The following is a 57117-nucleotide window of genomic DNA, read 5'->3' on the forward strand; positions in this document are numbered from 1 at the left end:
CTGGGAGAGATGAAGGAGAGCTTCGTGAGCCTCACGCTCGATTCTGCGTCCACGCTTCGTGCCGGTGCCTTCGGCAACGCGACCCACCTGACGTGTCGCGAGTGCGGCGCCTCCCAGCAACTCGGCCCCCACTACGCGTGCTCGGACTGTTTCGGCCCGCTGGAGGTGGCCTACGACTTCGGTCGCGTCTCTCGCGAGCAGATCGAAGCCGGCCCGCGCAACATCTGGCGCTACAAGGCGCTCCTGCCGGTGCCCGACGACATCGAGGCCAGCCCCAACCTCGAGCCCGGGTTCACCCGCCTCCTCGACGCGCGCAACCTCGCAGCAGGGCTCGGCCTCGCGAAACTCTGGGTCAAGGACGACAGCACCAACCCGACCAACTCGTTCAAGGATCGCGTCGTGGCCTGCGCGCTCAGCGCCGCGCGAGAACTGGGCAGTCGCGTGTTCGCCTGCCCGTCGACCGGCAACCTGGCCAACGCCGTCGCCGCGGCGGGGGCGCGCGCTGGCATCCCGACGGTGGTGTTCATCCCGAGCAATCTCGAGACGCCCAAGCAGGTCAACTCCGCGGTGTTCACCGAGAACCTCGTCGCGGTCGACGGCACGTACGACGACGTCAACAAGCTCGCGAGCGAGATCGCCGGCGAGGACCCGGGATGGGCGTTCGTCAACGTCAATGTGCGCCCCTTCTACGCCGAAGGGTCCAAGACGCTCGGCTACGAGATCGCCGAGCAGCTCGGCTGGCGGCTGCCCGACCAGATCGTCATCCCGGTGGCCTCCGGATCGCAGCTGACCAAGGTGCACAAGGCGTTCCAGGAGCTCATCGCGCTCGGTCTCGTCGAGGACAAGCCGTACAAGGTCTTCGGTGCCCAGGCAGAGGGGTGCTCGCCGGTCGCCACGGCGTTCGAGGCCGGCGTCGATGCGATCCGCCCGGTCAGGCCCGACACGATCGCCAAGTCGCTCGCGATCGGAAACCCGGCCGACGGCATCTACGTCCTCGACATCGCGCGGCAGACCGGCGGAAGCGTGGAACAGGTCAGCGACGACGAGATTCGCGAGGCCATCGTGCTGCTGGCCCGCAACGAGGGCATCTTCACCGAGACCGCCGGGGGCACGACGCTTGCTGTCCTGAAGAAGCTCGTCGCGACCGGACAGCTGGACCGGGACGCCGAGACGGTCATCATCAACACCGGGCACGGCCTCAAGACCCTCGACGCGGTCGCCGGCTCGGTCGGTCCGCGCGCCACGATCGCGCCCACCTACGACGCCTTCACCGCGGCCGGCATCGGCTGATCCGCACCCCCTGTTCCGACTTCGAGGAGTTCTGTATGTCCGTGTCCGTCCGCATCCCCACGATCCTGCGCACCTATACCGGCGACGAGTCGCAGGTGACCGCTGAAGGCGCGACCCTCGCCGAGGTCGTCGACTCGCTGGAATCGACGTACCCGGGGATCAAGGCTCGCGTCGTCGACGAGGACGGCAAGCTGCGTCGCTTCGTCAACATCTATGTCGCCGAGGAGGACGTCCGCTTCGCCGACGGCCTCGCCACCACGACCCCCGACGGCACCCAGATCTCCATCATCCCCGCCGTCGCCGGAGGCTGTTGAGCTCGCGAGAGTACGGGGCGGGGCGGAGCCCCGCCGTCGCCGGAGGTTGCTGAGCAATGTAGGTGGTCGAGTAGGGAGGTCGCTCAGCGACCGACCGTATCGAGACCACGTCACGCGAGATGGTCTCGATACGCTCCCTCGTTCCTCGGTCGCTACTCGACCAGCTTTGGGGTGAGTATCGAGACCGCGTCACGGGAGATGGTCTCGATATGCTCCCTCGTTCCTCGGTCGCTACTCGACCAGCTTTGGGGTGAGTGTGAGACCGCATCGCGGGTTGGGGTGAGTGTGAGACCACGTCACGCGAGATGGTCTCGATACGCTCCCTCGTTCCTCGGTCGCGGGTCCTCGGTGCGGGCGGGGTCGGGGATGTGAAACGGCTCTACACGTGACTGGCGGGCGACGTTACGCTGAACGTGAGGGGTCCGGCCGGGGCCCTGGCGCAGAACAGGTGGGAACACATGATGCGAGGCACCGTCAAGTGGTTCAACCCCGAGAAGGGGTACGGCTTCATCGAAATCGACGGCCACGACGACGTCTTCGTCCACTGGTCGAAGATCGCTATCGACGGCTTCAAGACACTCGATGACGGTCAACTGGTCGATCTCGACGTCGTCGACGGACCCAAGGGGCGTGAAGCGCACGGAGTCGCTCCGATATCGTGACACTTGCGATGGCACATAGCCGGTGACATACTCCACCCATGGTGGGACTCGAATCGGCTACTGCGCCCGCGGGCGGGGCCGCACTCGACCAGGTGATCGGCCTCAGCGTCGCCAGCATGGTGCTCACGGTCGCGTTGTTCGCGATCGCCTGGGCGCATCGCACGCACCGCATCGAATGGTTCGCGCGCGCGGGCGACGCGCTGCGGCGACGGACGGGCGAACCGGGCTGGGCAGCGTTCGCCTCACTCTTCATCGCCGGTGCGCTCGTCGTGGCGCTCCTCGGCTTCATGTGGGATGTGAGCCTTCACGCCGGCCGCGGCCGTGACGAAGGCCCCCTGGCCAACCCCGCGCACTACCTCATCCTCATCGGCCTGTTCGCGCTCTTCATCGCGGGCATGATCGGCATCGTCTACGAGCGTGACGGACGTCGTCCCTCTCGCGCAGCGGTGCGCATCACCCGGCGATGGTTCGCTCCGGTGAGCGCGGTCCTCATCGCCGGCTGCGGCATCTACGCACTGATCGGTTTCCCGCTCGACGACGTGTGGCACCGCCTCTTCGGTCAGGACGTCACCTTGTGGGGCCCCACCCACCTCATGCTCATCGGCGGTGCCGGACTCTCGACGGCGGGCATCGTGCTGATGCACCGCGAGGCGCAGCTCAGCGAGGACTACGACCGCGGATCGCGGCGCACCGGCGCGTTACACAAGGTGACGCTCACCTGCGCCTTCGGTGCGATGCTCATCGGCCTGTCCGTGTTCCAGGCCGAGTTCGACTTCGGCGTCGCCCAGTTCCGCATGCCGTTCGCGCCGATGATGATCGCGTTGGCCGCCGCCGTGACCTTCGTGGTCGCCCGCCTCTATGCCGGGCCGGGCATCGCGATCGCCGCGGCACTGTTCTTCCTCGTCGCCCGCGGCATCGTGTCGCTCATCGTGGGCGAGGTGTTCGGCCAGGCCCACCATCTGTTCCCGCTCTACCTCGGCTCCGCCATCCTCGTCGAGCTGCTGGCGATGACGGCATTGCGACGACGGCCCCTCGTGTTCGGAGCCGTGGCCGGCCTCGCTGTCGGCACCGTCGGCTCGGCGATCGAGAAGCTCTGGAACGATGCGTTCTTCCCGTTCCCGTGGGCTCGCGACATGTGGGCTGAGGGCCTGCTGATGACCGTGCCGGTGGCGATCTTCGCCGGCATGTGCGGCGCCTTGTTCGCCCTGGGTATGCAGGGGCGCCTTCCCCGTCCGACCGTGAGTCGAAGCATCTACCTCGGCGCGATCCTGGTCCTGGCGGCCAGCATCGCCAACGGCCTGTACTACACGACGCCCAAGGACGCCTCGGCGCGGCTGGTGATCGAGCAGGTCGGAACGGCGCAGGAGCCCGCGGTCGAGATCGAGATGACGGTGGAGCCCGCTGACCTCGTCGACGAGGACTACACCTGGGTGCAGGCGATGGCGTGGCAGGGCGGCGGTCCCGGCATCGTGTCGGACAACCTCGAGCGCACGAGTGAGAACACGTGGCGCTCCACCGAACCCGTGCCGATCGGCGGCAACTGGAAGACCCTCGTGCGCGTGCAGGACGAGCGGATGCTGACCGCGGTCCCGGTGTACCTGCCCGCGGATCCCGCGATCGGCGCGGAGGAACTGCCGGTCGAGGACACCGTCACACGGGAGTTCATCCGCGAGATCGAGATCCTTCAGCGCGAGCGCGACCTCGGTGCTCCGATGTGGCTGTGGACGGTGGGCAACGCGGTGGTCCTCGTCTGCACGCTCGTGATGCTGTGGGGTATCGCCGTCGCGGTCGGTCGTGTCTCGCGCGCGGTCCGCGACGACACCGCCGCACCTGCGGTTCCGTCGGAGGCGATCGGGCGATGAGGGCGCGGATTCTGGTGGCCATCGCTGCCGGCGTGCTGCTCGCGGGGTGCGGCTCCTCCTCAGGTGGGGCCGAGGAAGCCGCAGAGCCGATCGTCATCGAGGTCAGCATCGCCGACGGGACGATCACGCCCACGAACGAGCGGGTCGAGGTCGGGGTCGGACAAGAAGTCGTCGCACAGGTGACCAGCGACGCCGAGGACGAACTGCACGTCCATGGCGAGCCTGAGGCGACCTGGGCGGTCGAGGCCGGTATGGAGAGCGAAGAGTTCAGCTACACACCCCAGATCCCGGGCCAGATCGCGATCGAGTCACACGGCCTCCACGCCACGATCGTGACGCTCGTCGTCACACCGTGATGCTGATCGCCGGCCCGATCGCGACGCACGGACTCGGTGGACAGACCGACCTACCGATCCCGTTCCCCGTCGCAGTGATCGGGGGAGCGTGGGCACTGACGATCACCTTCGCCGTCGTCGCGTTCGCCTGGCGCAAGCCCCGATTCGCCGAGCCGCTCGACATCGGCCGGCCGCCGGGCGTCCGCAGCTGGCTCACGCTCATCGGCACCGTCGTCACGGCCTGGGTCTACGGCGCGCTGTACCTCGGCTCGGAGCAACGGCAAGACGGTGCCGTCGGCTTCTTCTACACGTGGTTGTGGGTGAGCCCGGTCCCACTCGCACTGCTTGCCGGGCACGTGTGGCGGGATCTGTCGCCGTGGCGCGGTGCCCAGCGGCTCATCGGTCGCGCGCTCGGTCGTCCCCAGGGGTTCCTGCGTTACCCCAGCCGCCTGGGCTACTGGCCGGCCGCTGCTGGGCTGTTCGCCTTCGTCTGGCTCGAACTGTGCTCGCCGGACCCCGGCGCCGTCGCGTCGGTGCGCTGGTGGCTCGGGGGCTACGCCGTCCTCACCCTGGCAGGCGGTGTCGTATTCGGCCCGCGCTGGTTCAACCGCGCCGACCCGTTCGACGTCTACAGTGCGGTCGTCGCCCGGCTGTCGCCGCTGGTCGTCGACCGGCGCTGGCGCCCGCACAACCCGCTACGGGGCCTGCCGACCCTACCGCTGGATCGCGGGCTGATCGCCGTGGTCGCGGTCCTGCTCGGTTCCACGGCCTTCGACAGCTTCGGGGCATCGCAGGAGTGGCAAATCCGCGACATGTCGACCCTCGGTGACACGGTGGCGCTGGTCGTTTTCGTCCTCGTGGTCGGCCTCGCCTTCGTCGTGGCCGCGATGGCGACGGGCGGGGTGTCCCGCGCGCAGCGCCGCGAGTTGCCGGGCGACCTCGTGCACACGCTCGTGCCGATCGTCGTCGGCTATGTGTTCGCCCACTATCTGACCTACCTGGTCGAGAAGGGCCAGCGCGCGGTGATCGACCTGCTCTCCGTGGACGCGACGCCCTCGTTCTGGCTGTCTGAACGCCCGATGCTGGTCGGCACTCTCAAGGTGGCCTTCGTCGTCGGGGGTCACATCCTCGCGGTTCTCGCGGCGCATGACCGAGCGCTGCTCACACTTCCGCGGGCGCACCGACTGACCGGACAGCTCGCGATGATGGTGCTCATGGTGGCGTACACCTTCATGGGCCTGTACCTGTTGCTCTCGGTCTGACAAGGTGAGGCGCGTGGAATTCGTGGGCGAGCAGTTGATGGCCGACCACTCGGCGTTGCTGGCCCTGCCGGCACTCGTTCCGGCGGCAGCCGTGGTCGGGGCGATCCTCTACATCGCTCGCAAGGACCGGCGCGACGAGGCCGAGGAGTCCGAGGAACGACGCCGTGCCGAGGGCTCGGACGAGGAATGACCGCCCGACGGTGAACGACCGGTCCCACCTGTATTGCGATGCGTTGATTAGCACTCGTATAGTGAGAGTGCTAGACCGGATCGGTCCGATGAGGCCGGCTGGCGAGCCGAGACGGGATCGGCATCGACAGCGGTCGTCCGTCGCGGGCATCGCCCGATCCGTACCTACGAACATGTGTGGGAGATACGCACACCATGGCCAAGTCCATTGCATTCAACGAGGAAGCGCGCCGCGGCCTCGAGCGGGGCATGAATCAGCTCGCCGACGCCGTCAAGGTAACGCTCGGCCCCAAGGGTCGCAACGTCGTCCTGGAGAAGAAGTGGGGCGCCCCCACCATCACCAACGACGGCGTGTCCATCGCCAAGGAAATCGAGCTCGAAGAGCCCTACGAGAAGATCGGGGCCGAGCTCGTCAAGGAGGTCGCCAAGAAGACCGACGACGTCGCCGGTGACGGCACCACCACCGCCACCGTCCTCGCCCAGGCACTCGTCCGCGAGGGTCTGCGCAACGTCGCTGCCGGCGCCAACCCGATGAGCCTCAAGAAGGGCATCGAGACCGCCGTCGAGGCCATCACCGAGCAGCTGCACGGGATGGCCAAGGAGATCGAGACGACTGAGCAGATCGCCTCGACCGCCTCCATCTCCGCCGCCGACACCACGGTCGGCGAGATCATCGCCGAGGCGATGGACAAGGTCGGCAAGGAAGGCGTCATCACCGTCGAGGAGTCGAACACCTTCGGCCTCGAGCTCGAGCTCACCGAGGGGATGCGCTTCGACAAGGGTCACCTGTCGGGTTACTTCGTCACCGACCCCGAGCGCATGGAGACGGTCCTCGAGGACCCCTACATCCTCATCGTCAACAGCAAGATCAGCTCGGTGAAGGACCTCGTTCCGGTCCTCGAGAAGGTCATGCAGTCGGGCAAGCCGCTCGCGATCATCGCCGAGGACGTCGAGGGCGAGGCGCTCGCCACCCTCATCGTCAACAAGATGCGTGGCACCTTCAAGTCGGTCGCCATCAAGGCCCCCGGCTTCGGTGACCGCCGCAAGGCGATGCTCGCCGACATCGCCATCCTCACCGGTGGCGAGGTCATCAGCGAGGAGGTCGGCCTCAAGCTCGAGAACGCTGATCTCACGCTGCTCGGTACGGCCCGCAAGGTCGTCACCACCAAGGACGAGACCACGATCGTCGAGGGCGGCGGCTCGCAGGAGCAGATCAACGGTCGCGTCAACCAGATCAAGGCCGAGATCGAGAACAGCGATTCGGACTACGACCGGGAGAAGCTCCAGGAGCGTCTGGCCAAGCTCGCCGGCGGCGTGGCCGTCATCAAGGTCGGCGCGGCCACCGAGGTCGAGCTCAAGGAGCGCAAGCACCGTATCGAGGACGCCGTCCGCAACGCCAAGGCGGCCGTCGAGGAGGGCATCGTCGCCGGCGGCGGCGTCGCTCTCGTCCAGGCCACGGCTGCGGCGTTCGAGAAGCTCGAGCTCGAGGGAGACGAGGCGACCGGCGCCAACATCGTGCGCACGGCGGCTTCGGCTCCGCTCAAGCAGATCGCGGTCAACGCCGGCCTCGAGGGCGGCGTCGTGGCGGAGAAGGTCGCCGGCCTCGAGGCCGGTCACGGTCTCAACGCGGCCAGCGGCGAGTACGTCGACATGATCGCCGAGGGCATCATCGACCCCGCCAAGGTCACGCGTTCGGCGCTGCAGAACGCGGCCAGCATCGCGGCCCTGTTCCTCACCACCGAGGCCGTCGTCGCCGACAAGCCGGAGCCCGCTCCGGCCGGTGGCGGCGCGCCCGACATGGGCGACATGGGCGGCATGGGCTTCTGATCGCCTGAGTCACCCGCACCACGCGAAGGCCCCCGGGATTTCCCGGGGGCCTTCGTCGTCGCTTCGGTCAGATGGTGACGGCCTCGAGGGCGGCGCGCACCGCTCCGACGGCGGGGGCGCGGGCGCCGACGGTCGCTCGCGCAACCTCGGTGCACACAGCGTTGGGCTCGAGGGCGTGGCGGCGCAGACCGTCGCGAACACCGGCGAGGAGCACGTCACCGGCCTTGGCCATGTCACCGCCGACGACGATGAGCTCGGGCGGGAAGATCTGCGCGAGTGCCGCGGCCGCGCGATCCAGGTGCCGGCCGGCGTCCTCGATGAGCCGCCGGGCGCCGAGGTCGCCCTCGACCGCCCGGTCGACGAATTCGCGCACGGTGAGTCCGGACTCGAAGCTGCTGAACTGCTGGGTCAACGAGGTTCCGCCGACGTACGACTCCAGGCATCCGCGACTGCCGCAGCGGCACAGGGGGCCGTCCTCGTCTATCGTGAGGTGACCGAGCTGCCCGGCCGCGCCGATGCGACCGCGGAAGATCCGGCCGTCCAGGACGAGGCCTGCGCCGATGCCCGAGGAGATCTTCAGGTAAGCCATCCGCCTGACCCCGAGCCCCGCTCCTTGGGCATACTCGGCCAGCGCATGGAGGTTGCCGTCGTTGTCGACCTGCGCCGGCACTCCGAACCGCTCACTCACCGCGTGTTCGTGACGACGCCGGTTTAACCGGGCAGGATCGAGCTGTGAGTTGATGACGCCGTCCGCGCTGATCGGGGCCGGCAGCCCGACGCCCAGGGCACGCAGCGACACGGTGTCGTGGAGCTGCTCCACGAGCCGGTTCAGCATGCTCAGGGCGAGTTTGAGCCCGTCGCGGTAATCGCGGTCGATGTCGAGCGGTGCGCGTTCGCTCCCGAGAATGGTGCCGCCGAAATCGGCGAAGCAGACCCGTACGTGCGCGTGACCGAAGTCGATCCCGGCGACGACACCGGCCGACCGGGCAACCCGGACGATTGCTCCGCGACGCCCGACACCGGCGACGGTGTCGACCACGCCACCGGCGACGAGCTCGTTGACGATGTTGGAGACGGTCGCCGCCGCCAGGAAAGTGGAGCGGGCGATCTCGGCCCGGACGTCTGCAGTCGGTCGCGCAATCCAGCGGCGGCACCGACCCCAACCTCATGGCGATCGCGGCAGCCGTCATCGGCGGCGTGAGTCTGTTCGGCAAGCGCGGCTCCGCCTTCGCCGCGCTACTCGGCATGCTTGTGCTGCAGTCGATCACGAGCGGCCTCAACCTCATCGGCGTCGCCGCGAGATCCGGTACATCGTCACCGGCTCCGTCCTCCTGCTCGCCTCACAATCGACTCGCTGTCCCGCCGAGCCCGCAAGAGCAGCGGCCGGTTCTAGCGCGCTAGGTCCCCTACGCTTCGACAATGTCGATGGTCGCCGGCCGCGACCGTATCGTCGTGTAGCTGGTCGAATCCGATATTGCGAAAGCCGAGTTGATTCCGGGGCCGCCTGGAGAGCGCTGTTGCGTTCCGGTGGGGTCAGAACCGGAAAACGGGGGTGACGCATGTGGGGCGGGGCTGATAAAATGGAATCACCTAGTCCGATTGGACGTCTTCATTAGCGGATATGGCCATCCTTCGTCCCGGTGTCTTCCCCGGGACGGCCCCCCTCATCGGCCTCGTCCGAAAATCAAAGGGGGATCTGGCATGCGCAATTTCGCAGTGACGAGAGTTTTACGCAGTCTTGCGGCCGCCTCACTGATGATCGCAGGTGTTGGACTGCTCATGCCAGCGTCGGCCGCATCGCCGAACGATGGAGGTGATGCTCCAACGCCGCCCGCATCAACGACGATCGGGGTCCGTGCTCCGATTTCTATGAATCTCGCTGAATCGAGGCATGATAGTGCCAGCCGTCGTGACGCCGTCCTCGAATACTGGACCCCGGAGCGAATGGCTGAGGCAATCCCGGTGGAGCCGCCCATTTCGGTGTCCGGTGACGGCGGTGGCAGTGGCGATATGCTGCGCGAAGATCCGAAACCGTTGAGGGCCGTTGCTCAACCAACGCGGCCGGCAGGTGAAACCCCTCGCCGACAGACCGGTCCCGTCACCAACTTCTCCCATACCAATGGGAAGGTCTTCTTCACCGATGCGCAGGGGACAGACAATTTTGAATGCTCTGCGTCTGCTGTTTCAAGTGGATCACAACGCATGGTCATCACGGCGGGCCACTGCGTGCACGGTGGCCCAGGGAAGACGTGGTACCACAACTGGATCTTCGTCCCGGGGTATAACAACGGCACGCGCCCCGAAGGGGCGTTCGTTGCTTACGCTCTCCGTACTTTCAGCGACTGGGCCACGTACGGGGGTAGCGCGCGCGGGTACAATTCCGACGTCGCGTTCGTCACCCTTTACAACAACGAGTACGGCGAGCGAGTTGTCGACGCGGTGGGCGGCCATGGGATTGTGACCGGCGGTGGAGTCTCCTTCGAGACTGACATCTTCGGTTACCCCGCAAATTTGAATGACGGCCAGCTCATGTGGGCCTGCTCGGGCACAACTGGCGCTACAGTACAGGCCTTTTATCTATTCCACAGAATGAGTGGTTGCAATTTCGGCACCGGATCATCGGGCGGGCCATGGCTCTACCAGTACGATATCTCCAGTGGCCAGGGGATGGTCCGAAGCGTCACCTCGTTCGGACCCGTTGATAGTTTCGACTGGATGGCTGCTCCGCTCTTCGACGATCGCCTCGCGGGTTTGTATTCGCTCGCGGATGCAGACTGGTGAAACGAGCAGGGGCGCGGTCTCCACGTGTCGCTCTCACTAAACCGTCGGTGAGCGGCGGGTGGGTCATCTGCGTGCTGCTGGCAGCTCTCGTCTCGGGCTGCGCTGGTCAGCACGACGCCTCCAGTAGCGGAGCAGGCGCGGCGCAACCAGACCCAGCGCCTTCTGGCGCGAGAGGATCACTGAACGATGAGTCTCCGCCGGCTGATATGAATCACGAAAGGGTCGTGCGGTGGAGAAAGTACGAGAAGGTCTCGGATCGGGAACTGCGATTCTATTTCTCGACCGGCAGCCCGGACTGCTATGGAGCACGGGCGGTAGTCGAGGAAGAATCGGAGGAGATCCGGGTGGCCATTGTCGTAGGAGCGGTGGCTGACGCACCTGAACGATGCGTACTCCTCGGTCGCACTGCCTCCATCCTTGTGACCACCACTCACCCCCTTGGAAATCGTCGCATCGTCCGGATGGACGCATCGGAGGCGCTTCCGAAGGCGGAGTAGCGAAATTGGCGACGAGGGCGGGAAGGGCGAGTCGGTGCGTCGTCTCGAGCTCGCCTGTGGGGGTGACACGTCCGTTTCCGTGACATAGCCTGGCGGGGACTCACCGACGTGCCACGCGGTTCAGCATGGACGACACTCCGCGAGAAGGAATTATGGACGCCTTGGCTGGATTGATGTTGACCCTGATCGGGTTCTACGGCTTGTACCTCGTCATCCGCCTCGGAGTGCGCGACGGGATCGTGGCAGCTCGGAATTTGGGCGCCGCCGACGAGGTTCTCCCCGAGTCGAGACCCACTCCCGGCGAGGAGTCGTGACCGTCCGCGGCTAGTTCGTCGGCGCGAGGACGGCGAGCGCGCGGGGACGGATGCGCACGGTGATCGCCTGCTCGGCGATCTCGTCGCCGTCGGCGCCGAACGGCACGGGGCCACGGGCACGGACCGTCACCTCGCGAGCGGTGCGGACGGTGACCTGCGGGCGGCGCACGTGGGTTCCGGTCTTGGCCTCCTTCATGAATGAGGCGAGCTGGCGCAGGGGAGCGTCGCCGTCGACGGTCAGCAGATGAATGAGCCCGTCGTCGAGGCGGGCGCTGGGGACGATGTGAAGGCCGTGACCGTAGCGTCCGGAGTTCGCCGCCACGAGCATCATCAGCCGCTCCTCGACCCGCTCGCCGTCGAGGGTGAGCTCGAAGATCGTCGGTCTCCAGCGCAGCACGGCGAGCACGGGAGCGAGCCGGTAGAGCAGCAGCGGCGGCATCCAGCGGTACCGGTTGATGATGCGCGTCGAGTGTGAATCCACCCCGGCATAGACGTTGCCGGGCACGACGATCCCGTCGGCGTCGAGCACGTCGATGCTTCGCACGGTGCCGTCGAGGAGGACGCGGGCGAGCCCCTGCGGATCGTCCGGGAGGCCGAGCCCGACGGCGAGGTCGTTACCCCGTCCCGCCGGGACGATGCCCAAGGTGCCGCCGGCGGCGATCACTCCACCGGCGGCATCACGAACCAGGCCGTCGCCGCCGACAGCGATGACGACCCGGCCCTCGCTCGACAGTTCCCCGGCTCGCTGGGTGGCCTGCGATGCGCTCGTCGTCAGCTCCTCGCCCACCTCGGCGCCCGCGGCTCGCAAGGCGCGCGCCACCGGCTCCCACCGTTCGCGGCTGGTGCCGCCGGTGCCCGAGATCGGGTTGAGCAGCGCGGTGAAGGCGGTCATGTCAGCGATCCCGGCGGGGGAGGAGGACACCCGGATTGAGGATGCCGGCCGGGTCGAGCGACGCCTTGAGCGCCTGCAACGCCTCGGTCGCCACCGGCCCCAGCTGCTCGGTGTACACCTCGCGGTGGTCGACGCCGATGCCGTGGTGGTGGCTGGGCGCCGCGCCGAGGTGGGAGATCGCCTCGTTGGCGGCGCGCTTGGCGACGGCCCACTGGGCGAGCGGGTCGGATGCCTGCTGTGCAGCCACCGTGAAGTAGAGCGATGCACCGGTCTCGTAGACGTGGGAAACATGGCACATCGCGATGCCGGGCGTGCCCTGCTCGGCGAGCGCTGTGGTGAGCGCGTCGCTGACGGACTGGCGCACCTCGAGCAGGGAGGACCAGAACGTCGCCGTCTCGAGGGTTTCGATCAGGACGCCGTGCTCGAGCAGCGGATCGCGCAGATACGGTGCGTTGAATCGGCCGGCCCGCCAGGCCTCTCCCGGGCCCTCGCCGAGCGGTGTGCCGCCGGCGTCGTGCAACACCGCGGTCGCCGCCTCGCGCCGGCGGGCCACGTCCTCCGTCGTTCCCTCGTAGCCCGTCACGGCCAGGCAGCTGCCCGGCGACTCCTCGAGTGACTCCGTGGGGTCGGCGAGGTTGACCAGCGTCTCCAGTTCGTCAGAGAGCCGCAGCACGGTGGGCAGCGGGCCATCTTGCGCCAGCCTCCGCAGCGCAGCGACACCCGAGGCGAAATCCGGGAACCGCCACCCCTCGAACACCCGGACCGCCGGCAGCGGCCGCACCCGCACCCGCACCCGAGTGATGACCCCGAAGGCGCCCTCCGAGCCGAGCAGGATCTGTCGCCAGTCCGGGCCGGCAGCTGATCTCGGCGCATGCCCGACCTCGATCGTGCCGCGCGGCGTGGCGACGGTGAGCCCGACGACCATGTCGTCGAAGCGCCCGTATCCCGCCGAGGACTGGCCGGCCGAACGCGCTGCCGCGAACCCGCCGATGGACGCGCCGGCGTACGACTGCGGGAAGTGGCCGATCGTGAAGCCGTGGGCGGCGACCAGTTCCTCGGCGTTCGGCGCCCGCAATCCGGCCTCGAGCGTGGCCACCCGGGACTCCGCGTCCAGGTCGACGAGCCGGTCGAGCCGGCCGAGGTCGAGTGACGCGAGCGCCTCGAAACCGTCGCGTTGTGCGGCCAGTCCGCCGACGACGGATGTGCCGCCGCCGTAGGGAACCACGGCCACGCGCTGCTCACTGCACCACTGGAGAAGCGCGACGACCTGCTCGTGGTCGGCTGGGCGGAGGACGACGTCGGGCGCGTCGGCGAGGGCGTCGGTGCGCAGCCGCAGCAGGTCCGGGGTGGACCACCCCGCGGCGTGCGCGACCCGGTCGTCGTGGTCGGTGCTCACATGTTCCTCGCCGAGCAATTCGACGAGCGAGGAGCGGAGGGCGTCGCCGAGGCGCGAGGGCGGCAGCCGCAGGTCGCTCACCGGCGTCGGCGGGGTCTCGCGCACGGTGATTCCTACGAGTCCGAGCGCGCCGGCGAGCCGCTCCGAGAGCGTCACGGCGTGCGCCGGGTCGCCCCAGCGGTAGGGGTGGAAGTCGAGACGGGGCAACGCGGTCTCGTCGGCGGGGCGACGCGGTGTGAGGTCGGACACGCTAGTATTAAACACATGCCAGCCGAACGTTTCAATTCTCGGGCCTCGGCGCTGCAGCTCGTGCGTGCCCGTCCGGCCAGCGACGCGGCGCAGGCGATCGATTCCGACCGCATTCTCGACGCCGCCCGCGCTCTCCTCCTCGAGGAGGGCCTGCCGCGGATGACGATGACCGCGATCGCCGACCGAGCGGGCGTCTCGCGCGCCACGCTGTACCGCCGTTGGGAGAACGTCACCGGGATCGTTGCGGACGTCTCGACCCGCGAATGGAACCGGTTGACCGAACGCGCCGCGTCGCGTGCCGGCGGCACCGCCCGGGAGAAGGTGGTCAGCACGGTCGTGCACGTGGTGCGGGAGATGCGCTCGCACCCGCTGCTGCGCGTGCTGATCGACGAGTCCCCCGAGTTCCTCACGCCCTATCAGGTACGCCGGCAGGGGCGAGTGACCGCGTTCCACCTCGTCGTCATCGAGGACGTCGTCCGGCAGGGATTCGAGGACGGGTCCATCCGCTCCGGCGACGCCGTGGCGATCGCTCAGGCCGTCGTGCTCATGAGCTGGTCCTTCGTCACCACGGCCCCCGCGATCGTCGGCTCGCCCGATGCGGTCGGACCAGAGCTGGACGCGCTCGACACCGAGCTGACCCTCGCCCTCGACCGGTACCTCGCCCCATGAGTTCGTCCCTCAACGCCGCCCGCCGCGCCCGCGACCTGGAGCGACTCGACGCTGCCCCGGCCGTCGACCTCGTCGTCGTCGGCGGCGGGATCACCGGCGTCGGCGTGGCACTCGACGCCGCGACCCGGGGGCTCTCGGTCGTGCTGCTCGAGCAGCACGACCTCGCCTTCGGCACGAGCCGCTGGAGCTCCAAGCTGGTCCACGGGGGTCTGCGCTACCTCGGCACCGGTGACGTCGCCGTCGCGTACGAGAGCGCCATCGAGCGGCATCGCCTGATGACGACGATCGCGCCCCACCTCATCCGTCCGCTGCCGCAGGTCTTCCCGCTGATGCCGACGATGAGCCCGGGCCACGCCGCGCTCGTGCGGGCCGGTCACTGGGGCGGCGATGTGCTCCGCACGGTGGCGAGAACGCCCTCGCGTCTGCTGCCGCGACCGGATCGGATCGACGCGCACGCCGTCGGCGAGTACGCGCCCGCGGTGCGTCGCGAGGGGCTGCGCGGGGGCCTGCGCTTCTGGGACGGCCAGCTCGTCGACGACGCGCGGCTCGTGGTCGCCGTCGCACGCACCGCTGCCCATCACGGCGCCACCATCCTCACCCGGTGCCGGGCGGTCGAGGCCAGCGGAGCGGGTGTGCGGGTGCGCGACGAGCTCAGCGGCACGGAGTTCGACCTCGCCGCCCGCGCCGTCGTCAACGCCGCTGGGGTGTGGGCCGGCGGACTCAGCGACGACATCAGCCTGCGGCCCAGCCGCGGCACGCATCTGGTCGTCGACCAGAGCGTGTTCGGCGGCCTCACCGCTTCGCTGACGGTGCCGGTCCCCGGCTCGAGCACGCGTTTCGTGTTCGCGCTGCCCGCACCGCTGGGCCGCGTGTACATCGGCCTCACTGACGAGGAGGCGCCCGGGCCGGTGCCGGACGTGCCGGTCGCCTCCGAGGCCGAGATCGACTTTCTGCTCGACACCATCAATCAGGCACTCGCGCGGCCGCTGAACCGAAGCGCCCTCCTCGGGACGTTCGCGGGCCTGCGTCCGTTGCTCGCCGCCGACTCCGGTCACACGGCCGATGTGTCCCGCCGCCACGTCGTGCATCGCGACGCGGACGGGCTCGTGACGGTCGTCGGCGGCAAGCTCACCACATATCGGAGGATGGCCCAGGACGCCGTCGATGCCGCGGTGGCGTGGTCCGGACTGTGCGCGCGGCCCTGTCAGACGAGACGCGTTCCTCTCGTCGGTGCCGGTGACGCCCGCGATCCGCGCGCCTCGCCCGAGCTGCTGCGTCGCCATGGCAGCGAGGCCGGTGCAGTGCTCGACATCGCCGCCGGCGACCCGATCGTGCTCCACCCCGTCGCCCCGGATCTTCCGGTGTCGATGGCGGAGCTGGTGTTCGCGGTGCGGCACGAAGGTGCCCTCGACGTCGACGATCTGCTCGACCGGCGCACCCGGATCGGGCTCGTGTCCGGCGATCGTGCACGCGCTCGTGACGCCGCCGCCCAGGCCTTCGACCTCGCCTGAGACGATGCGGCGATGGAGTGGAACCGAGGCGCGAGCCTGACCCCGGAGCATCGGGATCGCTTCCGTGCCGCCGGGGTCGACGCCGGGCGGCTCGACACGTTGGATTGGCGGCAGGCCGAGGGCGACTGGCCGTCCTGGTGGTCCGACCTCGGCAACGCCTTGTACGTGGCACCCGGGGCACGCCTGCCCGACGCCGTGGTCGCGCAGCTCGTGACCTTCCCGTTCCGGGACGCGCTCCTGGCGATCGGCGGACCGATGGACCACGTGACCTCGCTCCTGCTCGGTGGAGACGGCGCGACCGTCTTCATCGACGAGGGATGCGTACTCACCGCGGGGGAAGTCTACTGCGGCGCGGATTCGCAGGTCGTCCTGCACGGTCCGCTCCTGGCGACCCGCTGCGCGGTGGTCGACGCGCGTAACGGCGGTTCGGTCGTCGTCGACGGCGACCAATTGTGGGCGGCGAACGTGTACGTCGCGACCGACGACATGCATCGGCTCGAGGACCTTCACACCGGTGAGCGCATCAATCCCTACGGCGCCTCGATCCGCATCCGTCGCCACGTCTGGCTGTGTCGGGACGCGGTGGTGACCGGGCACGTCGAGATCGGCGAGGGCGCCTGCGTCGGTATGCGCAGCATCGTGCGCGGTCAGAAGGTGCCCGCGCACAGCGTCGTCGCCGGCGCTCCTGCCCGCGTCGTCCGGGAGAGCGTCACCTGGGACTACCCCGACCGCCCATAACCGCAGCGAACCACCGCGGCGATCGGTGGTCGAGCAGCGACCGCCCTTCGATACGCCGCTCGTTCCTCGCGGCTACTCAGGAACCGGAACGAGGGAGCAATGGAGCCGTGGCAATGAGGGCGTAGCCGCCGCGGAGCGAGACCAACCAACGCGAGGTGGTCTCGATACGGCCTCCGCAGGGCTCCGGCCTACTCGACCAGCTACAGCGCACTTAGGTGGTCGAGCAGCGACCGCCCTTCGATACGCCGCTCGTTCCTCGCGGCTACTCAGGAACCGGAACGAGGGCGCAATGGAGCCGTGGCAATGAGGGCGTAGCCGCCGCGGAGCGAGACCAACCAACGCGACGTGGTCTCGATACGGTCGGTCGCTGAGCGACCTTCCTACTCGACCAGCTACAGCGCACTTAGGTGGTCGAGTAGCGACCGAGGAACGAGGGAGCGTATCGAGACCACGTCGGGTGACCGGGTCTCGATACGGCCTCCGCAGAGCTCCGGCCTACTCGACCACCTAAGACTGGCGAGGTGGTCTCGATACGGCTGCTCGCAGAGCTCGCTGCCTACTCGACCACCTATGGCGACTCCGCGTGGGCGAGGCGTTGGTCACGTTGGGGCGGTATGAGCGTCTCACTGAGCGAGACGGCCGGGCGTGCGCGGTCACGTGTTCGTAACGTCGAAGTCGCGCCTCGGCCACCCTCCGTGGCGTGCTTCCCCCGGTTCGGCCACCAGCCGAAAAGAAAGGACGTCATGTCTTCGGATCAGAACCTCATCGAGGCGCCCAAGAAGCGCACCGGCCTCATCATCGCGATCGTCATCGTGGTCCTGGCCCTGATCGCAGGCGGTGTCTTCGCGCTGACCCGCGGCGGCGGTGACGAGGAGACCGTGCGCATCGGTGTCGTCGGTGCCAGCGATCCCTACTGGGAGACCTACAAGCAGGCCGCCGCCGACGAGGGCATCGACGTGGAGATCGTCGACTTCGCGGAGTACACGCAGCCGAACCCGGCGCTCGCCGAGGGCGACCTCGATCTCAACCAGTTCCAGCACATCGTGTACCTCGCCGACTACAACGTCGCCAACGACCAGAACCTCGTGCCGGTCGGTGCCACGGCGATCTACCCGCTCGGCCTGTACTCGCTCCAGCACGACTCCGTGGAGGACATCCCCGAGGGCGGCACCGTCGCGGTCCCGAACGACCCGAGTAACCAGGCGCGTGCGCTGATCATCCTGCAGTCGGCCGGGCTCATCGAGTTGAGCGACGGCGGCACGATCTTCTCCGACCTCGCCGATATCGACGAGGCTGCATCGCAGGTCCAGGTGCAGGCGCTCAACGCCGAGATCACCGCCACCTCGTTGCAGGACCTCGACGCGGCGGTCATCAATAACGACTTCGTCGAGCGGGCCGGTCTGAAGTTCGAGGACGCCATCGCCCAGGACGACCCGTCCGACCCGGCCGCGCTGCCCTACGTCAACATCTTCGCCGCCCGTGCGGAGGACAAGGACAACGAGACGTACGCCAAGCTCGTCGAGATCTACCAGAACTCGCAGGAGGTGCTCGACGGCGTGCAGGAGGTTTCCGGCGGCACGGCCGAATTCGTGACGACGTCGCCGGAGGATCTGCAGCAGTCGCTCGAAGACGTCGAGCAGGTCACCCGCGAGAACCAGTAAAGTCGGCGAGTGGCTCTCATCGAACTGCGGGACGTCGCCAAGACGTATCCGCCGAGGCGCCGAGGAGGTGACCCCGTCCTGGCCGTGGACGGGGTCACCCTCGACGTGAACGAAGGCGAGATCCTCGGCGTCGTCGGCTACTCCGGTGCCGGCAAGTCGACCCTCGCCCGGTTGATCAACGCGCTCGAGCCGGTCACTCGCGGCACCGTCACGGTCGCCGGGCAGGAGCTGACCCGGCTGTCCGAGGGCGAACTGCAGAAGGTGCGCCGCGGGATCGGCATGATCTTCCAGCAGTTCAACCTCTTCCACTCGCGCACTGTGTGGGGCAACATCGCGTATCCGCTCAAGGTCGCGGGCGTCCCGACGAGCCAGCACCAGGCGCGGATCTCCGAACTGCTGCACTTCGTGGGACTCGCCGACAAGGCACACAATTACCCCGAGCAGCTGTCGGGCGGTCAGAAGCAGCGCGTCGGCATCGCCCGTGCGCTGGCGGCGTCGCCCAAGATCCTGCTCGCCGACGAGGCGACGAGCGCCCTCGACCCGGAGACGACGCAGGACGTCGTCGATCTCCTGCGCAGGGTCAATCGTGAACTGGGCGTCACGATCGTCGTGATCACCCACGAGATGGAAGTCGTCAAGAACCTCGCGCACCGGGTGGTGGTGATGGAGAACGGCACCGTCGTGGAGTCGGGTTCGACGTTCGATGTCTTCGCCGAGCCCGGTCATCAGGTCACCCGGCGCTTCGTGCGCACCGTGGTCGACGACGTCCCGTCCGAATCGGTCGTCGCGGAACTGCGGCGCCGCCATCCGGGACGTCTGGTGACGGTGGCCTTCCGCGAAGGCTCGGTCTCTCAGGCCGAGGTCTTCGGCGAGCTGATCTCCCGTGGGGTCGGCTTCCAACTGGTGTACGGCGGGATCGAAGAGGTCCAGGGCCGCACCTTCGGCAACCTCACGATCGAGTTGACCGGCGACCGGGTGGACGAGGCGCTGCGCGCGTTGTCCGAGCGGGTGGCCGTGCGGGAGGTGATCTGATGGATCGCGTCATCGAACTCGGCCCGCAGTTCCTCGAGGCCACGATCGAGACGATCGTGCTCGTGGCGGTCGGTGTCACCGTCGGCGGTCTGCTCGGCCTGATCGTCGGCACCGGGCTCTACGTCACGCGCAAGGGCGGCCTGCTGTCCAACGGCGTGGTCAACCTCCTGCTGAACATCGTGGTGAACGTGTTCCGCCCGATCCCGTTCATCCTGCTCGCGGTCGGTCTGCAGCCGTTCGTCCGTCAGGTGTTCGGCGTCGGTATCGGCAACGTCGCGGCGGCCGTCGTCATCGTCTTCGCGGCTGCCTTCGGCATCGCGCGTATCGTCGAGCAGAACCTCGTGTCGGTTCCGCCAGGAGTGCTCGAGGCCGCTCGCGCCATGGGCGCGAGCCGCACCCGGGTGATCTTCACGGTGCTGCTGCCCGAGGCGTTCGGCCCGCTGATCCTCGGCTACACCTTCGCGTTCGTCGCAATCGTGGACATGACCGCGATCGTGGGAACGATCGGCGCCGGCGGACTGGGTAACCTGGCGCTCCAGTACGGCTACCGCCAGTTCAACCCCTGGGTCACGTGGTCGGCCATCCTGATCGTCATCGTGATCGTGCAGCTGGGCCAGTTCGCCGGTAACGCGGGCGCGCGCAAGGTCCTGCGTCGCTGATCGTCGCCTCGCAAGGGCAGTGACCGGCGTCACAAGGCCGGGTATGCTCGGGCCCATGACGTCGGCGGCGGAGTTCGCGGTCCCGGCGGGAGTCGATCCCGTCGCGTTGTCGCGCCTGTTGCACGCGGCGCACGACGCCTTCGTGGCCGACGGCACCGCTCCGCCCGCGATCCGTTCGCTCGTGCGCGACTCATGGCAGCGCAGCGTCTCCGGCGGCGTCGATCCCGAGCGCAGCGTCGCGCCGATCAGCATCGACGACGACGTGCTGGAGGAGATCCGCAGGGCGCACCCGCTGGCGGTGGCGATGCCGGTCGTTCGCCGGCTGCTCGTCGAGTCCGCCAGCGAGGCCGGTCTTCTCGTGGCGGTCAGCGACGCCGTCGGCCAGTTGCTGTGGGTCGAGGGAGCCGCGGAACTACGCCGCAAGGCCGAGCAGATGGCCTTCGTCCCGGGCGCCGACTGGAGCGAGCGACGGGTGGGCACCAACGCGCCGGGCACCGCTCTCGCGCTGAACCGACCGGTGCAGATCCTCGGCCCGGAGCACCTGGCGCGTCCCGTCACGCCGTGGAGCTGCTCCGCCGCGCCGATCCACGACCCTGACACCGGCGCGGTGCTCGGGGTCCTGGACCTCACGGGCGGACCCGAGGTCGCCTCGGCGCAGAGTCTCGGGCTGGTCCGGGCCACCGCGGCTGCGGTCGAAGCCGAGTTGCGTCTCGCGCGGTTCGAAGCCGCCGCCCCGGTGGCCTCCCGGACCGTCGCCGCGCCCGCGCCGCCGCGACTCGAGGTGCTCGGAGCGCGCTCCGGCGTCCTGCACCACGGCAGCACCACCACCCGGCTCACCCTGCGTCACAGTGAACTGCTGCTCCTGCTCTCGGAGTCCACCCGGGGGTACACGAGTGCCGAGCTCGGCGTCGCGCTGAGTGACCAGGACATCCCGGAGGTCACGATCCGGGCCGAACTCTCCCGGCTGCGTGGCGTCCTCGGCCCGATCGAACTCGCCTCGCGGCCGTACCGCCTCGCCACCCGGCTCCGCTCCGATCTGCAGACGCTTCGCGAACATCTGCGGCAGGGTCGGGTCCGTCAGGCCGTCGCGGCCTACCGGGGGCCGCTGCTCCCGGACTCGCAGGCGCCCGGCGTCGAGCAGATCCGTTCGGAGGTCCACGCGCTGGTGCGTTCGCACCTGCTGAGCTGCGATGACGCTGACGCCGTCCTGTCGTTCGCCGATGCGCCCTACGGGCGGGACGACTACGACATGTGGCTCCACGCCGCAGAGATCCTGCCGATGTCCTCGCCCCGGGCCGCCCAGGTCAGCACCCATCTGGACCGGCTCGACGCGGAACTCGGCTGAGGTCGCAACCTCGCTGCAACGACCCCGCTTCTACCGTCGGCAGTGTTGTGACACCCATCACACCTTGACGAAGGAGCCAGCATGACCGTCTACGCACAGCCGGGCACCGAGGGGAGCGTCGTCTCCTACCGGTCCCGCTACGACAACTGGATCGGCGGCGAATGGGTCGCGCCGGTCAAAGGCCAGTACTTCGAGAACCCCTCGCCGGTCAACGGCAAGGTCTTCTGCGAGGTGGCGCGCTCCACGGCCGAGGACATCGAGCTCGCGCTCGACGCAGCACACCGAGCGGCCCCCGCCTGGGGAAAGACGTCCGTGGCCGAGCGTGCCGTCGTCCTCAACAAGATCGCGGACCGCATCGAGGAGAACCTCGAGATGCTCGCGGTGGGGGAGACGTGGGAGAACGGTAAGCCGGTGCGTGAGACGCTCGCCGCCGACCTCCCCCTCGCGGTCGACCACTTCCGGTACTTCGCGGGTGCCATCCGGGCCCAGGAAGGCGGCATCAGCCAGCTCGACGACGACACCGTCGCGTACCACTTCCACGAGCCGCTGGGCGTCGTCGGCCAGATCATCCCGTGGAACTTCCCGTTGCTCATGGCCACCTGGAAGCTGGCCCCTGCGCTCGCGGCCGGCAACGCGGTCGTCCTCAAGCCGGCGGAGCAGACGCCCGCGTCCATCATGCTGCTCATGGAGCTGATCGCCGATCTGCTTCCTGCGGGCGTCCTGAACGTCGTGAACGGCTTCGGTGCGGAAGCGGGCGCGCCGCTGGCGTCGAGCAACCGCATCCGCAAGATCGCCTTCACCGGTGAGACCACGACCGGCCGGCTCATCATGCAGAACGCGAGCCAGAACCTCATCCCGGTCACGCTGGAGCTCGGCGGCAAGAGCCCGAACATCTTCTTCGAGGATGTCGCCAGCAAGCAGGACGCGTTCTACGACAAGGCGCTCGAGGGATTCGCAATGTTCGCGCTCAACCAGGGCGAGGTCTGCACGTGCCCGAGCCGGGCGCTCATCCAGAACTCGATCCTCGAGCAATTCCTGCCGGAGGCGACGGAGCGAGTGAAGAGCATCGTGCAGGGCAACCCGCTGGACACCGACACGATGGTGGGCGCGCAGGCCAGCAACGACCAGCTGGAGAAGATCCTGTCGTACTTCGAGATCGGGGTGCAGGAGGGCGCCCGCATCATCACCGGCGGTGAGCGCGTCGACCTCGGCGGCGACCTGTCCGGCGGCTACTACGTCGCTCCGACGATCTTCCAGGGCACGAACAACATGCGGATCTTCCAGGAGGAGATCTTCGGTCCGGTCGTCTCGGTGACGGGTTTCGACGGGTACGACGACGCCATCGAGATCGCCAACGACACGCTCTACGGCCTGGGCGCCGGCGTGTGGTCGCGCGATGTCAACACTGCCTACCGGGCGGGACGCGACATCCAGGCCGGGCGGGTGTGGACGAACTGCTATCACGCCTATCCGGCACACGCGGCCTTCGGCGGCTACAAGCAGTCCGGTATCGGCCGTGAGAATCACGCGATGATGCTCGACCACTACCAGCAGACCAAGAACCTGCTGGTGAGCTACTCGGAGAACGCGCAAGGGTTCTTCTGATCATGGGCACCCAACGGGTGGGGGTGACCCCGGAGGCGGCGGACCTGCTCCGCCGCCTCCGGGCAGATCACGACAAGCCGCTGATGTTCCATCAGTCCGGCGGATGTTGCGACGGGTCCGCTCCCATGTGTTACACCCAGGGCACGTTCCTCACGGGGTCGGCGGACGTGCTCCTCGGGGAGCTCGAGGTCGGGACGCCCGAGCCGGTGCCCGTGTGGATCTCCAAGGCGCAGTTCGACTACTGGTCGCACACGCACATCACGATCGACGTCGTCCCCGGTCGGGGCGCTGGCTTCTCGATCGAGGGACCGACCGGACACCGCTTCATCATCCGCTCGCGCGTGTTCACCGAGGAGGAGACGGCCGACCTCGCGCCCGTGCGCACCGGGTGACCGCCTCGCGTTCGCCGGTTCTACGCGGGGGTAACTTGTTGTTACACTCCCGGCATGAGCGAGCGCCAGCGAGCGAACAGTGAACACCTCATGCCGACACCCGCGTATCGTGGGCTTCTCTTGCGGGTGGCGGCATGAGCGATCTGGAGTACACCGCGAAGGTCCTGCGCCGCATCGGACTGGTGTCGGTGCAGTCGCCGTTGCGGCTCGCCAAGGCGGGGTTCCACCTGGCGAAGTGGGGACCCGCGCTGCCATCGGGCCTGAACGCGGCCGCGGCACGCTACCCCGATCAGGTCGCCATCATCGACGACGCGGGCGAGATCGCCTACCGCGACCTCGTCGCGGAGGTCAACCGCGTCACCGCGGCCCTGAAGGAGCGCGGACTGCAGCCGGGCGACTCGATCGCCCTGCTCGCGCGCAATCATCGCTGGATGGTCGTCGCGCTGGTCGCGATCATGCAGGTCGGCGGCCGCGCGCTGCTGCTCAACACCATGGCGAGCCGCTCCCAGCTCGCCGACCTGGCCGCACGCGAGGACGCCCGGCTGCTCATCGTCGACCAGGAGTTCCTCGACGTCGTGGCCGATCTGCCGCAGGAGTCCGTGGTGCTCGGCTGGGCCGACGCCGACGCCCCCGCGGGCGTTCCGACGCTGAGCGACCTCGCCGAGGGGCAGCCGACGTCGGGCCACCCCAAGCCGAAGCGTCATGGGCAGATCGTCATCTTCACCTCGGGCACCACCGGCCTGCCGAAGGGCGCCAAGCGCGAGGAGCCGAAGGACCTCAAGCCGCTGCTGGCGTTCTTCGGCTCGATTCCCTATCGCGGTAACTCGACGGTCGTGCTCGCGGCGCCGCTCTTCCACTCCTGGGGGCTGCTCAACTTCAGCTTCGGGCTCACCACGGTGCCCACCTACGTGCTGCGGCGGCGGTTCGTGCCCGAGCAGGTGCTCCGTGACATCGAGCAGTACCGGGCGCGGGTGCTGGTGGTCGTGCCGCTCATGATGCAGCGGCTCCTCGACGCGGACCCCGAGGTCATCAAGGCCGCGGACGTGTCGAGCCTCGAGATCACCGCGACGAGCGGCAGTGCGCTGGCCGGTGACCTCGCGACGCACTTCATGGACACGTTCACGGACTCGATCTACAACTTCTACGGGGCGACCGAGACCGGGTGGGTCACGATCGCCTCGCCGAGCGACCTGCGCGCTGCCCCGGGAACGGCGGGTCGTGCCCCCTGGCGCACGACCGTCAAGATCCTCGACGCCGAGGGGCGCGAGGTGCCGACGGGGGAGACCGGCGTCATCCACGTCGGCAACGACATGCCGTTCGGCGGCTATACCGACGGCAACACGAAGGCGTTCGCCGACGGGCTGATGAACACCGGCGATCTCGGCTACTTCGACGCCGAGGGCCGCTTGTTCGTAGCGGGCCGCGACGACGACATGATCATCTCCGGCGGGGAGAACGTCTTCCCGCGCGAACTCGAGGACGCCCTCATCGAGCACGAGGCCGTCCGCGACGTGGTGGTGACCGGCGTGGACGACACGCAGTGGGGGCAACGGCTGGCCGCGTACGTCGTCGTGCATGAGGGATCGCGGATCACCGAGGACGACCTCGTCGAGTACGCCAAGACGCATGTCGCGCGGTTCGCCGTGCCCAAGCGGGTCGTCTTCCTCGACGAACTTCCGCGCAACCCCACCGGCAAGGTCATGAAGCGGGAGCTGCCAGCGCTCGATAGCGTGTGAGCGTGGTTGTTCGCACGCTCGTCGACTCGCTCCTCGCCCGCCGGCAGCGTCGTGCTCGGGCACGTGAGGCGCTGCGGTTCGTCTACGAGCCCGCGCCTGACGGACGACCCGATCCCGGCGAGATCGTCTGGACCTGGGTGCCGTACGAGGACGACCCGACCCAGGGCAAGGACCGTCCGGTGCTCCTCGTCGCGCGCAGTGGACGTGACCGGTTGTGGGGACTCCAGCTGACCTCGCGCGACCACGATCACGACGCCGCGCAGGAGGCACGAGCCGGCCGGTTCTGGATGGACATCGGCGCCGGGCCGTGGGACACGCAAGGCCGGCCGAGCGAAGTCCGCCTCAACCGGCTGATCGAGATCGACCCGGGACAGGTCCGACGCGAGGGCGCCGTGCTCGACCGCGCCCGGTTCGACGCCGTCGTCGCTGCCGCTCGGCCGCACCTCCCGCGCCGATGAGCGCGATCGACGCCATCGACCGGTTCCAGCGGCGCCACCCGGTCGTCGGGTTCCCCCTGGCGGTGATCTACAAGTTCTTCGACGACCAGGGACCCTATCTGGCGGCGATCATCACCTACTACGCCTTCATCGCCATCTTCCCGCTGATGCTCATCGCCACGTCGGTCCTCGGCTTCTTCCTGCAGGACGATCCCCAGTTGCAGGAGGACCTGCTCGACACCGCGCTCGCGCAGTTCCCCATCGTCGGCGATCAACTCGGCCGGCCCGACGGGCTCACCGGGAGCGCCTCGGCCATCGTCATCGGAGCGATCGCCGCGACGTTCGGTGCCTCCGGGCTCGGTGTCGCCGTGCAGAACGCCGCGAACGTCGCGTGGGCGGTGCCGCGCAACAGCCGGCCCAATCCGGTCCTGCTGCGGGTCCGGAGCCTGATCATCATGGGGATCGCCGGACTGGGCGTCCTCGCCGTCGCCATCGGCACCTCGCTGCTGCAGCAGCCCGAAGCGATCGGCCTCCCCTCGCTGCCGCAGGTCGGCTGGGTGGTCCGCGTGGTCGGCCTGGTGATCACCGCGCTCATCTTCGTCACGGTGTTCCGGCTCATCAGCCTCGGCCGCGCGACCTGGCGATCGGTCCTGCCCGGGGCTATCGTGTGCGCCGTCGCCTGGCAACTCCTGCAGTTCATCGGCGACGCGTACGTGCGCAACATCATCGGCCGCACGACGGCCATGAACCAGACGTTCGCCCTGGTGCTGGGACTGTTCGCGTTCTTGTTCATCGCCGCCCTCATCGTGGTGGTCGGTCTGGAGGTGAACGTGGTGCTGCGGCGGCGGATGTACCCGCGGGCCCTGCTGACGCCGTTCACGGACAGCGTCGAACTCGGCCCTGGTGACATCCGGGCGTACACGAGCTACGCGCGAATGCAGCGGCACAAGGGCTTCGAGAAGATCCAGGTGGCCTTCAGACCGCCCGAACGCGACGAGCCCCACTAGACTTGCACTGCCCCATCCACCATCCAGTGAAGGACGAGAGCGCATGCCCACGGGCAAAGTGAAGTGGTACGACGCCGAGAAGGGCTTCGGCTTCCTCAGCCGCGAGGACGGCGAGGACGTGTACGTGCGCGCCGACGCGCTGCCGGCCGGCGTCACGACCCTCAAGTCCGGTACGCGAGTGGAGTTCGGCATCGTCCAGGGTCGCCGCGGCGACCAGGCACTCCAGGTCCGCGTGCTCGACCCCGTCACCTCGGTGCGCCGCGCCCAGGCGCAGGCCCGACGCAAGCCGCCCGAGGACATGGTCGTCATCGTCGAGGACCTCATCGGCCTGCTCGACCGGCTCGGTGAGGGGTACCGGCACGGTCGCCACCCCGAGGGCAAGCAGGCGAGCACCATCGCTCAGCTCCTGCGGCGTCTCGCCGACGAGCTCGACTGACCCTGTGGGGGGTGCGGTCGAAGGCTTCGTCGTCATCCTCTCCCTCGGCGCGGTCGGGTACGTCCTGGCCGTCCGGGGAGTGCTGGACGAGACGAGCCAGGCCGTGTTGTCCCGCTTGGTGTACGTCGTCGGGACGCCGGCACTGCTGATCTCGCTGTTGAGCGAGACGGACGTGTCGCGCGTGTTCGGGCCGTGGTTCCTCGTGGCGCTCGGCGGCGTGCTGGCCACCCTCGTGCTCTACGTGCCGTGGGCGCTGTGGCGTCGACGGCGGACGAGCCACGTGATCGTGGGCGCGCTCTCGGCCTCGTACGCGAACGCCGGGTACCTCGGGCTGCCGATCGCCGCATACGTCCTGGGCGACGCGGCGTACGCCCTGCCGACGATGATGCTGCAGCTGGTGTTCTACGCCCCGCTCGCATTGAGCATGCTCGAGATGGCGGGGCGTGGAAGGGCCGGACTGAACCCTTTCGCGTTCGTGAGGGCGGGGGTTCGCAACCCCGTGTCGGTGGCGGCGGTCATCGGGGTGACGATCGCGCTGACCGAGATCCAGCTGCCGCTGGTGGTCGCCGAGCCGATCCGTCTGCTCGGCCAGCTCGCCGTGCCGTGCGCGCTCATCGCCTTCGGCGTCTCGCTGCGGTTCGGACCGCGGATCGGCATCGGCCAGGGCGGGGAGGTCGCCTTCGTGGCGGCGCTCAAACTCCTCTGGCAGCCGGCGATCGCTTACCTGGTGGCGCGGTTCGCGCTCGGTCTTCCCGACACCCAGGTCGTCGGGGTGACGATGATGGCGGCTCTGCCGACGGCCCAGAACGTGTTCGTCTACGCGTCGCGTTTCGGTCGCGACCACGTGCTGGCCCGCGACTGCGTGGCGGTCACGACGGGGCTGAGCCTGCCCGTCCTGATCGGGCTGGCGGCTTTGCTGGGCTGAGCCTCACCCGGAACGGGGGAGCGTGCCGATCCGCTGCTCCTCGTGGTCGAAGATCACGAGCGCGTCGCCGTCGACCTCGGCCGTGGCGAGTCTGCTCAACCAGGAGTCGACGCCAGGACACGCCATCATCGTGTGCAGTTGTGAGGAGAACCGGACGACGTCGCCGTCGACCTCGTAGGTGCCGTGGAGCCGGTTGCACCCGTCGCTGCCGCGGAACTCACCGTCATCGAGCACGAGGAACGGCGAACGGGCGGCCTCGGTACCCCAGGTTCCGCTGACGTCGCTGGACGGACTGGAGGCATCGTCGGTGCCGCATCCGGCCATGGCCACCATCGCTGCGACGAGGGCGATCTTCGCGATGCTTCTCACGGTGTTCACGCTTCCTTCGTCGTCGATTCGGGGGATCGGCTGGTGATGATGATCAGCGTAGCGGTAGGTTCGTTGCGTTCGCGTTGATGCGCTTGGGGGACCGGATGGTCGGGCGGAGCGCCTGCAGGAAAGGGATTGCATGTTCATCCGTACACGACGAGGCGTCGCCGCCGCTGGCGTGGCAGCGCTCGCGCTCGCCATGGCGGCTCCGGCGGCGTTCGCCGAGGACAACGCGCCGATGTCGGCGTCCGGCGCGGCTTTCGAGGCCGAAGCCAAGGAGCTGCTGACCGATGAGGCCGAAGGTGTCCACGGTGTCACCACCGACGGTGCGGGCAACGTCATCGTCTTCGCCGACGAGGAGAAGCCCGAGCTCGAGGGCAAGCCGAACGTCGAGGTCAAGGTCATCGAGGGCGGCTTCGAGAGCTTCGCTACCACCGACGTCGTGGGCGGTGCGGGCTACCTGGCCGTGAACCCCGACAACGGGAGCGCGGCCCATTGCTCCATCGGCTTCTCGGCGTGGAACCCTGACGGCGAGCCGGCCATCCTCTCGGCCGGTCACTGCACTGACGACGGCGCGCTCTCCGGCGCCTTGACGACCCGCCCGGCCACGGAGCCTGCCGGAGGCGGAGCCCCCGACAACTCCGAGGTGGAGACGACCGGTGTGCTCGGCGAGCTCGCGGCCTCTCAGTTCGGCGGGCCGGGGAACGTCCCGGGTGATGAATTCACCGCAGATGAGACGTTCGTCGACATCTCCGCCTACGACGTGACCAACCCGGTTCTCGACCTGCTCCCGGAAGTGACCGACTGGACGACCGTCGAGGATCTCTCCCAGTCCACGACCCCGGTCAAGAGCGTCGGTGAGGCACGGGTCGGTGAAGCGGTCAGCAAGTCCGGCCGCACCACGGGCTTCTCCACCGGTACGGTGGAAGGCCATGGCTTTGCGCTGATCAACGGCCGCGTGGTCAGCGGATTCGCCGTCGAGGGGATGACGTCGAGCGACGCCGCACCGGGCGATTCCGGCGGCGCGATGATCCAGGGCACCACGGCTGTCGGTCTGCTCTCCGGCGGCGCTCCCACCCCCGAAGGCGACCTGTTCGTCTGGGGTGCTGACCTGCAGAACGGCCTCGCCCAGATCCCCGGTTACAGTGTGGCGCTCGACATCGACGAGCCCGTCATGGTCACCCCCGCCGACGGCGGAAGCGTGGCCCAGGGCTCGCAGATCCGCGGCACCGGTCCTGCCGGCCGCACCCTCGAGGTCGGCATCGGCGGGCAGAACAGTGGCGAGGTCATCGAGGTGGCCATCGACGGCAACGGCAACTGGAGCTTCCCTGCGCCCCCCGCTCCCGGCACGTACACCATCGCGCTGACGGCGACCGACGGCGGCTTCAACCGTTCGGAGACGGTCGTCTACAGCATCGAGGTCGTCCTGGGCGCTCCGGCGATCACCAGCCCGGCCGACGGTTCCTCGGTGGTCGACGAGGTCACGGCGATCTCCGGCACCGGTCAGCCCGGTGCGCTCATCACGCTCGGCGGCGACGCCGAGGGCGAAGCCACCGTGGGTGCGGACGGCACCTGGACGGTGAACGTCGACCTCGGTATCGGCGCCCACACCGTCACGGCCGTGCAGACCGTCGACGGAGAAGCGTCGCCTGAGGTGTCGAGCACCTTCGCAGTGATTCCGGCTGCTCCGGTCGTCACCTCGCCCGAGCACGGCGTCGACTACACCAAGGCCCCGACGGTGGCTCGCGGCACCGGCATCGACGGGGCGCAGATCATGGTCTACCTCAACGGCGAGCACGTGGGCACCACGACCGTCGCCGGCGGCGAGTGGAGCGTCGAGCTTCCCGAGGGCCTCGCGGCGGGTGATTACGACCTGCGAGTGGTTCAGACGGTCAACGGCCAGACGAACGCGACCAACGTGAGCTTCGGCGTCCTGGTTGCCGCGGCGGCACCGGCGCCTACGGGCGGTCTCCCGGCCACCGGCGCGGGTGTGCTGCTCCCGCTCGTCCTCGGTGGCCTCGCGCTCACGGCTGCCGGTACCGCAGTGGCGGTTCGCCGCCGCGGACGCGACGAGGCGACCCTCGCCTGACGATCGCGCCGTAGCTGACATCGAGGCCACGCTCCGCTGGGGGCGTGGCCTCGATGCGTACCGGGTCCCGGCCTGGATCGCCGACCAGGCGTCGGGAACAATGGGAGGGTGAGCACGGTGACGAACGAGACGGCGCGCGCGGCTCTTGACGCTTCGGTCGACGAGGGTGCCGTTGGCGACTACCTCGGACGCGACGACGAGGCGCCCGGCCTGGTGACCGAGCGCTTCGCCTGCACGTTGCCCGGTTACGTCGGCTGGTACTGGGCGGTGAGCCTCTCGGTGCTTCCCGACGCCGAGCCGACCATCAACGACATCGTGCTGCTGCCCGGTGAGACCGCGATCGTCGCGCCGGAGTGGACGCCCTACCGAGAGCGGATCCAGCCCGGCGACCTCGGCCCGGGCGACGTGTTGCCGCCCGAGGAGGACGACATCCGCCTCGCCCCGGCGTGGTTCGCCGGCGACGGCGGCGACGAGGGTGTCGTCGACCGGCACTTCGCCCGCGAGGTGGGGCTCGGTCGCGAGTGGGTCCTGTCCCTCGAGGGCCGCGAAGAAGCGGCCGATCGCTGGTACGCCGGCGACCACGGACCCGACGCGCCGATCGCCAAGCAGGCGCCTGGTCGTTGCGGCTCGTGCGGCTTCTTGATCAGCCTCGCCGGGGATCTGTCGGACCGCTTCGGCGTCTGCGGCAACGGCATGGCGAACGCCGATGGCAAGGTCGTGGCGCTCACGCACGGCTGCGGCGCCCACTCGGGGACGCGTCCCAAGCGGTCCAACTCGGCGCGTACGCTCCCCGAGCCCGTCCTCGACACCGTCTCCGTCGACGACGTCGAGGAGTTCTGACCCCGCTGGGTCTACTTGCGGCGTCGGCCTCCGCCTGAGGGCCGAGCCGCCTGGCGGGCCTCGAGGGCGTTGCGGCGGCGACGGCAGTACTCGATACCGATCAGCCCGAGACCGAACCCGGCGAGCGCCGACCACAGCCACCACTGTGTGCCGTCCTCGCGCAGCGTCCCCCAGAACGGGATGAGCGCGATGGCGAGCACCGCCCAGAGAATCGTGCCGACGGTCATGGTGCGGACGCCGTCGACGTCCATCGGCTGGACCTCGGCGACGCGGTGCGTGGTCTTGCCGATCTCGATCTCGGTGATGTCCGGATGGCCCAGCTCGTGCCGCCGCGCGGCGCGCTCGGCGGATGCGGGATCGTTCTCCGGGGTCTCCGGTGGGGGATCGGCGGGGCTCACCCTCACAGGGTACCGAGACGTAGGGGAGGATGGACGCGATGAACCCTCGTCGCCGCCGGATGCTGATCCCCGGTCTGTTGATCGCCTTGCTCGTCGTCGTCGCCGTCGCGTCGCTGACGGGTCGCGCCGAGGCGTCCGAGGCCACGCCGGTGAGCAGGCTGGGCGATCCGCGCATCACCGAGTCGAGCGGACTCGTTGTGAGTGCGACGCACGACGACCTCGCCTACACGATCAACGACTCGGGCCATGAACCGCTCGTGTTCGCCGTGCGTATCTCGACGGGGGAGACGGTCGGCGTCACCCGGCTCGACGGCGTCGAGGTCGTCGACCCCGAAGCCATCGCGTTGCACGAGGGCCGCCTGTGGGTCGCAGACACGGGCGACAACACGGCGAGCCGAAGTGATGTCGCGTTGCTCGCGTTCGACGAACCCGGACCCGGCGAGCACGCCGTCCGGCCCGGACGGCATCTCGTCACCCTCGATGTCCCGGCCGACATCGAGGCCCTGCTGATACGGCCCGAGGACGGCTCGCTCTTCCTGGTGACCAAGACGGTCGGCAGGGCTGATGTCTACCGCGCGGACGCGCGCCCGGCCGGAACGGCGGTGAGCTTTCACCGCACCGACCTCGTCGCCCCTCCGGTCGTCACGGACGGCGCGTTCGCTCCGGACGGCAGCAGCATTGCACTGGTCTCATACCTCGGTGTACAGGTGCTCGACCCGATCAGCTGGGAGCTGCGCGAGTCCTTGACGCTGCCGCAGCTCGAGCAAGCCGAGTCCTTGGCGTTCCTCGACGCGCGTACGGTTCTCGTGGGCAGCGAGGGCGCGAACAGCCCGTTGGTCGCGCTCGACGTGCCGGCCCCTCCCGTTCCGGCGATCGCCGTTGCCGCCTTGCCGGCGGGCGGGCTCGCGCTCGTCGTGTCGGCGCTTCGAGGGCTCCCGCTGTGATGAACCCGCAACTCGCCGTCGTCCTGGCGGCGGTGTGCTTCGGCTCGACCGGGACGGCGCTCGCACTCGGGCCCGATGCCGCGACTCCGTTCTCCGCCGGATTGGCGCGCATCGTCGTCGGCGGGGGGCTGCTCGGCGCGATCGCGTGGATGACCAGCGATCGCCGCCTGCCGCTGACGCCGGTCACCGTGGCGTGGATCCTCGTGGGCGCGCTCGGCGTCCTCGCCTACCAGCCCGCGTTCTTCCTCGGCACCGAGGTCAACGGGGTGGCCGTGGGAACCGTCGTGGCGCTCGGCAGCGCTCCGGTGCTCACCGGGCTGCTGGAGTGGGTTCTCACCCGCCGGCCGCCCGGGCTCCTGTGGGTGGTGGCGACGATCGTCGCGACCAGCGGCGTGGCGGTGCTCTCGGGCCTTTTCGATGCCACGTCGGCGATCGATCCGGTGGGGCTTGTGGGGTCGCTCGGCGCCGGCCTCAGTTACGCCGTCTACACCCTCGCCGGCAAGGCGCTGATCGACCGGGGGATGAGTTCTCGCGGCTCGATGGGGGCGATGTTCGGCGCGGCTGCCGTCCTCGGTGCGCCGCTGCTGCTGGTCGCCGACACGGCGTGGATGGCGAGCGTGCCGGGCGCGGCGACCGTGCTCTGGCTCGGGATCGTGACCACGACCGTGGCGTATCTGTTGTTCGGGGCGGGTCTTCGCCGTCTGCGCGCCTCGACGGTCTCGACGCTCACGCTCGCCGAGCCGCTCACCGCCACCGTGCTGGGCCTCCTCGTGCTTCAGGAGCGGTTGGCGTTCTCCTCGGTGGTAGGCCTGATGGTGGTCGCCGCCGGGATCGCGATCCTCAGTCTCGGTGGACGACGCCAGCGGGTGCCGGCGACCGGGTGACCCGCGGGGAGCCACCCGCCGCGGTTCTGGGAGACTATGCGCGTTCGTCCCCGTTCTCTCCACGCCCAAGGAGTGCCATGACCGGCGTCCTCGACCGCTACTTCAAGATCTCCGAGCGCGGCTCGACGATCGCTCGCGAACTCCGCGGCGGCCTCGTCACCTTCCTGACGATGGCCTACATCGTGGTGCTGAACCCGATCATTCTCTCCGGAGCGCCCGACGTGAACGGCGAGTTCCTCGGCGGCGGTACTGAGGCCGGTGGCGGCTTCGCAACCATCGCGGCGGTCACCGCCCTGGTCGCCGGCGTGATGTCGATCGTCATGGGTCTGGTCGCCAACTTCCCGCTCGCCATCGCCGCGGGCTTGGGCCTGAACGCCTTCGTCGCGTTCAGCGTGGCCTCGCAGATGACGTGGGCGGACGCGATGGGCCTCGTGGTGATCGAGGGCATCATCATCCTCGTCCTGGTCCTCACCGGCTTCCGCAAGGCCGTGTTCGACGCCGTGCCGCGCCAGCTCAAGACCGCGATCGCCGTGGGCATCGGCCTGTTCATCACCCTCATCGGGCTCGTGAACGCCGGGTTCGTGCGCACCACGGGCGAGCCCTCGCCGCCGCTCGGCCTGGGCATCGGCGGATCGCTCAGCGGGTGGCCGGTTGCGGTCTTCTGCATCGGCCTGCTGGTGATGATCGGCCTGTACGCCAACAACGTGCGAGGCGCGATCCTCATCGGCATCGTCTTCACCACGATCCTCGCCGTCGTCGTCCAGGCGCTCACGGACACGCCCAGCTCGCAGGACTCGCCGACCGGCTGGAACCTCAACGTCCCGAGTGTCCCGAGCGACATCGTGGCCATGCCCGACTTCTCACTCGTCGGCGAGTTCAACCTGCTCGGTTCGTTCGAGCAGGTCGGCATCGTGGCGGCCGTCTTGCTGATCTTTTCGCTCATGCTGGCCGACTTCTTCGACACGATGGGCACGATGACCGCCGTCGGTGCGGAGGCCGGATTGAACGACGAGGACGGCGCGCCCAAGAACACGCAGCGGATTCTCGTGGTCGACTCGCTCGGTGCGGTGGCCGGTGGCGTCGGCAGCGTCTCGAGCAACACGGCCTACGTCGAGTCCGCCTCCGGTGTCGGCGACGGCGCCCGCACTGGTCTGGCGAGCGTCACCACGGGCGTGCTGTTCCTGCTCGCCACGTTCTTCACGCCACTGGTGCAGGCGATCCCGAACGAGGCCGCCGTCGCTGCGCTGGTGGTCGTCGGCTTCCTGATGATGACCCAAGTGACCGGCATCGACTGGAGCGACGTGGAGATCGCGATCCCCGCGTTCCTCACGATCGTGCTCATGCCGTTCACCTACTCGATCACGGTGGGGATCGGCGCGGGCTTCCTCGCGTTCGTGTTCCTCAAGATCGCGCGCGGCAAGCTCCGCGAAGTCCACGTGCTGATGTGGATCATCTCGGTGTTGTTCCTCGTCTACTTCCTCATCGACCCGATCTCGGACCTGCTCGGCGTCTGAGGCACCGGTACGGTGCTGCCATGTTGATCGCACTGGGAGACAAGAAGCCGCAGGTCGCCGACTCCGCATTCGTGGCCCCCAACGCCACGCTCGCCGGAAGCGTCGTCCTCGATGAGGGCGCCAGCGTCTGGTACGGCGCCGTTCTGCGGGCCGACAATGAGCCGATCGTCATCGGCCCGCGCTCGAACGTGCAGGACAACTGCGCCTTCCACGTCGACCGCGGCAAGCCCGTGACCCTCGGTGAGGGGGTGTCCGTGGGCCACGGTGCCATCATCCACGGCGCCACGGTCGGCGATCACGTCCTCGTCGGGATGGGCTCGATCATCATGAACGGTGCCGTCATCGGCGACGAGTCGCTCATCGCTGCGGGTGCGCTCGTGCCCGAAGGCATGGAGGTGCCGCCGCGCTCGCTGGTCGCCGGCGTTCCGGGCAAGGTGCGGCGTGAGCTCTCCGAGGACGAGATCGCCAAACTCCACCGCAACGCCGCGATCTACGAGGAGCACCGCGAGCTGCATCGCGACGGCACCGTCGTCGGCTGATCACCCGCTGAGTGTGACGTTTGGCAGCCAGGTGAGCCGGTTTCAGTGCCTTAACGTCACACTCAACGAGTACTCAGCGGTGCTCGACGACGTAGTCGATGCAGCGGGTGAGGGCGGTGATGTCGTCGGGGTCGACCGCGGGGAACATCGCGACGCGCAGCTGGTTGCGGTTCAGTCCGCGATACCCCGCGACGTCGACGATGCCGTTCTCGCGGAGGGCCGCGACCACGTCGGCCGCGGGCACGTCCTCGGCGAGGTCGATGGTGCCGACCACCAGGGAGCGGTCCTCCGGGTCCGTGACGAACGGGGTGGCGTAGCCGCTCGCCTCGGCCCACGCATAGAGCCGGCTGCTGGACTCGCGGGTGCGGGAGACGGCCCAGTCGAGCCCGCCGTTGCCGAGCATCCACTGGATCTGCTGGTCGAGCAGGAACAGTGTTGCGACGGCCGGCGTGTTGTACGTCTGGTCTTTACGCGAGTTCTCGATCGCGACGGGCAGGTCGACGAAGCCCGGGATGTGTCGCCCGGACGCCTTGATCTCCTGCGCACGCTCGACCGCGGCGGGGCTCATGAGAGCGATCCACAGGCCACCGTCGGACGCGAACGATTTCTGCGGCGCGAAGTAGTAGACGTCGGTCTGCGCGACATCGACGGGCAGGCCGCCGGCTCCTGAGGTCGCGTCGACGAGGACGAGGGAGTCGGCGTCGGTGCCCTCGGGGCGGGCGACGGGCACCATGACGCCCGTCGATGTCTCGTTGTGCGCCCACGCGTAGGCGTCGACGCCGGCGGTCGCGACCGGGTCAGGGTGGGTGCCCGGGTCGGACTCGAGGAGGAGCGGATCGGCGAGGAACGGCGCGCGCTGCACGGCGGTGGCGAATTTGCGGGTGAACTCGCCATGGACGAGATGCTGGCTACGCTCGCGGATCAGCCCGAACGTCGCCGCGTCGAAGAAGGCGTGTGAACCGCCGACGCCGAGCACGACCTCGTACCCCTCCGGAAGCGTGAAGAGCTCGGACAGTCCCTCCCGGACGCTGCCCACGAGTCCCTTGACCGGGGCGGCGCGGTGGGACGTGCCGAGGAGCGCCGTGCCGGAGGCAGCGAGGGCCTCGACGGCTTCGGTGCGGATCTTGGACGGGCCGGAGCCGAAGCGCCCGTCGGCGGGCAGCATCTCAGCGGGAATCTTCACCCCCAGCACTCTACTCGCGGCCGACCACTCGATGACACGCGCTTCTGATTGCCCGCACAGTGCATTATGCTGCACTCATGGAGCCGAGTGCAGCGGAACTGTCCGTCGTCGTGGGAGAGCGCGTGCGCCGAGCACGGATCGAGCGCGGGTGGACGCTCGATCAGTTGGCCGAAGCCGGAGGAGTGAGTCGGCGCATGGTGGTCAACGTCGAGCAGGGCGCGGTGAACCCGAGCGTGGGCACCCTTCTGCGGCTGAGCGACGCTCTCGGCATCGGCCTGCCGGCGCTGGTGGAGCCGCCGGAGCCGCGAACGATCAAGGTGACCCGTGCCGGCGGCGGGGCCGTGCTGTGGCGCAGCGACGCCGGTGGGGAGGGCGTGCTGGTCGCCGGAACGGAACGACCGGACGTGCTGGAGCTATGGCAGTGGACGCTCGCGCCGGGCGATCGACACCGAAGCGAGGCGCACGCCGCCGGCACCAAGGAGGCGCTGCAGGTGCTGGAGGGGACCCTCGTGATGGAGGTGAGCGAGCAGTCCGTCACGCTCGGCGAAGGGGACGCCATGAGCTTCTCGGGCGATGTCGCGCACAGTTACGCCAATCATGGGCATGCGCCCTGCCGGTACGCGCTCACGGTGTTCGAGCCGAGCGTCGGCGTTGCGAGCGGAGGGGGTCACTGATGCTTGTCCACCCCTGGGACGCCACCCTCGACGATTCCGAGTGGCGAGACTGGGTCGCCACCACCGACCGTTTCGGCGTCCTCGCCGTGAACAACCGCGATGTCATGCAGGCGCCGCTGGTCGTCCCGACGCATTTCACGATCGCCGATTCGCAGCTTCTGGTGCACCTCGCCCGGCCGAACCCGGTCTGGTCGCACCTGGAGCACGCGAACGAGGTGCGGATGGTGGTGACGGGTGACTACGCGTACGTGCCGTCATACTGGCGCGCCAAGGACGACGTGCCGCGCGAGCACGGGGTGCCGACCAGTTACTACGCGGCCGTTCAATTCGTCTGTCGCCCGCACATCGTCGACGATCCTCAGGGAAAGGCAAAGATCCTCGCCGCCCAGATGGCGGACTTCCAGCCCGAGGGGCAGCACGCGCCGATTGCGGCGGGGGAGGCTCCCTACGGTCGGATGCTGCCCGGCATCCGCGGTCTGCGATTGTCGGTGACCCGCGTGGAGGCCAAGTTCAAGTACGACGACCACACGAGCGTGGAACGTCGGCAGCAGATCAGCGACCAGCTCGAGCAGCGAGGGCGGGGCCTGGATGCTGGTGCTGCGTCACAGCAACGCCGGCGCACGGGCCGGGTGGGCGAATGGCGACCATAGTGAACGGCCGACGTTCGGCTGTCCCGCCATGGGTTCTCGCCGTCGCGGCGATGTTGTCGGTGCAACTCGGCTCGGCGCTCTCGGTCGGGCTCATCGACACCGTGGGCGCCGGTGGCACCGCGTGGCTCCGCCTCACCCTCGGTGCCCTGGTGTTCCTCGCGATCGCACGCCCGCCCCTGCGCTTCGTGCGGCGTCCGGATGTCCCGGTGATCCTCGGCCTCGGCGTGACCACGGGTCTGGTGACAATAGCGTTCCTCGCCGCCATCGCGCGGATACCGCTGGGAACGGCAGTCGCGATCGAGTTCCTCGGGCCGCTGACGGTAGCGGCCCTCCGCAGCCACAACGCTCGAGCGCTGGCGTGGCCCGGCCTAGCGCTCGTCGGGATCGTGCTGCTGACCGAACCGTGGCGCGGCGAGGTCAACGTCGCCGGCGTGGGTTTCGCGGCACTCGCCGCGGTGGGCTGGGCGGTTTACGTTCTGCTGACGCAAACGATGGGTGACCGCTTCAGCGGTATCAGCGCCCTCTCGATGACCGTTCCGGTCGCGGCCTTGGTGGCCGGTTTCGTGGGCGTTCCCCAAGCCGCGGGTCACATCGATCTCACCGTCATCGTGACAGCGCTGGGGCTGGCCCTGCTCCTGCCGGTGCTCCCGTACGCGCTGGAGATGCTCGCGCTTCGATCGATGACCCACACGGCATTCGGCACGCTCATGGCGCTCGAGCCCGCGATGGGGGTCATCCTCGGCCTCGTCGTGCTTCACCAGCGGCCCACGCCGACACAGATCGTCGGCATCGTCCTCGTCGTGATCGCCGGGGCAGCCGCTCAACGCCGAGGGCGCCGGCCCACGCTCCCCGCCCTGCTCGATTGACCCCGGTGCGGTCGAGTCGCGGCGCGCTGGCCTTCCTAGGTGGTCGAGTAGCGGCGAGCTCGGCGAGCCGTGTATCGAGACCACATCTCACGTGACGCGTGGTCTCGATACGGCCCTCGTTCCTCGGGCCTACTCGACCACCTAAACAGGGGTGTGAACAAGGTCGTGGGAGTGTCGGTGGCCTTCTCTAGGTTGGAAACATGATCGAGAGCAGCTCTGACGCGCGGGTCGGTTTCCTGGCCGGGTTGCGGCGCGCGAACGCTCTCGCGGAGTACCGCCGCTGGTCGGGCATGCTGGAATACCTCGCCGCCGAAACGATCCGGATTGAGCGGGAACTCGAACCACGGGCGCGGGAGCTTGAGATCGCGGCGGTGCGGTCGGTCGTGGCGCAGGCCAACGGGTGGAGTGAGCATCAGCTGGCCGCCCGCCTGCACGAGGCCGAAACCGCCCGCGATGACCTGCCCGCTGTGTGGGCGGCGTTCGGTGAAGGCGAACTGGATGCGGCGCGGGTGTCGATCATCGCAGCCGGCGCCTGGAAACTCACCGAGGAACGGTCGGTGGCCAAACTTGACCGCCAAGTCGTCGCCTACGCCGCCACCCACACCACCGGCGAACTGCGCCAGTGGATGCGGCGGTTCATCGCCCGGGTCGAACCCGACGAAGTCGAGAAACGCTACGAGGACATCGTCGCCGAACGAAACGTGACCATCCACCATGATGAGGACGGCACCGGCAGCCTGTACGCCGAGAACCTCCCGTCCTACGTGCTGGCGGGGATCGACGAGCGGCTCGACCACGCCGCCAAGACCACCACCGACGACGACCGGACCATCGCCCAACGTCGGGCGGACTTCTTCGTCGACGCCCTCGACCACATCGACCCCGACAATGAGCCCGCCCGCGTCCCGAACCTCGCGATCGGTGTCATGGTCCCCGCGTCCACCCTCGCCGGAATCGATGATCAGCCGGCGATCAGCGCCGACCGCGACTGGGTGATTCCGGCCAACGTGCTGCGTGATCTCGCCTTGAGTGGGAACCCGTTCTGGTACCGACTCCTCATCAACGACCAGGACGACGTCCTCTCCGTCACCTACCAGGGACGGTACCCACCAGAGCACCTACGGAACGCGATCCGGTTCAGAGACGGCACCTGCCGATACCCCGGCTGCACGAAGAAGGCGCAGAACTGCGACCTCGACCATCGACAACCACTCCCGGACGGCCCCACCAGCGGTGAGAACCTCTGGGCCTTATGCCGGCACCACCACAAACTCAAAACCTTCCGCCACGCCGAACCCATCCGCCTCGGCAACCGCTGGGTATGGAGAATCCGCGCCACCCTCCTCACCGAGTAGTTCGCGTCGGCCACTGTGGCATGAGTCACTTTGCGTCCATTCGGGGGTGGGCGAGTGGTCCCCGTCACGGGCGTTCCGTACGATGCCGCCATGGCACCCGAGCAGACAGTTCCGCTGGCTGAGGGCGTGAGCCACGACCTCGCCGAGTGGGAAAAAGCGACGGCGGCTGTGCTGCGCAAAACGCGCAAGCTGGCCGAGGACGCCCCCGACTCCGACGTGTGGGACCTTCTCGCCACGCGGACCCTCGACGGCATCACCGTGACGCCGCTGGGCACGCCGGCGCTGACGGAGGACCTGCCCGAAGCGGGACTGCCGGGTCAGGCTCCCTTCACCCGCGGGGCACTCGCGGCACGCACCGAACTCGACGGCTGGGACGTCCGTGGGTGGTTCATCGACCCGAACACGGACGCCGACACGGTGAGCGCCGAGTTGGAGAACGGTGCCAACTCGCTGTGGCTCACCGTCGGTGATGAAGGGATCGACCCCGATCGTCTCGCCGCCCTGCTCGAGCCCGTCTTCCTCGACCTCGCGCCGGTGATCCTCGACGCCCCGACGGCAACTCGTGCCGCAGCCGAGGCGTTCCTCAGCGTGCTCGAGGACAAGGCCGTGGAGGCTCATCCGGGTACCAACCTCGGCGCCGACCCGGTCGGCAACGCCTTGCGCGGCCGGGGTGACGCGTCGATCGACGTCGCGGTCGACCTCGCGCGGATCGCCAAGCAACGCGGTATCCGCGGCGTGGTCGTCGACGCCACCGCCGCTCACGATCTCGGCGCGTCGGACGTTCAGGAACTGGCCTACTCGCTCTACGCCGGCGTCACCTATCTGCGGGCCCTCGCCGAGGCCGGTCTCTCGCAGAACGAGGCCGCCGAGCAGCTCGAGTTCCGTTACGCCGCCACCGACGAACAGTTCCCCACAATCGCCAAACTTCGAGCGGCGCGTCGGCTGTGGGACCGCGTCGGTCAACTCAGCGAGATCGTCGAACCGGCGCGCGCCCAGCGACAGCACGCGGTGACGTCGCGGCCCATGATGTGCCGGTACGACAGCTACACGAACATGCTCCGCACCACGGTCGCGACGTTCGCCGCCGGTGTCGGCGGGGCGGACGCCGTCACCACGCTGCCGTTCGACGAGCCGCTCGGACTTCCGACGCCGTTCAGCCGCCGCATCGCCCGCAACACCTCGGCCCTGCTCATCAGCGAGTCGCATGTCGCCGCAGTGACCGATCCGGCCGGCGGAGCCCACGCCGTGGAGAAGCTGACGGACGACATCGCTCGCGCCGCCTGGGACCTCTTCGGCGAGCTCGACGCCGCCGGAAGCACCGACGCGGCGCTCGCGCTCCTGCGCGAGCGGATCGAGGCCACCGCGAGCGAGCGCGCCTTGCAGATCGCCCGACGCAAGCGTCCGATCACCGGCGTCAGCGAGTTCCCGAACCTCCAGGAGAAGCTGCCCGAGCGTGCGCCCTACCCGGTTCCGTTCGACGTGCACCGCTACGCGGGCGAGTTCGAGCAGATGCGCGACGAGCCCGCCGCGCAGCCCGTGTTCCTCGCGACGATGGGGCCCATCGCGCAGCACACCGCGCGCGCGTCCTTCGCCGCCAACCTCCTCGCCGCCGGCGGCATCCACCACGCCGTCGCCGGCGCGACGGACGGGGCCGAACAGGTCATCGACGCGTACCGCGAGGCCGGAGGCCCCGAGGTGGTGTGCGTGGCCGGGCACGACAACGCCTACGCCGAGTGGGGAGCCGAGCTCGTCACCGCGCTGCGCAAGGCCGGTGCCAGGTATGTGATCGTCGCCGGCAAGACCGACATCGGGGCCGACGACTCCGTCGCCGCGGGTCTCGACGCCCTCGCCTTCCTCCGTCGCACCCGGGAGGTGCTGAGCGCATGACCATCCCCTCCAGCTTCCAGGGACTGCCCTTCGATCCCGAGCGACCGCCCGCTCCGGACATCGACGCGTACGCGCGAGCGACCGACGGCGCCGAGCCGTGGGCATCGCCCGAGGGCATCGACGTCAAGCGGCTCTACACGCCCGAGGACGTCGCGGGCCTCGATGCGCTCGACACCTACCCGGGCCTGACGCCGTTCCTGCGCGGCCCGTACCCGGCGATGTACACCACTCAGCCGTGGACGATCCGCCAGTACGCCGGATTCTCGACCGCCGAGGAGTCCAACGCGTTCTATCGCCGCAACCTGGCCGCCGGGCAGAAGGGCCTCTCGGTGGCGTTCGACCTCGCAACCCACCGCGGCTACGACTCCGACAACCCCCGGGTGGTCGGCGACGTCGGCATGGCCGGCGTGGCGATCGACTCCATCTACGACACGCGCAAGCTGTTCGAGGGCATCCCGCTGGACCAGATGAGCGTCTCGATGACGATGAACGGCGCCGTGCTGCCGGTCATGGCGCTCTACATCGTGGCGGCCGAGGAGCAGGGCGTGAAGCCCGAGCAGCTCGCCGGGACCATCCAGAACGACATCCTCAAGGAGTTCATGGTCCGCAACACGTACATCTACCCGCCGGCGCCGTCGATGCGGATCATCTCCGACATCTTCGCGTACACGGCGGCCAAGATGCCGCGGTTCAACTCCATCAGCATCTCCGGCTACCACATCCAGGAGGCCGGAGCGACGAACGACCTCGAGCTGGCCTACACGCTCGCGGACGGCGTCGAGTACATCCGCGCGGGCCTCGACGTCGGGCTCGACATCGACGCGTTCGCGCCGCGGCTGAGCTTCTTCTGGGCGATCGGCATGAACTTCTACATGGAGATCGCCAAGATGCGCGCCGCCCGTGCCCTGTGGGCGCGGCTCGTGCGGCAGTTCGGTCCCCAGAACCCCAAATCGCTCAGCCTGCGCACGCACTCGCAGACGTCCGGCTGGAGCCTGACGGCGCAGGACGTCTTCAACAACGTCCAGCGCACGGCGATCGAGGCCATGGCGGCCACCCAGGGCCACACCCAGAGCCTGCACACCAACGCGCTCGACGAAGCGATCGCACTGCCGACCGACTTCAGCGCCCGCATCGCACGCAACACCCAGCTGTTGCTGCAGCAGGAGTCCGGCACGACGAACATCATCGACCCGTGGGGCGGCTCCTACTACGTCGAGCGCCTCACGCACGACCTCGCCACCCGCGCCTGGGCGCACATCGAGGAGGTCGAGGCGGCCGGCGGCATGGCCAAGGCGATCGAAGAGGGCATCCCGAAGATGCGCGTCGAGGAGGCGGCGGCCCGCACCCAGGCACGCATCGACTCCGGTCAGCAGGCGGTCATCGGCGTCAACACCTACCGGGTGCCCGACGACGAACCCGTCGAGGTGCTCAAGGTCGACAACAAGGCCGTGCTGCAGCAGCAGCTCGCCAAGCTCGAGCGGCTCCGCGCCGAGCGCAACGAGGACGACGTCCGCCGCACCCTCGAGGCGCTCACCAACAGCGCGGAGCGCGGCGCCGGCCGCGACGGCTCGCTCGACGGCAACCTCTTGGCACTGGCGGTGGACGCGGCTCGGGCGAAGGCCACGGTCGGCGAGATCAGCGACGCGCTCGAGAAGGTCTACGGGCGCCACCAAGCCGTCATCCGTACGATTTCTGGTGTGTACCGCAGTGAGTCCGGCGGAACCGGCGACATCCAGCGCGTGATCGAGGCGACCGACGCCTTCGAGCAGGCCGAGGGCCGCCGCCCGCGCATCCTCGTGGCCAAGATGGGCCAGGACGGCCACGACCGCGGCCAGAAGGTCATCGTCACGGCGTTCGCCGACATGGGCTTCGACGTCGACGTGGGCCCGCTGTTCTCCACGCCCGAGGAGGTCGCCCAGCAGGCTGTCGACGCCGACGTGCACATCGTGGGCGTCTCCTCCTTGGCGGCCGGTCACCTCACGCTGCTGCCCGCGCTCAAGCAGGCCTTGGCGGAGCTCGGACGCGAGGACATCATGGTGGTCATCGGCGGCGTGATCCCGCCCGACGACGTTCCGGCCCTCAAGGATATGGGCGCGGCCGAGGTGTTCCTGCCCGGAACGGTCATCGCCGACTCGGCGCTCACGCTGCTCGACAAGCTCCGTTCGCAGCTGCAGCACTGATGGCAGCCGTCGACGTCGAGGCACTCGTCGAGGGGGTGCGTGCCGGACAGCGCGGCGCGGTGTCACGGGCGATCACGCTCGTGGAGTCGCGTCGCGCCGACCATCGTGCGGCCGCCCGCGAGCTGCTCACCGAACTGGCCCCGCACGCCGGCGGCGCGGTGCGGGTGGGGATCTCGGGCGTGCCCGGCGTCGGCAAGTCCACCTTCATCGAGGCGCTCGGCGGGTATCTGACCGGGCGCGATCAGCAGGTCGGCGTGCTCGCGGTCGATCCGTCCAGTGTGCGCACGGGCGGTTCGGTGTTGGGCGACAAGACCCGGATGGCCACGCTCTCAACCAATCGGAAGGCCTACATCCGCCCGTCGCCGAGCGCGGGCACCCTGGGCGGGGTGGCGCGGGCGACCAGCCAGGCCATGACGATTCTCGAGGCGGCCGGGTACGACGTCGTCCTCGTCGAGACCGTCGGTGTCGGCCAGTCCGAGATCACCGTGGCCGGAATGGTCGACACCTTCCTGTTCCTGACCCTCGCGCGCACGGGCGACCAGCTGCAGGGCATCAAGAAGGGCATCCTCGAGATCGCCGACGTCATCGCGGTCAATAAGGCCGACGGCGAGCGGGTCAAGGAGGCCGAGACCACCGCCCGTGACCTCGCCGGCGCCCTGCGGCTCGTCTACGCCGGGACGCAGGACTGGGTTCCGCCCGTGCTCACCTGCTCGGCCATCGAGGGAACCGGCATCGACACCGTCTGGAGCCGGATCATCCGGCACCGAGAGTTCATGGGCGCCCGAGGCGTCGCCGAGAAGCGCGCCCAGCAGCAGCTCGACTTCGTCTGGACCTTGGTGCGCGACGAGATCGATCAGCGGCTGCGCAGCGACGAGAAGGTCGCCGCAGTCCGCGCATCGCTGCGCGAGCGCGTTCTGGCCGGCGAGTTGCCCGCGGTGACGGCGGCCGACGAGATCCTTCGCGCCTACGACAGCTGAGGACTCCGGGCGCGCCATGCGTCTTCGATGACCTCGGCCAGCTCGTCCACGCCGATCCGATCGAGTCGGACCAGGACGCTCGCGTGACCCGCGTAGTGATCGATCGTGAAGAACACGTCGGGATCGCTCGCCAGTAACGCCTCGCGCTCGCCCAGATCGCTGCACCAGGCCACCAGGGCGTCGGGCTTTTCACGGAATCGCAGGAAGATCTTCTTCGCGACGTAGAACGCCGGAGTGCCGTACGCCGTCCGCTCTTGGACGCCCGGCAGCGCCAGCGCCAGGCGCCGCACGTCCGCCTCGGTAGCCATGCGCTTCAGCATGCCAACGCGGGCTCCCGGGGGAAAGAGGACGAGGGAAATTCACGGTTGACACCGTTCCCAATCATGGGTCAGGCTAGACACGTTGGGAGCGTTCCCAACGCGTTCCACCTCGACGAAGAGAAGGCAGTCACGGTTTCATGAGCGACCTCATTGCGGTTCCCGACGATTTCGAGGCCTGCGTGCAGCACGCCCTTGATCAGGACGACATCGCACGGACGGTGGTGAACAAGGCACTCGACAAGGGGCTCGAGCGGGTCTACCTCGTCGGCTGCGGCGGCTCGCATTTCGGGACCTATCCGGCCTTCGATCTCCTCGATCGCTACGCCTCCGGGCTGACGACGCAGCGACTCACGAGTGCGGAGCTGACCTCGCGCACGCCGGCCGGCCTGGACGAGCACGCCCTCGTCGTCGCTGCCTCGCACTCGGGAAACACGCCGGAGACGGTGGCGGCCGCCGAGTTCGCGAAGGCCAAGGGTGCGACCGTCGCGTCGATCTCGCGTCAGGGGGAGAACGGACTGTCGCGCGTCGGCGACGTCCATCTGGATTACCCGGACACGATCTCGATCACGGAGCCCAAGCTCGTGCACAACGAGCAGATCGCTGTGGCGCTGCTCGAGGCGTTCGGTGCCGAGGACCGAGCGGCGACGCTCCGCGCGAGCCTGCCGGCGCTGCCGGCGGCGCTGCGGGCCGTCAAGGACGAGGTTGCCGATGCCGGCGAGCGCATCGCCGACGTTCTGGCCGACGCTCCGCTCAGCTACATCGTCGGCGGCGGTCCCGCGTACGGCATGGCCAAGATGATGGCCTGGTGCTATTTCCAGGAGATGCAGTGGATGAACTCCGCTGCGATCAACGGCGGCGACTTCTTCCACGGGCCGTTCGAGATGATCCTCGAGGACACGCCGCTGGTCGTGCTTCTCGCCGAAGACGCTAGCCGGGGCCTCGGTGAGCGCGTGGTGTCGTTCGGCGAGCGCTACACCTCGCGCCTCGGGGTCGTGGACACGGCGTCCTTCAGCCTGCCTGGGATCTCGGCCGAGGCACGCGGTGACCTGAGCGTGCTGGCCCTGATGAGCGCCGAGCGCCGCGTGCTCGATCATGTCGCCGCTCGCCGCGGCCACGACACGTCCGTTCGTCGCTACATGTACAAGGTGCAGTACTGATGAAGATCCTCGGTGCCGGCGACAACGTCGTCGACCGATACCGACGCCTGGGGCTGTTGTTCCCGGGGGGCAACGCCGTCAACGTCGCCGTCTTCGCCTCCCGGTTGGGCGCCCGCGCCGCCTACATGGGGGTGCTCGGTGACGACGCGGCAGGGCGGCACGTCCTGGCGGCCCTGCGCGCGGAAGGCGTCGACACCACCTGGGTGACGACGGCGCACGGCCACAACGCTTACGCCGATGTCGACATCGTGGGCACCGACCGCGTGTTCCTCGGCTCGGACCGATCGGTACAGCCGTTCGATCCGACCCCCGCGCAGCTCGACGCCATGGCGGAGTTCGACGCCGTGCATTCGGGTTACGCCGGTTCACTGTGGCCGTACGTCGCCCAGATGGCCGGACGCACCAAGGTGTCGTTCGACTTCGGCAGCCGCTTCGATGTCGACGCGGTACTTCCCGACCTCCAGTACCTGTACCTGGCAGCGTTCTCAGCCAGCCACCTGAGCGCCGAGGGGGCTGAGGCGCTCGTTGCTCGCGCGCTGGATGCGGGGGCGACGTACGTCGTGGCCACCCGAGGGGGAGAGGGTGCTTACGTCGGCACCCCCGGCGGCATCCTCTTCCAGGACGCTGAGTACGTGACGGTACGCGATACTCTCGGCGCCGGTGACGCGTTCATCGCCTCGGTCCTCGTCGGGTTGCTCAGTAACCGCGACGTGCGCGCGACCTGTGCTGCGGCGAGTGCCCACGCCGCACAGGTCTGCCTCGAGCATGGGGCCTTCGGGCACCCGCTCCCGCATTCGCCGTCCGATCCCGCCAGCGATTCGAAAGTAGTCAGTTCATGAGTCTTCGCCTCGGCGTCGACACCGGTGGCACCTTCACCGATGTCGTCGCATTCGACGACACCACGGGCCGCGTCCACGTCCGCAAGGTGTCCAGCACACCGGACGACCCCGGCCGCGCCATTCTTCGCGGCGTCTCGGAGATCCTGGACCAGATCGGCGGGCGCACGATCCAAGAGATCTCCTACTTCGCTCACGGCACGACCGTCGGTACCAATGCGTTGCTCACGGGCAACGGTGTGTCGACGGGGTTGATCACCACGCGCGGGTTCCGCGATCTGCTCGAGCTCGGCCGGGGGCGGCGCCCTGCGATGTACGACCCGCAGGCCGACAAGCCTGCGCCGCTCGTCTCGCGGCACGCCCGCACCGAGGTCACCGAGCGGGTCCGGCATACCGGTCGAATCGAGACACCGCTCGACGAATCCGAGGTTCGCGCTGCGGTCCGTGAGCTGCGCGCGCAGGGCGTCGAAGCCGTTGCCGTCTGCTTGCTCTACAGCTACGTCGACGCGACGCACGAGCAGCGCATCGCCGAGATCCTGCGCGAAGAGTTCCCCGAGGCGTACGTCTCCTTATCCAGTGAGGTTCTGCCGGAGTTCCGTGAGTATGAGCGGCTCTCGACAGTAGTGACGAACGCCTTCGTCGGTCCGGTCGTGTACCGGTACCTGGCGGCGCTGCGTGAGAATCTCGCCGCCCAAGGTCTGCGGGCGGTGCCGCACGTCACCCAGAGCAACGGCGGGGTCATCCCCTTCGCGACCGCCGAGGCCATGCCGGTCCGGCTCGTCCTCTCAGGGCCGAGCACCGGCGTGGTCGGGGCCGCACAGATCTGCTCTGCTGCGGGATTCGGCGACATCATCACGTTCGACATGGGCGGCACCTCCTCGGACATCTCGCTCGTTCAGGACGGACAGCCCAAGGTCACGTCGGGCATGGAGCTCGACGGTCGACCGATCCGCTCGCCCATGCTCGACATCCACACCGTCGGCGCCGGCGGCGGCTCGCTCGGCTGGATCGATTCCGGCGGCCACCTCCGGGTCGGTCCGCAGAGCGCGGGCGCCTTCCCGGGGCCTGCCTGTTACGGCAACGGTGACGAGGCCGCGGTCACCGACGCCAACGTGGTGCTCCGGATGCTCAACCCCGAGTACCTGCTCAACGGCCAGATGAAGATCGACCGAGACGCCTCCGTGCGAGCCGTACAGCGACTCGCCGAGCCGCTCGGGCTCTCGGTCGAGGAGACCGCTCTCGGCATCCTGCGTGTCGTGACCGCCAACATGGCACGCGCTATTCGCGTGGTGTCGGTGCAGCGCGGCTACGACCCGCGCGACTACGCGCTCGTGCCCTTCGGCGGGGCAGGGCCACTCCACGCCTCTCGGCTCGCCCGCGAGCTCGGAATGCGCCGGGTCGTCGTTCCTGAGGTGCCGGGTGCACAGTCGGCGATGGGCCTCTTGATGACCGACGTCAAAACCGACTTCATGCGCACCCAGATCACGCCGGTCGCCGCGACCTCGGTGACCACCCTCGACGAGGTCTTCTCGAGCTTGGCGGAGCGCGCCGTCGACTGGTTCGAGGACGAGGGCGTTGCGGCCGACGGGCGCAAGCTCGTCCGCCGACTGGAGCTGCGGTACGCCGGGCAGAACTTCGAGCTTCCGGTCGAGGTTCCCGAGGGCCACGAGTTCGCTCGGGACGGCGTCGACGCCGTCGTCGACGCCTTCCACGACGCCCACGAGCGGGTGTACGGCTACCGCTCGCCGGAGGCTGCCGTGGAAGCCGTCACCTTCCGGGTCGAGGCGCACGGGGTGGCCCCTCGCGTCGAACTGACCCGGAGCCCGGCGGCCACCTCGCACGTGTCGGAGGCGGTGATCGGGACGCGCGAGACGTGCTTCGACCCGCACAGCGGCTACCAGGCGGTCGACGTGTACGACCGCGCCCTCCTCGGACCCGGCCATCGGATCGCCGGACCGGCGATCGTGGAGCAGATGGACACCACGACCGTGCTGCTGCCCGGCGACGTCCTGGTGGTCGACGAGCTGCGCAACCTCGTGATCGAGATCGGAGAACAAGCATGACGACGGCGGACAGGATCGGCGAGAACGTCCTCGACCCGGTGATGGTGGAGGTGGTCGGCTCCGCCTTGTCGACCATCGTGGAGGAGATGAGCGAGACGCTCGTCAAAGCCGCCTTCTCGCCGAACATCAAGGAGCGCCGCGACTGCACGGCGAGCCTGTTCGACGCGGCGGGCAACGCGATCGCCCAGGATGAGGGCGGGTCACCCCTGCACCTGGGCTCGCTCATGGGCATCGTCGCCGCCATCCGCGAGCGGTTCGATGACTCCGACATTCGGCCCGGTGACGTCTTCATCGGCAACGATCCGTACACCGGCGGCGGGTCCCACCTGCCCGATATCGTGCTCGCCACGCCGATCTTCGTCGACGGCCGGGTGTCCGCGTGGGCCGCGGCTCTCGCGCATCACGCCGACTTCGGCGACCGGGGACACGCGCACATCTATCAGGAGGCCATCCGGATTCCGCCGGTGCACCTGGTGCGCGAGGGGGAGACGCAGGAGGAACTGCTCGCGTTGATCCTGTTGAACTGCCAGATTCCCGAGGAGCGGATGGCCGACCTGCGAGCGCAGGAGGCCGCGTTGCGAGTCGCGTCGACCCGCTACCTCGAGCTCTGCGAACGCTACGGTGCGCCGGCCATCGAGGCGGTGGGCAACGAACTGCTCGATTACACCGAACGTCGCACGCGCGCGGCCATCGCCGAGTTCCCCGACGGTGAGTACGAGTTCGAGGACCTCTTCGACTGCCCGGAGCTCGACGAAGAGCTGACGCTGCGGGTTCGTATCGTCGTGCGCGGTGACGAGCTGTTGTTCGACTTCGCCGGCAACCCGTCGCAGGTCCGGGCCAGCGTCAACGTCGTGTGGACGGGTCTCTACGCGGCGGTGTACTACACGGTGAAGACCCTCATCGATCCGGACATCGCCCCGAACGCCGGGTTGTACCGGCCGATCACCATCGAGGCGCCGAAGGCGTCGATCGTCAACTGTGAAGCTCCCGCCGCCGTCAACGGCCGCAGTGAGACGTGCCAGCGCATCGTCGACCTGATTCAGGGGGCGCTCGCACCGGCCGTTCCCGATCGCGTCACCGCTGCCGCGAACGGGGCCAACACGGGAGTCCACTTCTCCGGCCACGACCCGGAGCGCGGGCGCGACTTCGTCTACCTCGAGACCATCGGAGGCGGCAGCGGCGCTCGCTTCAACAAGGACGGGCTCGACGGTGTCCAGGTCCACATGACCAACACCTCCAACCTGCCGGTCGAGAGCCTCGAGGCCGAGTACCCGCTGATGGTCGAGGCATATGAACTTCTCGACGACTCCGGCGGCATGGGCGAACATCGCGGAGGTCTCGGTATCCGGCGCAAGATTCGCGTCGAGGCGCCAGACGTCCACTTCTGGCTGGACACGAGTCGGCAGAAGTCGCGACCGTGGGGCCTCTTCGGCGGGGGACCGGCGGACTCGGCCCGGTGTGAGCTCAGCGAGGACGCCCGCCCCATCGATCACGGCTACACCGTGCTCCAGCCGGGTCAGACCGCATCGATCGAGACTGCCGGGGGTGGTGGCTACGGAGATCCGGCCGAACGTCCGGTCGATGCGGTTCAGCAGGACGCGCGCGAGGGCAAGATCTCGCAGAACACCGTGGAGGAGTACCAGCGGCGCCGCAGGGTATGAGCTGAGTCAGCGGGGCGGAGCTGTCGACTCGCGGGGGATGAGGTGAGCTGGGAGGCGAAGGTCGCGCTCGTCGGGATCGATGTCGCGCAGCTGCGCCAGCAGCCGTGTCGCCGCCGCTGATCCCAGCTCATGACGCGGCTGGTCGATGACGGTGATGGATGGCCGCACCAGGGTGGTCCATTCTTGGTCGTCGAAGCCGATGAAGGAGATGTCGTCGGGGACGGCGACCTGGTGGTCGGCCACCGCGTTGTAGGCGCCGAGCGTCACGATGGCGTCCGTGCAGTACAGAGCCGTGAAACCGAGGCCAGCGTCCAACGCGGCGCTGACCGCCGCCCGGGCGGAGCCCGCGTCGTAGTCCGACTCGAGCACCAGGTCCTGATCGAGCTCGACCCCGTGGTCGTCCAGGGCCTGGACGTAGCCGAGCAGCCGCTGCGTGGAGGGGCGGAGGCTCGAGATCTCGGCATCTGGCGGAAGCTCGCGGAGGTCGGTGAGTCGATCGGGCGCTTCGGTGACGATGGCGATGCGCCGGTGCCCCAGTTCGATGAGGTACTCCGTGGCGAGTCGGGATGCTCCGACGTGGTCCACCGAGACGAGGGGGAGGTCGGCGAGGGCGGGCATCCGGCGGTCCAGCAGGACGACGGGTGTCCCGTCCTCGACGAGGCGGGTGATGGCCTCGGGGGCGTCTTGGAAGACGGGGGCCACCACGAAGCCGTCTGCCCGCTTTTCCGCCAACAGCTCCAGGGACCGAGCCTCGACATCGGCGTCGTTGTCGGTATTGCTGACGATGACCTCGAAGCCCGCCGACCGGGCCGCGTCGGTCAGACCCCGCAACGTCGCCGAGAAGAACGCGTTCGCCACGTCGGGGATCACCGCCGCGATGGTGTGGCTGCTGCCCGAGACCATGGCACGCGCCAGCGCATTGGGTCGGTACCCGAGCCGTTGCGCCGCCTCCGTGACCCGTCGCTGGGTCGCGGGACTCGCCGATCCCCGTCCGGAGAGCACCCGGGCCGCGGACGATTTCGAGACTCCGGCTTCGCGGGCCACATCGATCACGGTCACGGACTGATTGCGTCGGGACACCACTAGGCCTTCTCACTTTCAGCGGGAACCGGTTGTCCGGTCGTCCGCATCTTAGACAAGCGGAGCGACGAGCCCCGGAAACTGGGCCGCGCACCTCGGGGAAAATGACACGAGCGTGACGTGTGACGAAGGGTACACAAACCCATTGACACCGTTCCCAACCCTGGTCCACACTGTCAGGAGCCTCGGCGTGGGAGCGTTCCCACTTCGCTTTCCCTTCAGGGCCGCCGAGGCCGCCTTCGGGCCCCAATACGCGGCGACCGCCAGGTCGCCCACCGTGAGGAGACAACGATGCGAACACTATCGAGCGGCGGCGCGCGCAGCGCTCTTCGGCTCGCCGCAGCGACGACCGCGGCAGCCCTTGTGCTCACGGCCTGCTCCGGAGGGAGTGGTTCGGAGGACAACGGGGGAGGAACCTTGCGTTTCGGCCTCGACAGCGACGTCCCCAACCTGGTGACCCCGCAGAACCAGGGCAGTGCCTCGATGATGCTCAACAGCGTCCTGCACCGAGGCCTGGTGGCCTACGACGCGGACGGCGAGGTCGTACCGGCCCTCGCCGAGCGGTGGGAGGAGGAAGGCAATCAGGTATTCACCTTCCATCTTCGCGAGGGACTCACGTTCCACGACGGCTCGGACCTGACCAGTGACGACGTCAAGGCCACCTTCGAACACCTGCGGGACCCTGAGGCGGTCGCCAAGCTCTTCCCGGTGGCGGAGGGTATCGAGTCCATCGAAACCCCCGACGAGCTCACCGCCGTGGTGCAGCTCGCCGAGCCCGACGCGGCGTTCCTGCCCTACCTCGCGGACGTCTCCGGCGCCATCTTGCCGAGCGAGTCCATCGGAGCGGACGACCCCACGTACGTCGGTGCCGGGCCCTTCTCGTTCGTCAGCTACGAGCAAGGTTCGTCGTTCGTCGTGGAGCGGTTCGACGAGTACTACGAGCCGGACGAACCGGCGTACGACACGATCGAGTTCCAGATCCTTCCCGATCAGTCCGCTCGCGACAACGCACTGCTCAGCGGTAGCGTCGACATGATCTCCTTCGTGGGCTGGAGCAGCTACGACCAGGTGGAGAACGCGGCGAACCTCGTCCTCGACGAGACCGAGGGTCCGTTCATGTACCTGCAGTTCAATACGACCCCGGAGAGTCCCTTCAGCGACCCCCGGGTGCGACAGGCCGTCGCATACGCCGTGGACCGGCAAGCGGTCGTGGATTCGGCGCTCGGCGGTGAAGGCGCTCCGCTGTGGGGGATGCCGATGCCCGAGAGCAGTGACTTCTACAACGACGATCAAGCCAACTATTACGAACAAGATCTCGACAAGGCCCGCCAGCTCCTGGCCGAAGCCGGATACCCCGACGGCTTCACCGCACGGATGCTGTCGTCGTCCCAGTACGACTTCCACCAGAACACCGCACTGTCGGTCCAAGGTGACCTGGAGAAGATCGGCATCGAGCTCGAGATGAACCTTCCGGATTGGCCGACGCGCCTCCAGCTGGGGGCCGAGGGCGCATACGACATCGCCGTGTACGGAACCGTCGGCGTGACCAACGACCCCGCGTGGCTCGATCAGATGCTCACGCCCGCGGGCTCGCAGAACGCGCCCTTCGGGTACGACGATCCGACGGTCAACGAGTTGCTCGACCGCGGACGGGCGGCGGCCGACGAGGATGAGCGCAAGGCGATCTACGATGAGCTCGGCGAGCACGTCCTCGAGCAAGCGCCGATCATCGGACTCGCCTGGCGTTCTCAGGCGTACGGCTACGTCGACACCATCGAAGGCTTCTCGAACATCCCCGGATTCCTGACCTTCGATTCCGGCTACACGCTGGCGTCCGCTGCTCCGAAGTGACGCTCGTGGCCCACGGGCGGGCTGGTCCCGCCCGTGGGCCACGATGTGCGGGAAGGAACCTCAATGCTCTCCACCATCGTGAAGCGGCTCGCCGTTGGTGTGGTCCTGTTGTGGGTGGTCTCGACGGTCGTGTTCCTGGCGCTTCAGCTGGTGCCCGGGGACCCGGCCCGCACGATCCTCACCGGTACGGGAGCGACTCCGAGTGAAGCCGCGATCGAGCAGCTGCGAGAGCAGCTCGGCCTGAACCTACCGATGTGGGAGCAGTACGCGCGGTTCATGGGGCAGCTCCTCACCGGATCGCTCGGTGAATCGCTGCGCAACGGACAGGACGTCACCGCGCTGATCGGTCAGCGGTTGCCGCGCACGCTCGAACTGGTCATCGCCACCACGCTCGTCTCGGTCGTCCTCGGCGTCGCGCTCGGCGCGTCGGCCGCGCGGCGCGGCGGCTGGCTCGACCGGGCGCTCACCCTGGGAACCTCCTTCGGTGTGGCGGTCCCGGCCTACGTCGCCGCCGTCGTACTCGTGTACGTCTTCGGCGTGCAGCTCCAGTGGCTGCCGTCGGGCGGTTACGTGGCGTTCGCGACCGATCCGATCGAAAACCTGCGCTCCCTGATCCTTCCCACGATCGCGCTCTCGATCGGGTTCACCGCGATCGTCGCCCGGATGACGCGCACGTCGGTGCTGAGCGTGGGCGAGCAGGATTGGGTCCGCACTGGGCGGGCAGTCGGCCTCACACAGCGACAGGTGTTCAGCCGCCACGTCCTCCGCAACTCGCTCACGCCCGTTCTCAGCGTGACGGGTCTGCAGATGGGCGCTTTGCTTGGCGGCACCGTCATCGTGGAGCGCGTCTTCAGCTGGCCGGGTCTGTCCGCGCTCCTGGTCGACTCGGTCAGCAACCGCGACTACCCCGTCGTTCAAGGCGTGGTGCTCGTCATCGCGGCGCTCTTCGTGCTGCTCAACATCGTCGTGGACATCGTCTACGGATTCCTCGACCCCCGGGGGAGGGACTAATGAGTCGTCTGCCATCGCTGCTCAGGGAGTTCCGGTCGCCGGGAACCCTGGCCGCCGCAGCCTTCCTCGGGCTACTGATCGTCGCGGCGGTCCTCGCTCCTTGGGTCGCACCCTACGACCCGCTCGCGCAGAGTTCCCACCGACTGCTCTCGCCGGGCGGGGCGCACCTGCTGGGCACCGATCAGTTCGGCCGGGACGTATTCTCACGGCTGGTCACCGGGGCGCGTGTGGACCTGCTGGTCTCGTTCGGCGCGGCAGGACTGGCCGCGTTCCTCGGCGTCTCCATCGGACTCGTCGGGGGAACCTCGCGCGGGCTGGTCCGAATGCTCACGATGCGCGGTATCGAAGTCATCCTCGCGTTCCCGCCGATCGTCTTCGCCTTGCTCGTCGTTACCCTCTTCGGTCCTGGCGCTCTCACCCTCGTCGTGACGATGGGCATCCTGTTCGCACCGAGCTTCGCGCGCATCGTCTACGGCGAGGTGCTCACCATCAGCAATCTCGAGTACGTGCAGGCCAGCAGGGTCATCGGCAGCTCACGCCGACGGATTCTGGGCCGCGTCATCCTCCCGGGCGTGCTTCCACCCGTCCTCGTGCAGCTGTCGCTCACGGTGGCCACCGCCATGCTGCTCTCCTCGGGGTTGAGCTACCTGGGCCTCGGTGTGGTTCCGCCGACTCCTTCCTGGGGCGGGATGATCGCCGAGGGACAAGCGCTGATGATGCAGTCGCCGCTGTTGTTGCTGTTCAGCAGCGGCGTCGTCGTGGCGACGGTGTTGTGCTTCTCCGTACTCGCCGACGCGCTCGAACGCGCGCTGGACCCCCGCCGCGGACGCGGCCGGCGTCCGGCAACCCCTGCCAAGCCGCTCAGCGTGAGCTGACTCGCGGTGAGCGTGCCTTCAGAAAGGAGGTGCCCGATGCGAATCGGCGCCCACAGTCAGATGTTCATTCACGACATCGCCGAGGACGTGGACGGCGTGTTCGACGCGGTGGCGTCCTACGGTCTGGATGCGATCGAGCTGCACGTCGGCGATGCGACGACGTTCCCCACCGAAGCCGTGGCGAAGGCAGCACGACGCACGGGCCTCGAGGTGGTCCTCGGAACGGCTCTTCGTGCCGGACAGTCGACGATCGCCGAAGAGGCTCACGTGCGCCAGCAGGGACTGGATCACCTGCGCCGATGCATCGCCATCGCCGAAGCGGTGGGGGCTGGGGTCATCGCGGGCGGCGTGCACTCCGCCAACGGCTCGTTCGTCGGTCGCGGACGCACCGAAGCCGAGTGGGCACGCTCGGTCCACGCACTGCAAGCGGTGGCGTCCGACGCCGAGGCAGCCGACGTGGTCGTGACCGTCGAGCCGGTGAGCCGGTACTCGGGTTACTTCCTCAACACGGCCACCGACGCGATTGCGCTCGTGGATGCCGTGGATTCCTCCCACGTCGCGGTGCAACTCGACACGTTCCACATGAACATCGAGGAGGCCGACCCGGTGGCCGCGATCGAGGCAGCCGGATCGCGGCTGCGGCACTTCCATGCGGTCGAGAACAACCGCGGTATCCCCGGCACCGGGCAGGTGCCGTGGCGGGCGATCTTCGAGGCACTCGAGCGCATCGGGTATGACGGTCTCTTCGTCTACGAGCACTTTCCGCGGACCTTGCCCCAGATGGCGGTGCGGACTCACACCTGGCGAACGATCGCCACCAGCGAGGAGGTGTGTGTCGAGGGCAGCCGCCGGTTGCGCGCCATCGCTGCCGACGCAGGTTATGGCGTGCGG

At 68.7% G+C, this 57117-nt stretch carries 53 protein-coding genes and 1 riboswitch (2 of these 54 running past the window's edge); of the genes, 45 read left to right on the forward strand and 8 right to left on the reverse strand.

The window, feature by feature from the left end; translation table 11 throughout:
- A riboswitch (SAM riboswitch) is annotated at window positions 1-16 on the forward strand; it begins 97 nt to the left of the window's first position.
- An 8-nt stretch (window positions 17-24) separates the two neighbouring features.
- The 8 genes from thrC (at window position 25) to groL (ending at window position 7741) form a co-directional block, all read left to right on the forward strand.
- Window positions 25-1290: a threonine synthase gene (thrC, locus tag D9V41_RS13180; protein ID WP_243697273.1), complete on the forward strand. Its 1266-nt coding sequence runs from the start codon at window positions 25-27 to the stop codon at window positions 1288-1290.
- Window positions 1291-1325: 35 nt separating this feature from the next.
- Complete coding sequence (locus D9V41_RS13185) at window positions 1326-1604, forward strand: ubiquitin-like small modifier protein 1 (protein WP_121795046.1); 279 nt, start codon at window positions 1326-1328, stop codon at window positions 1602-1604.
- 458 nt (window positions 1605-2062) lie between these two features.
- Window positions 2063-2266: a cold shock domain-containing protein gene (locus D9V41_RS13190; protein WP_121795047.1), complete on the forward strand. Its 204-nt coding sequence runs from the start codon at window positions 2063-2065 to the stop codon at window positions 2264-2266.
- A gap of 38 nt (window positions 2267-2304) precedes the next feature.
- Window positions 2305-4128, forward strand: coding sequence for a hypothetical protein (locus D9V41_RS13195; RefSeq protein WP_121795048.1), 1824 nt, complete (start codon window positions 2305-2307; stop codon window positions 4126-4128).
- Window positions 4125-4484: a hypothetical protein gene (locus D9V41_RS13200; RefSeq protein WP_121795049.1), complete on the forward strand. Its 360-nt coding sequence runs from the start codon at window positions 4125-4127 to the stop codon at window positions 4482-4484. Before D9V41_RS13195 ends, D9V41_RS13200 begins: the two co-directional genes overlap by 4 nt.
- Window positions 4484-5725, forward strand: a complete 1242-nt coding sequence (locus D9V41_RS13205; RefSeq protein ID WP_121795050.1) for a hypothetical protein — start codon at window positions 4484-4486, stop codon at window positions 5723-5725. The genes D9V41_RS13200 and D9V41_RS13205 overlap by 1 nt, the downstream gene beginning before the upstream one ends.
- 13 nt (window positions 5726-5738) lie before the next feature.
- Window positions 5739-5915: a hypothetical protein gene (locus D9V41_RS17850; RefSeq protein ID WP_166376037.1), complete on the forward strand. Its 177-nt coding sequence runs from the start codon at window positions 5739-5741 to the stop codon at window positions 5913-5915.
- A gap of 194 nt (window positions 5916-6109) precedes the next feature.
- The gene (gene groL / locus D9V41_RS13210; protein WP_121795051.1) at window positions 6110-7741 is read left to right on the forward strand and encodes a chaperonin GroEL; all 1632 of its coding nucleotides are present in this window, start codon (window positions 6110-6112) and stop codon (window positions 7739-7741) included.
- A gap of 67 nt (window positions 7742-7808) precedes the next feature.
- Here the strand turns inward: groL and D9V41_RS13215 are convergent, their stop codons facing one another.
- Window positions 7809-8780, reverse strand: a complete 972-nt coding sequence (locus D9V41_RS13215) for an ROK family protein (protein ID WP_166376041.1) — start codon at window positions 8778-8780, stop codon at window positions 7809-7811.
- 662 nt (window positions 8781-9442) lie between these two features.
- On the opposite strand from D9V41_RS13215, the gene D9V41_RS17600 reads away from it, so the two are divergent.
- The gene (locus tag D9V41_RS17600; protein WP_133434188.1) at window positions 9443-10522 is read left to right on the forward strand and encodes a trypsin-like serine peptidase; all 1080 of its coding nucleotides are present in this window, start codon (window positions 9443-9445) and stop codon (window positions 10520-10522) included.
- Between the two features lie 670 nt (window positions 10523-11192).
- Window positions 11193-11333: a hypothetical protein gene (locus tag D9V41_RS17855; RefSeq protein WP_166376042.1), complete on the forward strand. Its 141-nt coding sequence runs from the start codon at window positions 11193-11195 to the stop codon at window positions 11331-11333.
- A 10-nt stretch (window positions 11334-11343) separates the two neighbouring features.
- On the opposite strand, the gene D9V41_RS13230 is transcribed toward D9V41_RS17855, so the two are convergent.
- Both D9V41_RS13230 and D9V41_RS13235 read right to left on the reverse strand, forming a co-directional pair.
- Window positions 11344-12225, reverse strand: a complete 882-nt coding sequence (locus D9V41_RS13230) for a diacylglycerol/lipid kinase family protein (RefSeq protein ID WP_121795120.1) — start codon at window positions 12223-12225, stop codon at window positions 11344-11346.
- 1 nt (window position 12226) lies between these two features.
- Window positions 12227-13870 carry an FAD-binding oxidoreductase gene (locus D9V41_RS13235; RefSeq protein WP_121795054.1) on the reverse strand — a complete coding sequence of 548 codons (1644 nt, stop codon included), beginning with the start codon at window positions 13868-13870 and terminating at the stop codon, window positions 12227-12229.
- 15 nt (window positions 13871-13885) lie between these two features.
- Between D9V41_RS13235 and D9V41_RS13240 the strand changes: the two genes are divergently transcribed.
- The 14 genes from D9V41_RS13240 (at window position 13886) to D9V41_RS13305 (ending at window position 28023) form a co-directional block, all read left to right on the forward strand.
- Window positions 13886-14539 carry a TetR/AcrR family transcriptional regulator gene (locus tag D9V41_RS13240; protein ID WP_121795055.1) on the forward strand — a complete coding sequence of 218 codons (654 nt, stop codon included), beginning with the start codon at window positions 13886-13888 and terminating at the stop codon, window positions 14537-14539.
- A complete protein-coding gene (locus tag D9V41_RS13245) occupies window positions 14536-16050 on the forward strand; it encodes a glycerol-3-phosphate dehydrogenase/oxidase (protein WP_121795056.1) in 1515 nt (504 codons plus the stop codon). The genes D9V41_RS13240 and D9V41_RS13245 overlap by 4 nt, the downstream gene beginning before the upstream one ends.
- Before the next feature lie 12 nt (window positions 16051-16062).
- Window positions 16063-16788 (forward strand): acyltransferase, encoded by a 726-nt coding sequence (locus D9V41_RS13250; RefSeq protein WP_121795057.1) that lies wholly within the window; start codon window positions 16063-16065, stop codon window positions 16786-16788.
- A 743-nt stretch (window positions 16789-17531) separates the two neighbouring features.
- Window positions 17532-18449 carry a MetQ/NlpA family ABC transporter substrate-binding protein gene (locus D9V41_RS13255; RefSeq protein WP_121795058.1) on the forward strand — a complete coding sequence of 306 codons (918 nt, stop codon included), beginning with the start codon at window positions 17532-17534 and terminating at the stop codon, window positions 18447-18449.
- A gap of 9 nt (window positions 18450-18458) precedes the next feature.
- Entirely contained in the window at window positions 18459-19481 is a 1023-nt protein-coding gene (locus D9V41_RS13260) for a methionine ABC transporter ATP-binding protein (RefSeq protein WP_121795059.1), read from the forward strand.
- On the forward strand, window positions 19481-20140 hold the full coding sequence (locus tag D9V41_RS13265) for a methionine ABC transporter permease (protein ID WP_121795060.1): 660 nt from the start codon (window positions 19481-19483) through the stop codon (window positions 20138-20140). The genes D9V41_RS13260 and D9V41_RS13265 overlap by 1 nt, the downstream gene beginning before the upstream one ends.
- Window positions 20141-20195: 55 nt before the next feature.
- Window positions 20196-21485 (forward strand): GAF domain-containing protein, encoded by a 1290-nt coding sequence (locus D9V41_RS13270; RefSeq protein WP_121795121.1) that lies wholly within the window; start codon window positions 20196-20198, stop codon window positions 21483-21485.
- Window positions 21486-21566: 81 nt separating this feature from the next.
- A complete protein-coding gene (gene exaC, locus D9V41_RS13275) occupies window positions 21567-23090 on the forward strand; it encodes an acetaldehyde dehydrogenase ExaC (protein WP_121795061.1) in 1524 nt (507 codons plus the stop codon).
- Window positions 23091-23092: 2 nt separating this feature from the next.
- Entirely contained in the window at window positions 23093-23482 is a 390-nt protein-coding gene (locus tag D9V41_RS13280; RefSeq protein ID WP_121795062.1) for a DUF779 domain-containing protein, read from the forward strand.
- Window positions 23483-23616: 134 nt separating this feature from the next.
- Window positions 23617-25218 (forward strand): AMP-binding protein, encoded by a 1602-nt coding sequence (locus D9V41_RS13285; RefSeq protein WP_121795063.1) that lies wholly within the window; start codon window positions 23617-23619, stop codon window positions 25216-25218.
- A gap of 2 nt (window positions 25219-25220) precedes the next feature.
- Window positions 25221-25676, forward strand: a complete 456-nt coding sequence (locus tag D9V41_RS13290; RefSeq protein ID WP_243697274.1) for a type II toxin-antitoxin system PemK/MazF family toxin — start codon at window positions 25221-25223, stop codon at window positions 25674-25676.
- A complete protein-coding gene (locus D9V41_RS13295) occupies window positions 25673-26662 on the forward strand; it encodes a YihY/virulence factor BrkB family protein (RefSeq protein WP_121795065.1) in 990 nt (329 codons plus the stop codon). Before D9V41_RS13290 ends, D9V41_RS13295 begins: the two co-directional genes overlap by 4 nt.
- Before the next feature lie 43 nt (window positions 26663-26705).
- Complete coding sequence (locus D9V41_RS13300) at window positions 26706-27098, forward strand: cold-shock protein (RefSeq protein ID WP_121795066.1); 393 nt, start codon at window positions 26706-26708, stop codon at window positions 27096-27098.
- 4 nt (window positions 27099-27102) lie between these two features.
- Window positions 27103-28023 (forward strand): AEC family transporter, encoded by a 921-nt coding sequence (locus tag D9V41_RS13305; protein WP_166376043.1) that lies wholly within the window; start codon window positions 27103-27105, stop codon window positions 28021-28023.
- 3 nt (window positions 28024-28026) lie between these two features.
- Here the strand turns inward: D9V41_RS13305 and D9V41_RS17860 are convergent, their stop codons facing one another.
- Window positions 28027-28392, reverse strand: a complete 366-nt coding sequence (locus tag D9V41_RS17860) for an META domain-containing protein (RefSeq protein ID WP_166376044.1) — start codon at window positions 28390-28392, stop codon at window positions 28027-28029.
- A 139-nt stretch (window positions 28393-28531) separates the two neighbouring features.
- Here D9V41_RS17860 and D9V41_RS13315 point away from each other — a divergent pair, with 139 nt between their 5' ends.
- Together D9V41_RS13315 and D9V41_RS13320 are read left to right on the forward strand one after the other, a co-directional pair.
- Window positions 28532-30481 carry a S1 family peptidase gene (locus tag D9V41_RS13315; RefSeq protein WP_121795068.1) on the forward strand — a complete coding sequence of 650 codons (1950 nt, stop codon included), beginning with the start codon at window positions 28532-28534 and terminating at the stop codon, window positions 30479-30481.
- Between the two features lie 108 nt (window positions 30482-30589).
- The gene (locus tag D9V41_RS13320; protein WP_121795069.1) at window positions 30590-31321 is read left to right on the forward strand and encodes a DUF3027 domain-containing protein; all 732 of its coding nucleotides are present in this window, start codon (window positions 30590-30592) and stop codon (window positions 31319-31321) included.
- A gap of 11 nt (window positions 31322-31332) precedes the next feature.
- Here D9V41_RS13320 and D9V41_RS18510 read toward each other — a convergent pair whose 3' ends face one another.
- Window positions 31333-31719 (reverse strand): DUF2530 domain-containing protein, encoded by a 387-nt coding sequence (locus tag D9V41_RS18510; protein ID WP_243697275.1) that lies wholly within the window; start codon window positions 31717-31719, stop codon window positions 31333-31335.
- A 38-nt stretch (window positions 31720-31757) separates the two neighbouring features.
- Here D9V41_RS18510 and D9V41_RS13330 point away from each other — a divergent pair, with 38 nt between their 5' ends.
- The 4 genes from D9V41_RS13330 (at window position 31758) to D9V41_RS13345 (ending at window position 35600) form a co-directional block, all read left to right on the forward strand.
- Window positions 31758-32663 (forward strand): hypothetical protein, encoded by a 906-nt coding sequence (locus D9V41_RS13330; RefSeq protein ID WP_133434189.1) that lies wholly within the window; start codon window positions 31758-31760, stop codon window positions 32661-32663.
- Window positions 32663-33547, forward strand: coding sequence for a DMT family transporter (locus tag D9V41_RS13335; RefSeq protein ID WP_121795071.1), 885 nt, complete (start codon window positions 32663-32665; stop codon window positions 33545-33547). Before D9V41_RS13330 ends, D9V41_RS13335 begins: the two co-directional genes overlap by 1 nt.
- Window positions 33548-33624: 77 nt before the next feature.
- Window positions 33625-35061: an NCS2 family permease gene (locus tag D9V41_RS13340; protein ID WP_121795072.1), complete on the forward strand. Its 1437-nt coding sequence runs from the start codon at window positions 33625-33627 to the stop codon at window positions 35059-35061.
- 20 nt (window positions 35062-35081) lie between these two features.
- Window positions 35082-35600, forward strand: a complete 519-nt coding sequence (locus tag D9V41_RS13345; RefSeq protein ID WP_121795073.1) for a gamma carbonic anhydrase family protein — start codon at window positions 35082-35084, stop codon at window positions 35598-35600.
- 73 nt (window positions 35601-35673) lie between these two features.
- Here the strand turns inward: D9V41_RS13345 and serC are convergent, their stop codons facing one another.
- Entirely contained in the window at window positions 35674-36765 is a 1092-nt protein-coding gene (gene serC / locus D9V41_RS13350; RefSeq protein WP_243697278.1) for a phosphoserine transaminase, read from the reverse strand.
- Between the two features lie 95 nt (window positions 36766-36860).
- On the opposite strand from serC, the gene D9V41_RS13355 reads away from it, so the two are divergent.
- From D9V41_RS13355 to meaB, 7 genes are all read left to right on the forward strand, one after another.
- On the forward strand, window positions 36861-37457 hold the full coding sequence (locus D9V41_RS13355; RefSeq protein ID WP_121795075.1) for a helix-turn-helix domain-containing protein: 597 nt from the start codon (window positions 36861-36863) through the stop codon (window positions 37455-37457).
- Window positions 37457-38107 (forward strand): FMN-binding negative transcriptional regulator, encoded by a 651-nt coding sequence (locus D9V41_RS13360; protein WP_121795076.1) that lies wholly within the window; start codon window positions 37457-37459, stop codon window positions 38105-38107. Before D9V41_RS13355 ends, D9V41_RS13360 begins: the two co-directional genes overlap by 1 nt.
- Entirely contained in the window at window positions 38095-38973 is an 879-nt protein-coding gene (locus tag D9V41_RS13365; protein WP_208006860.1) for an EamA family transporter, read from the forward strand. The genes D9V41_RS13360 and D9V41_RS13365 overlap by 13 nt, the downstream gene beginning before the upstream one ends.
- Before the next feature lie 200 nt (window positions 38974-39173).
- A complete protein-coding gene (locus tag D9V41_RS13370; protein ID WP_121795077.1) occupies window positions 39174-40328 on the forward strand; it encodes an HNH endonuclease signature motif containing protein in 1155 nt (384 codons plus the stop codon).
- A 90-nt stretch (window positions 40329-40418) separates the two neighbouring features.
- Window positions 40419-42215, forward strand: a complete 1797-nt coding sequence (locus tag D9V41_RS13375) for a methylmalonyl-CoA mutase subunit beta (protein WP_121795078.1) — start codon at window positions 40419-40421, stop codon at window positions 42213-42215.
- Window positions 42212-44395: a methylmalonyl-CoA mutase gene (scpA, locus tag D9V41_RS13380; protein ID WP_121795079.1), complete on the forward strand. Its 2184-nt coding sequence runs from the start codon at window positions 42212-42214 to the stop codon at window positions 44393-44395. Before D9V41_RS13375 ends, scpA begins: the two co-directional genes overlap by 4 nt.
- Window positions 44395-45372 (forward strand): methylmalonyl Co-A mutase-associated GTPase MeaB, encoded by a 978-nt coding sequence (gene meaB / locus D9V41_RS13385; protein ID WP_121795080.1) that lies wholly within the window; start codon window positions 44395-44397, stop codon window positions 45370-45372. The genes scpA and meaB overlap by 1 nt, the downstream gene beginning before the upstream one ends.
- Here the strand turns inward: meaB and D9V41_RS13390 are convergent.
- On the reverse strand, window positions 45360-45680 hold the full coding sequence (locus D9V41_RS13390) for an MmcQ/YjbR family DNA-binding protein (protein ID WP_121795125.1): 321 nt from the start codon (window positions 45678-45680) through the stop codon (window positions 45360-45362). The two genes, meaB and D9V41_RS13390, sit on opposite strands and share 13 nt — an antisense overlap.
- 149 nt (window positions 45681-45829) lie before the next feature.
- Here D9V41_RS13390 and D9V41_RS13395 point away from each other — a divergent pair, with 149 nt between their 5' ends.
- Genes D9V41_RS13395 through D9V41_RS13410 form a run of 4 tightly spaced genes read left to right on the forward strand, consistent with a single transcriptional unit; the run spans window position 45830 to window position 51409 of the window.
- A complete protein-coding gene (locus D9V41_RS13395) occupies window positions 45830-46849 on the forward strand; it encodes an SIS domain-containing protein (protein WP_121795081.1) in 1020 nt (339 codons plus the stop codon).
- Window positions 46849-47688 carry a PfkB family carbohydrate kinase gene (locus tag D9V41_RS13400; RefSeq protein ID WP_121795082.1) on the forward strand — a complete coding sequence of 280 codons (840 nt, stop codon included), beginning with the start codon at window positions 46849-46851 and terminating at the stop codon, window positions 47686-47688. Before D9V41_RS13395 ends, D9V41_RS13400 begins: the two co-directional genes overlap by 1 nt.
- Window positions 47685-49748, forward strand: a complete 2064-nt coding sequence (locus D9V41_RS13405) for a hydantoinase/oxoprolinase family protein (protein ID WP_121795083.1) — start codon at window positions 47685-47687, stop codon at window positions 49746-49748. Before D9V41_RS13400 ends, D9V41_RS13405 begins: the two co-directional genes overlap by 4 nt.
- Window positions 49745-51409, forward strand: coding sequence for a hydantoinase B/oxoprolinase family protein (locus tag D9V41_RS13410; protein WP_121795084.1), 1665 nt, complete (start codon window positions 49745-49747; stop codon window positions 51407-51409). Before D9V41_RS13405 ends, D9V41_RS13410 begins: the two co-directional genes overlap by 4 nt.
- 6 nt (window positions 51410-51415) lie before the next feature.
- On the opposite strand, the gene D9V41_RS13415 is transcribed toward D9V41_RS13410, so the two are convergent.
- Entirely contained in the window at window positions 51416-52468 is a 1053-nt protein-coding gene (locus D9V41_RS13415) for a LacI family DNA-binding transcriptional regulator (RefSeq protein ID WP_166376045.1), read from the reverse strand.
- Window positions 52469-52780: 312 nt separating this feature from the next.
- Between D9V41_RS13415 and D9V41_RS13420 the strand changes: the two genes are divergently transcribed.
- The 4 genes from D9V41_RS13420 to D9V41_RS13435 form a co-directional block, all read left to right on the forward strand.
- Complete coding sequence (locus D9V41_RS13420) at window positions 52781-54340, forward strand: ABC transporter substrate-binding protein (RefSeq protein WP_121795086.1); 1560 nt, start codon at window positions 52781-52783, stop codon at window positions 54338-54340.
- Between the two features lie 63 nt (window positions 54341-54403).
- Window positions 54404-55351: an ABC transporter permease gene (locus D9V41_RS13425; protein WP_121795087.1), complete on the forward strand. Its 948-nt coding sequence runs from the start codon at window positions 54404-54406 to the stop codon at window positions 55349-55351.
- Window positions 55351-56226 carry an ABC transporter permease gene (locus D9V41_RS13430; RefSeq protein ID WP_121795088.1) on the forward strand — a complete coding sequence of 292 codons (876 nt, stop codon included), beginning with the start codon at window positions 55351-55353 and terminating at the stop codon, window positions 56224-56226. The genes D9V41_RS13425 and D9V41_RS13430 overlap by 1 nt, the downstream gene beginning before the upstream one ends.
- Window positions 56227-56262: 36 nt before the next feature.
- A protein-coding gene (locus tag D9V41_RS13435; protein ID WP_121795089.1) for a sugar phosphate isomerase/epimerase family protein crosses the window boundary here: on the forward strand, window positions 56263-57117 show its 5' portion. The gene runs 15 nt beyond the window's last position; 855 of the gene's 870 nt are visible here — the first part of the coding sequence; it begins with the start codon at window positions 56263-56265; the stop codon falls past the right edge of the window.

The organism is Aeromicrobium phragmitis (assembly GCF_003674095.1).
In the GTDB taxonomy this organism is placed as follows: domain Bacteria; phylum Actinomycetota; class Actinomycetes; order Propionibacteriales; family Nocardioidaceae; genus Aeromicrobium; species Aeromicrobium phragmitis.

Coding starts and splice junctions, on each gene's coding strand:
- D9V41_RS13335 (WP_121795071.1), top strand. CDS start 32,663: ATGAACCCGCAACTCGCCGTCGTCCTGGCGGCGGTGTGCTTCGGCTCG.
- D9V41_RS13430 (WP_121795088.1), top strand. CDS start 55,351: ATGAGTCGTCTGCCATCGCTGCTCAGGGAGTTCCGGTCGCCGGGAACC.
- D9V41_RS13205 (WP_121795050.1), top strand. CDS start 4,484: ATGCTGATCGCCGGCCCGATCGCGACGCACGGACTCGGTGGACAGACC.
- D9V41_RS13200 (WP_121795049.1), top strand. CDS start 4,125: ATGAGGGCGCGGATTCTGGTGGCCATCGCTGCCGGCGTGCTGCTCGCG.
- D9V41_RS13185 (WP_121795046.1), top strand. CDS start 1,326: ATGTCCGTGTCCGTCCGCATCCCCACGATCCTGCGCACCTATACCGGC.
- D9V41_RS13190 (WP_121795047.1), top strand. CDS start 2,063: ATGATGCGAGGCACCGTCAAGTGGTTCAACCCCGAGAAGGGGTACGGC.
- D9V41_RS13270 (WP_121795121.1), top strand. CDS start 20,196: ATGACGTCGGCGGCGGAGTTCGCGGTCCCGGCGGGAGTCGATCCCGTC.
- D9V41_RS13425 (WP_121795087.1), top strand. CDS start 54,404: ATGCTCTCCACCATCGTGAAGCGGCTCGCCGTTGGTGTGGTCCTGTTG.
- D9V41_RS13360 (WP_121795076.1), top strand. CDS start 37,457: ATGCTTGTCCACCCCTGGGACGCCACCCTCGACGATTCCGAGTGGCGA.
- D9V41_RS13240 (WP_121795055.1), top strand. CDS start 13,886: ATGCCAGCCGAACGTTTCAATTCTCGGGCCTCGGCGCTGCAGCTCGTG.
- D9V41_RS13230 (WP_121795120.1), bottom strand. CDS start 12,225: ATGACCGCCTTCACCGCGCTGCTCAACCCGATCTCGGGCACCGGCGGC.
- D9V41_RS13400 (WP_121795082.1), top strand. CDS start 46,849: ATGAAGATCCTCGGTGCCGGCGACAACGTCGTCGACCGATACCGACGC.
- D9V41_RS13250 (WP_121795057.1), top strand. CDS start 16,063: ATGGAGTGGAACCGAGGCGCGAGCCTGACCCCGGAGCATCGGGATCGC.
- D9V41_RS13295 (WP_121795065.1), top strand. CDS start 25,673: ATGAGCGCGATCGACGCCATCGACCGGTTCCAGCGGCGCCACCCGGTC.
- D9V41_RS13340 (WP_121795072.1), top strand. CDS start 33,625: ATGACCGGCGTCCTCGACCGCTACTTCAAGATCTCCGAGCGCGGCTCG.
- D9V41_RS13405 (WP_121795083.1), top strand. CDS start 47,685: ATGAGTCTTCGCCTCGGCGTCGACACCGGTGGCACCTTCACCGATGTC.
- scpA (WP_121795079.1), top strand. CDS start 42,212: ATGACCATCCCCTCCAGCTTCCAGGGACTGCCCTTCGATCCCGAGCGA.
- D9V41_RS13265 (WP_121795060.1), top strand. CDS start 19,481: ATGGATCGCGTCATCGAACTCGGCCCGCAGTTCCTCGAGGCCACGATC.
- groL (WP_121795051.1), top strand. CDS start 6,110: ATGGCCAAGTCCATTGCATTCAACGAGGAAGCGCGCCGCGGCCTCGAG.
- D9V41_RS13300 (WP_121795066.1), top strand. CDS start 26,706: ATGCCCACGGGCAAAGTGAAGTGGTACGACGCCGAGAAGGGCTTCGGC.
- D9V41_RS13195 (WP_121795048.1), top strand. CDS start 2,305: ATGGTGGGACTCGAATCGGCTACTGCGCCCGCGGGCGGGGCCGCACTC.
- serC (WP_243697278.1), bottom strand. CDS start 36,765: ATGCTGCCCGCCGACGGGCGCTTCGGCTCCGGCCCGTCCAAGATCCGC.
- D9V41_RS17855 (WP_166376042.1), top strand. CDS start 11,193: ATGTTGACCCTGATCGGGTTCTACGGCTTGTACCTCGTCATCCGCCTC.
- D9V41_RS13355 (WP_121795075.1), top strand. CDS start 36,861: ATGGAGCCGAGTGCAGCGGAACTGTCCGTCGTCGTGGGAGAGCGCGTG.
- D9V41_RS13280 (WP_121795062.1), top strand. CDS start 23,093: ATGGGCACCCAACGGGTGGGGGTGACCCCGGAGGCGGCGGACCTGCTC.
- exaC (WP_121795061.1), top strand. CDS start 21,567: ATGACCGTCTACGCACAGCCGGGCACCGAGGGGAGCGTCGTCTCCTAC.
- D9V41_RS13285 (WP_121795063.1), top strand. CDS start 23,617: ATGAGCGATCTGGAGTACACCGCGAAGGTCCTGCGCCGCATCGGACTG.
- D9V41_RS13255 (WP_121795058.1), top strand. CDS start 17,532: ATGTCTTCGGATCAGAACCTCATCGAGGCGCCCAAGAAGCGCACCGGC.
- D9V41_RS17600 (WP_133434188.1), top strand. CDS start 9,443: ATGCGCAATTTCGCAGTGACGAGAGTTTTACGCAGTCTTGCGGCCGCC.
- D9V41_RS13330 (WP_133434189.1), top strand. CDS start 31,758: ATGAACCCTCGTCGCCGCCGGATGCTGATCCCCGGTCTGTTGATCGCC.
- D9V41_RS13245 (WP_121795056.1), top strand. CDS start 14,536: ATGAGTTCGTCCCTCAACGCCGCCCGCCGCGCCCGCGACCTGGAGCGA.
- D9V41_RS13315 (WP_121795068.1), top strand. CDS start 28,532: ATGTTCATCCGTACACGACGAGGCGTCGCCGCCGCTGGCGTGGCAGCG.
- D9V41_RS13375 (WP_121795078.1), top strand. CDS start 40,419: ATGGCACCCGAGCAGACAGTTCCGCTGGCTGAGGGCGTGAGCCACGAC.
- D9V41_RS13420 (WP_121795086.1), top strand. CDS start 52,781: ATGCGAACACTATCGAGCGGCGGCGCGCGCAGCGCTCTTCGGCTCGCC.
- D9V41_RS13365 (WP_208006860.1), top strand. CDS start 38,095: ATGGCGACCATAGTGAACGGCCGACGTTCGGCTGTCCCGCCATGGGTT.
- D9V41_RS13390 (WP_121795125.1), bottom strand. CDS start 45,680: ATGGCTACCGAGGCGGACGTGCGGCGCCTGGCGCTGGCGCTGCCGGGC.
- D9V41_RS13410 (WP_121795084.1), top strand. CDS start 49,745: ATGACGACGGCGGACAGGATCGGCGAGAACGTCCTCGACCCGGTGATG.
- D9V41_RS13345 (WP_121795073.1), top strand. CDS start 35,082: ATGTTGATCGCACTGGGAGACAAGAAGCCGCAGGTCGCCGACTCCGCA.
- meaB (WP_121795080.1), top strand. CDS start 44,395: ATGGCAGCCGTCGACGTCGAGGCACTCGTCGAGGGGGTGCGTGCCGGA.
- D9V41_RS13370 (WP_121795077.1), top strand. CDS start 39,174: ATGATCGAGAGCAGCTCTGACGCGCGGGTCGGTTTCCTGGCCGGGTTG.
- D9V41_RS13395 (WP_121795081.1), top strand. CDS start 45,830: ATGAGCGACCTCATTGCGGTTCCCGACGATTTCGAGGCCTGCGTGCAG.